49 protein-coding genes, 1 tRNA gene, 3 pseudogenes and 1 riboswitch (1 of these 54 running past the window's edge) are annotated in these 56,240 nt (G+C 71.2%); of the genes and pseudogenes, 28 read left to right on the top strand and 25 right to left on the bottom strand.

Annotation, left to right across the window (positions count from 1 at the left end; genetic code table 11):
• The 3 genes from DY157_RS07970 to DY157_RS07960 all read right to left on the bottom strand — a co-directional run.
• A protein-coding gene (locus DY157_RS07970; RefSeq protein WP_115728120.1) for a metal-transporting ATPase crosses the window boundary here: on the bottom strand, window positions 1-1,734 show its 5' portion. The gene continues 813 nt to the left of window position 1, outside the view; the window shows 1,734 of its 2,547 coding nt (coding positions 1-1,734); it begins with the start codon at window positions 1,732-1,734; the stop codon falls past the left edge of the window.
• A 189-nt stretch (window positions 1,735-1,923) separates the two neighbouring features.
• Window positions 1,924-2,169, bottom strand: a complete 246-nt coding sequence (locus DY157_RS07965) for a heavy-metal-associated domain-containing protein (RefSeq protein ID WP_115728119.1) — start codon at window positions 2,167-2,169, stop codon at window positions 1,924-1,926.
• Window positions 2,170-2,220: 51 nt separating this feature from the next.
• Window positions 2,221-2,505, bottom strand: a complete 285-nt coding sequence (locus tag DY157_RS07960) for a metal-sensitive transcriptional regulator (protein ID WP_115728118.1) — start codon at window positions 2,503-2,505, stop codon at window positions 2,221-2,223.
• A gap of 256 nt (window positions 2,506-2,761) precedes the next feature.
• Between DY157_RS07960 and DY157_RS07955 the strand changes: the two genes are divergently transcribed.
• Both DY157_RS07955 and DY157_RS11515 read left to right on the top strand, forming a co-directional pair.
• Window positions 2,762-4,282, top strand: a complete 1,521-nt coding sequence (locus DY157_RS07955) for an alpha/beta hydrolase (RefSeq protein ID WP_175578453.1) — start codon at window positions 2,762-2,764, stop codon at window positions 4,280-4,282.
• Window positions 4,279-5,043 (top strand): pyridine nucleotide-disulfide oxidoreductase, encoded by a 765-nt coding sequence (locus tag DY157_RS11515; RefSeq protein WP_175578452.1) that lies wholly within the window; start codon window positions 4,279-4,281, stop codon window positions 5,041-5,043. Before DY157_RS07955 ends, DY157_RS11515 begins: the two co-directional genes overlap by 4 nt.
• Window positions 5,044-5,233: 190 nt before the next feature.
• On the opposite strand, the gene DY157_RS07945 is transcribed toward DY157_RS11515, so the two are convergent.
• The gene (locus DY157_RS07945) at window positions 5,234-6,103 is read right to left on the bottom strand and encodes a GNAT family N-acetyltransferase (protein ID WP_115728117.1); all 870 of its coding nucleotides are present in this window, start codon (window positions 6,101-6,103) and stop codon (window positions 5,234-5,236) included.
• A 152-nt stretch (window positions 6,104-6,255) separates the two neighbouring features.
• On the opposite strand from DY157_RS07945, the gene DY157_RS07940 reads away from it, so the two are divergent.
• From DY157_RS07940 to DY157_RS07930, 3 genes are all read left to right on the top strand, one after another.
• On the top strand, window positions 6,256-7,998 hold the full coding sequence (locus tag DY157_RS07940; protein ID WP_115728451.1) for a glycoside hydrolase family 13 protein: 1,743 nt from the start codon (window positions 6,256-6,258) through the stop codon (window positions 7,996-7,998).
• A 326-nt stretch (window positions 7,999-8,324) separates the two neighbouring features.
• Window positions 8,325-9,257 carry a DMT family transporter gene (locus DY157_RS07935; protein ID WP_115728116.1) on the top strand — a complete coding sequence of 311 codons (933 nt, stop codon included), beginning with the start codon at window positions 8,325-8,327 and terminating at the stop codon, window positions 9,255-9,257.
• A gap of 106 nt (window positions 9,258-9,363) precedes the next feature.
• Entirely contained in the window at window positions 9,364-11,337 is a 1,974-nt protein-coding gene (locus tag DY157_RS07930; protein ID WP_115728115.1) for an HAD family acid phosphatase, read from the top strand.
• 245 nt (window positions 11,338-11,582) lie between these two features.
• Here the strand turns inward: DY157_RS07930 and purB are convergent, their stop codons facing one another.
• Window positions 11,583-13,055 carry an adenylosuccinate lyase gene (gene purB / locus DY157_RS07925; protein ID WP_115728114.1) on the bottom strand — a complete coding sequence of 491 codons (1,473 nt, stop codon included), beginning with the start codon at window positions 13,053-13,055 and terminating at the stop codon, window positions 11,583-11,585.
• 162 nt (window positions 13,056-13,217) lie between these two features.
• Here purB and DY157_RS11390 point away from each other — a divergent pair, with 162 nt between their 5' ends.
• Complete coding sequence (locus tag DY157_RS11390; RefSeq protein ID WP_160159487.1) at window positions 13,218-15,149, top strand: acyltransferase family protein; 1,932 nt, start codon at window positions 13,218-13,220, stop codon at window positions 15,147-15,149.
• Between the two features lie 89 nt (window positions 15,150-15,238).
• On the opposite strand, the gene DY157_RS07910 is transcribed toward DY157_RS11390, so the two are convergent.
• The gene (locus DY157_RS07910; RefSeq protein ID WP_115728112.1) at window positions 15,239-16,015 is read right to left on the bottom strand and encodes a fructosamine kinase family protein; all 777 of its coding nucleotides are present in this window, start codon (window positions 16,013-16,015) and stop codon (window positions 15,239-15,241) included.
• A gap of 224 nt (window positions 16,016-16,239) precedes the next feature.
• Between DY157_RS07910 and DY157_RS07905 the strand changes: the two genes are divergently transcribed.
• From DY157_RS07905 to DY157_RS07880, 6 genes are all read left to right on the top strand, one after another.
• Entirely contained in the window at window positions 16,240-16,584 is a 345-nt protein-coding gene (locus DY157_RS07905) for a hypothetical protein (RefSeq protein ID WP_115728111.1), read from the top strand.
• Window positions 16,574-18,331, top strand: coding sequence for a hypothetical protein (locus DY157_RS07900; RefSeq protein WP_115728110.1), 1,758 nt, complete (start codon window positions 16,574-16,576; stop codon window positions 18,329-18,331). Before DY157_RS07905 ends, DY157_RS07900 begins: the two co-directional genes overlap by 11 nt.
• Before the next feature lie 25 nt (window positions 18,332-18,356).
• Window positions 18,357-18,444, top strand: a riboswitch (TPP riboswitch).
• Window positions 18,434-19,237: a hydroxyethylthiazole kinase gene (gene thiM / locus DY157_RS07895; RefSeq protein WP_115728109.1), complete on the top strand. Its 804-nt coding sequence runs from the start codon at window positions 18,434-18,436 to the stop codon at window positions 19,235-19,237. Its footprint overlaps the riboswitch before it by 11 nt.
• Window positions 19,234-19,896, top strand: a complete 663-nt coding sequence (gene thiE, locus DY157_RS07890) for a thiamine phosphate synthase (RefSeq protein WP_115728108.1) — start codon at window positions 19,234-19,236, stop codon at window positions 19,894-19,896. The genes thiM and thiE overlap by 4 nt, the downstream gene beginning before the upstream one ends.
• Complete coding sequence (gene thiD, locus DY157_RS07885) at window positions 19,893-20,699, top strand: bifunctional hydroxymethylpyrimidine kinase/phosphomethylpyrimidine kinase (protein WP_115728107.1); 807 nt, start codon at window positions 19,893-19,895, stop codon at window positions 20,697-20,699. Before thiE ends, thiD begins: the two co-directional genes overlap by 4 nt.
• Window positions 20,696-21,343 (top strand): TenA family protein, encoded by a 648-nt coding sequence (locus tag DY157_RS07880; RefSeq protein WP_115728106.1) that lies wholly within the window; start codon window positions 20,696-20,698, stop codon window positions 21,341-21,343. Before thiD ends, DY157_RS07880 begins: the two co-directional genes overlap by 4 nt.
• Before the next feature lie 126 nt (window positions 21,344-21,469).
• On the opposite strand, the gene DY157_RS07875 is transcribed toward DY157_RS07880, so the two are convergent.
• A complete protein-coding gene (locus DY157_RS07875; RefSeq protein WP_328587402.1) occupies window positions 21,470-21,982 on the bottom strand; it encodes a phage holin family protein in 513 nt (170 codons plus the stop codon).
• On the opposite strand from DY157_RS07875, the gene DY157_RS07870 reads away from it, so the two are divergent.
• Together DY157_RS07870 and DY157_RS07865 are read left to right on the top strand one after the other, a co-directional pair.
• The gene (locus tag DY157_RS07870) at window positions 21,981-23,042 is read left to right on the top strand and encodes a histidinol-phosphate transaminase (RefSeq protein WP_115728105.1); all 1,062 of its coding nucleotides are present in this window, start codon (window positions 21,981-21,983) and stop codon (window positions 23,040-23,042) included. The genes DY157_RS07875 and DY157_RS07870 overlap by 2 nt on opposite strands.
• Window positions 23,043-23,200: 158 nt before the next feature.
• Window positions 23,201-24,193, top strand: a complete 993-nt coding sequence (locus tag DY157_RS07865) for a bile acid:sodium symporter family protein (RefSeq protein ID WP_115728449.1) — start codon at window positions 23,201-23,203, stop codon at window positions 24,191-24,193.
• A 76-nt stretch (window positions 24,194-24,269) separates the two neighbouring features.
• Here DY157_RS07865 and DY157_RS07860 read toward each other — a convergent pair whose 3' ends face one another.
• Together DY157_RS07860 and DY157_RS11760 are read right to left on the bottom strand one after the other, a co-directional pair.
• Window positions 24,270-24,908 (bottom strand): malonic semialdehyde reductase, encoded by a 639-nt coding sequence (locus DY157_RS07860; RefSeq protein WP_115728104.1) that lies wholly within the window; start codon window positions 24,906-24,908, stop codon window positions 24,270-24,272.
• Window positions 24,909-24,948: 40 nt separating this feature from the next.
• Complete coding sequence (locus tag DY157_RS11760) at window positions 24,949-25,257, bottom strand: hypothetical protein (RefSeq protein WP_175578451.1); 309 nt, start codon at window positions 25,255-25,257, stop codon at window positions 24,949-24,951.
• 59 nt (window positions 25,258-25,316) lie between these two features.
• Here DY157_RS11760 and DY157_RS07850 point away from each other — a divergent pair.
• Window positions 25,317-26,655, top strand: a pseudogene (locus DY157_RS07850) (IS256 family transposase).
• Window positions 26,592-27,128 carry an IS1634 family transposase gene (locus DY157_RS07845; protein WP_328587404.1) on the top strand — a complete coding sequence of 179 codons (537 nt, stop codon included), beginning with the start codon at window positions 26,592-26,594 and terminating at the stop codon, window positions 27,126-27,128. The pseudogene DY157_RS07850 and the gene DY157_RS07845 overlap by 64 nt, the downstream one beginning before the upstream one ends.
• Window positions 27,129-27,352: 224 nt before the next feature.
• Here the strand turns inward: DY157_RS07845 and DY157_RS11985 are convergent, their stop codons facing one another.
• The 8 genes and pseudogenes from DY157_RS11985 to DY157_RS07810 form a co-directional block, all read right to left on the bottom strand.
• Window positions 27,353-27,634 (bottom strand): IS3 family transposase, encoded by a 282-nt coding sequence (locus tag DY157_RS11985; RefSeq protein WP_407923472.1) that lies wholly within the window; start codon window positions 27,632-27,634, stop codon window positions 27,353-27,355.
• A gap of 13 nt (window positions 27,635-27,647) precedes the next feature.
• Window positions 27,648-28,544 (bottom strand): IS481 family transposase, encoded by an 897-nt coding sequence (locus DY157_RS07835; protein WP_235827131.1) that lies wholly within the window; start codon window positions 28,542-28,544, stop codon window positions 27,648-27,650.
• Window positions 28,490-28,648 (bottom strand): annotated as a pseudogene (locus tag DY157_RS11745) (helix-turn-helix domain-containing protein); the annotation flags it as partial. The gene DY157_RS07835 and the pseudogene DY157_RS11745, both read right to left, overlap by 55 nt.
• 347 nt (window positions 28,649-28,995) lie before the next feature.
• Window positions 28,996-30,717, bottom strand: a complete 1,722-nt coding sequence (locus DY157_RS07830; RefSeq protein ID WP_115728102.1) for an ATP-binding protein — start codon at window positions 30,715-30,717, stop codon at window positions 28,996-28,998.
• A gap of 180 nt (window positions 30,718-30,897) precedes the next feature.
• Window positions 30,898-32,014: pseudogene (locus DY157_RS07825) on the bottom strand (IS1249 family transposase).
• Between the two features lie 299 nt (window positions 32,015-32,313).
• A tRNA-Pro gene (locus DY157_RS07820) sits at window positions 32,314-32,387 on the bottom strand.
• A gap of 72 nt (window positions 32,388-32,459) precedes the next feature.
• Entirely contained in the window at window positions 32,460-33,464 is a 1,005-nt protein-coding gene (locus DY157_RS07815) for a metallophosphoesterase (protein ID WP_115728101.1), read from the bottom strand.
• Window positions 33,465-33,472: 8 nt separating this feature from the next.
• Complete coding sequence (locus DY157_RS07810; RefSeq protein WP_115728100.1) at window positions 33,473-35,677, bottom strand: transglycosylase domain-containing protein; 2,205 nt, start codon at window positions 35,675-35,677, stop codon at window positions 33,473-33,475.
• Window positions 35,678-35,827: 150 nt separating this feature from the next.
• Here DY157_RS07810 and DY157_RS07805 point away from each other — a divergent pair, with 150 nt between their 5' ends.
• A complete protein-coding gene (locus DY157_RS07805; protein ID WP_115728099.1) occupies window positions 35,828-36,163 on the top strand; it encodes a WhiB family transcriptional regulator in 336 nt (111 codons plus the stop codon).
• Between the two features lie 33 nt (window positions 36,164-36,196).
• Window positions 36,197-36,358 carry a DUF4177 domain-containing protein gene (locus DY157_RS07800; protein ID WP_115728098.1) on the top strand — a complete coding sequence of 54 codons (162 nt, stop codon included), beginning with the start codon at window positions 36,197-36,199 and terminating at the stop codon, window positions 36,356-36,358.
• 117 nt (window positions 36,359-36,475) lie between these two features.
• Here DY157_RS07800 and DY157_RS07795 read toward each other — a convergent pair whose 3' ends face one another.
• The 3 genes from DY157_RS07795 to DY157_RS07785 form a co-directional block, all read right to left on the bottom strand.
• A complete protein-coding gene (locus DY157_RS07795; RefSeq protein WP_115728097.1) occupies window positions 36,476-37,159 on the bottom strand; it encodes a Crp/Fnr family transcriptional regulator in 684 nt (227 codons plus the stop codon).
• Between the two features lie 193 nt (window positions 37,160-37,352).
• Window positions 37,353-38,693, bottom strand: a complete 1,341-nt coding sequence (locus tag DY157_RS07790) for a hypothetical protein (RefSeq protein ID WP_115728096.1) — start codon at window positions 38,691-38,693, stop codon at window positions 37,353-37,355.
• A 55-nt stretch (window positions 38,694-38,748) separates the two neighbouring features.
• Window positions 38,749-39,774 (bottom strand): hypothetical protein, encoded by a 1,026-nt coding sequence (locus DY157_RS07785; RefSeq protein ID WP_175578450.1) that lies wholly within the window; start codon window positions 39,772-39,774, stop codon window positions 38,749-38,751.
• 60 nt (window positions 39,775-39,834) lie between these two features.
• Between DY157_RS07785 and DY157_RS07780 the strand changes: the two genes are divergently transcribed.
• Window positions 39,835-40,713: a hypothetical protein gene (locus DY157_RS07780; RefSeq protein ID WP_115728095.1), complete on the top strand. Its 879-nt coding sequence runs from the start codon at window positions 39,835-39,837 to the stop codon at window positions 40,711-40,713.
• Between the two features lie 29 nt (window positions 40,714-40,742).
• Here DY157_RS07780 and DY157_RS07775 read toward each other — a convergent pair whose 3' ends face one another.
• On the bottom strand, window positions 40,743-41,540 hold the full coding sequence (locus DY157_RS07775; RefSeq protein WP_115728094.1) for an HAD family hydrolase: 798 nt from the start codon (window positions 41,538-41,540) through the stop codon (window positions 40,743-40,745).
• A gap of 118 nt (window positions 41,541-41,658) precedes the next feature.
• Between DY157_RS07775 and DY157_RS07770 the strand changes: the two genes are divergently transcribed.
• From DY157_RS07770 to DY157_RS07760, 3 genes are all read left to right on the top strand, one after another.
• A complete protein-coding gene (locus tag DY157_RS07770; protein WP_160159485.1) occupies window positions 41,659-42,642 on the top strand; it encodes a hypothetical protein in 984 nt (327 codons plus the stop codon).
• On the top strand, window positions 42,639-43,877 hold the full coding sequence (locus tag DY157_RS07765) for a TadA family conjugal transfer-associated ATPase (RefSeq protein WP_174232142.1): 1,239 nt from the start codon (window positions 42,639-42,641) through the stop codon (window positions 43,875-43,877). The genes DY157_RS07770 and DY157_RS07765 overlap by 4 nt, the downstream gene beginning before the upstream one ends.
• Before the next feature lie 206 nt (window positions 43,878-44,083).
• Window positions 44,084-45,142, top strand: coding sequence for a type II secretion system F family protein (locus DY157_RS07760; RefSeq protein ID WP_115728092.1), 1,059 nt, complete (start codon window positions 44,084-44,086; stop codon window positions 45,140-45,142).
• A 25-nt stretch (window positions 45,143-45,167) separates the two neighbouring features.
• On the opposite strand, the gene DY157_RS07755 is transcribed toward DY157_RS07760, so the two are convergent.
• A complete protein-coding gene (locus DY157_RS07755) occupies window positions 45,168-46,721 on the bottom strand; it encodes a DUF5129 domain-containing protein (RefSeq protein WP_115728091.1) in 1,554 nt (517 codons plus the stop codon).
• A 267-nt stretch (window positions 46,722-46,988) separates the two neighbouring features.
• Here DY157_RS07755 and DY157_RS07750 point away from each other — a divergent pair, with 267 nt between their 5' ends.
• From DY157_RS07750 to DY157_RS07740, 3 genes are all read left to right on the top strand, one after another.
• Window positions 46,989-47,228 (top strand): DUF4244 domain-containing protein, encoded by a 240-nt coding sequence (locus DY157_RS07750; RefSeq protein WP_115728090.1) that lies wholly within the window; start codon window positions 46,989-46,991, stop codon window positions 47,226-47,228.
• Between the two features lie 62 nt (window positions 47,229-47,290).
• On the top strand, window positions 47,291-47,620 hold the full coding sequence (locus DY157_RS07745) for a hypothetical protein (RefSeq protein ID WP_115728089.1): 330 nt from the start codon (window positions 47,291-47,293) through the stop codon (window positions 47,618-47,620).
• 32 nt (window positions 47,621-47,652) lie between these two features.
• On the top strand, window positions 47,653-48,009 hold the full coding sequence (locus tag DY157_RS07740; protein ID WP_235827130.1) for an Rv3654c family TadE-like protein: 357 nt from the start codon (window positions 47,653-47,655) through the stop codon (window positions 48,007-48,009).
• 263 nt (window positions 48,010-48,272) lie between these two features.
• On the opposite strand, the gene DY157_RS07735 is transcribed toward DY157_RS07740, so the two are convergent.
• The 3 genes from DY157_RS07735 to DY157_RS07725 form a co-directional block, all read right to left on the bottom strand.
• A complete protein-coding gene (locus DY157_RS07735; RefSeq protein ID WP_115728447.1) occupies window positions 48,273-50,864 on the bottom strand; it encodes a DEAD/DEAH box helicase in 2,592 nt (863 codons plus the stop codon).
• A 137-nt stretch (window positions 50,865-51,001) separates the two neighbouring features.
• The gene (locus DY157_RS07730; RefSeq protein WP_115728087.1) at window positions 51,002-51,484 is read right to left on the bottom strand and encodes a YbjN domain-containing protein; all 483 of its coding nucleotides are present in this window, start codon (window positions 51,482-51,484) and stop codon (window positions 51,002-51,004) included.
• Complete coding sequence (locus tag DY157_RS07725; RefSeq protein WP_235827129.1) at window positions 51,481-51,939, bottom strand: YbjN domain-containing protein; 459 nt, start codon at window positions 51,937-51,939, stop codon at window positions 51,481-51,483. The genes DY157_RS07730 and DY157_RS07725 overlap by 4 nt, the downstream gene beginning before the upstream one ends.
• 403 nt (window positions 51,940-52,342) lie before the next feature.
• Here DY157_RS07725 and DY157_RS07720 point away from each other — a divergent pair, with 403 nt between their 5' ends.
• The 3 genes from DY157_RS07720 (at window position 52,343) to DY157_RS07710 (ending at window position 56,120) form a co-directional block, all read left to right on the top strand.
• Window positions 52,343-53,278: a phosphatase PAP2 family protein gene (locus tag DY157_RS07720; RefSeq protein WP_235827128.1), complete on the top strand. Its 936-nt coding sequence runs from the start codon at window positions 52,343-52,345 to the stop codon at window positions 53,276-53,278.
• Window positions 53,279-53,444: 166 nt separating this feature from the next.
• Window positions 53,445-53,819 carry a hypothetical protein gene (locus tag DY157_RS07715; RefSeq protein WP_115728085.1) on the top strand — a complete coding sequence of 125 codons (375 nt, stop codon included), beginning with the start codon at window positions 53,445-53,447 and terminating at the stop codon, window positions 53,817-53,819.
• Window positions 53,820-54,239: 420 nt separating this feature from the next.
• Window positions 54,240-56,120 (top strand): ribonucleoside triphosphate reductase, encoded by a 1,881-nt coding sequence (locus DY157_RS07710; protein ID WP_174232141.1) that lies wholly within the window; start codon window positions 54,240-54,242, stop codon window positions 56,118-56,120.
• Window positions 56,121-56,240: the final 120 nt, after the last annotated feature.

Raw genomic sequence — 56,240 nt, 5'->3', positions numbered from 1 at the left:
GAGCTTGCGCTCGACGCGGCGGACGCAGGACGCGCACGTCATGCCCTGGACGTTCATCGTGATCGTCGCGAGGGGGAGCGGGTCGTCCGGGCCCGGCAGGTCGATCGCGGGGGCGGCGTCGGTCGACGGGGCGTCGGCGGCGGGGGCGGCGTCCGACCAGCCACCGACGAAGGCGGCGACGACGGCGGAGGCGCCGGTCGACTCCGCGGTCCCGAGCGCTTCGCGCGCATCGGCGGAGAGCTCGACGCCCATGGATTCCAGCCAGGAGGCGCGGCCGACGAGGGCGAGGCCGCGCTCCCCGGACGGGGGGGAGACGAGGCCGGAAACGCCGAGGCCCGCGTGGTTCGTGAAGGCCGAGACCTCGGCGGGGGCGATCCCGCGGGTCTGGGCGCCCGCGACGATCGCGCGGGCGACGGGGTGCTCGGAGCCGGATTCGACTCCGGCCGCGAGGGCGAGGGTCGCGTCCTCGTCGATGAGATCCCCTCGCCGCGGCAAGGTGATGCTTTCGGCGCCCGAAGGTGATGCTTTCGCGGAATCAGAGGGGGCGGAGGAGGCGGGGAGGACCGCCTCGAGGGTCATGCGCCCGGTCGTCACCGTGCCCGTCTTGTCGAGGACCATCGTGTCGATCGTGCGGGTCTGCTCGAGGATCTCGGCGGACTTGATGACGACGCCGAGCTGTGAGGCGCGGCCCGAGCCGACGAGGAGCGCCGTCGGGGTCGCGAGGCCGAGCGCGCAGGGGCAGGCGACGACGAGGACGGCGACCGCGGCCGTGAAAGCCGCCTGGAGCGAGGCGCCCGCGATCAGCCACCCGACGAGCGTGAGCAGCGAGATCCCGATGACGAGGGGGACGAAGATGCCGGAGATCCGGTCGGCGAGGCGCTGGACCGGGGCCTTGCCCGCCTGGGCCTCGGTGACCATCCGGCCGATCCTCGCGAGCGCGGTGTCGGCGCCGACGCGGGTCGCGCGGACGACGAGGGAGCCCCACGTGTTGACGGTCGCGCCGGTCACCGGGTCGCCGACGCTCACGTCGACGGGGACGGACTCGCCCGTGAGGAGGGAGGTGTCGAGCGCGGAGTCGCCCTCTTCGACCTCGCCGTCGGTCGCGACCTTCTCGCCCGGGCGGACGAGGAACAGATCGCCCACCTCGAGCGCGGAGACGGGGACGAGGACCTCGCGGCGCTTCCCGGCCTCGTCGGTCTCGAGCCGGGTCGCCTCCTTCGCGCCGAGCTCGAGGAGCGAGCGCAGCGCGTCGCCGGCGCGGTAGCGGGCGCGCGCCTCCATCCACCGGCCCGTGAGGAGGAAGACGACGATCGTGCACGCGCCCTCGAAGTAGATCTCGGCGTGGCCGGACATCGAGGCGCGCGGGATGAGCGTCATCGACATCCGCATCCCGAGTTCGCCGGCGCCCCCGAAGAGGAGGGCCCACCAGCTCCACAGGGCCGAGGCGATGACGCCGAGCGACACGAGCGTGTCCATCGTCGTCGAGCCGTGGCGGCCTGCGGCGAAGGCCGCCTTGTGGAAGGGCCAGGCGCCCCAGGTGGTGACGGGGATCGAGCAGGCGGCGACGACCCACTGCCAGCCGGTGAACTGCCAGGCGGGGACCATCGAGAGGACGAGGGCGACGAGGGCGAAGGGCGCGGAGACGACGAGTCGGCGTTCGAGGCGCTCGGCGTGCGCGCGGGCGCCCTCCCCGACCTGCGGGGTCGTCGGCTCGTCGATGCGAGCTGCGGACATGATGAGGCTTTCTGCTACCGCTTTCCGGGGCCCGCTCGAAACGGTCGGGCGGGCCCGGGCGCGGGGGCTCGGTCGGTCCTGCGGCGCCGCCTGCGCGGGGCGTTCGGCCGGCCAGTGGCGTCCTCGCCGTGGGGTGGGCGACGAGGGCGGGGCCGCGGGCGGGAGCGCGCGGTTCGGGGATTCAGGGGATCAGAAGTCGCGGGTGATGCCGACGAGCTCGAACCCGGCCTCGGAGACCGCGTCGCGGAGGGCGTCGTCGTCCACACCCGTGTCGGTGAGGACGGTGACCTTCGAGGTGGCGCCGGAGTTGAGGATGACGTCGACGTGCTTGACGCCGGGGACCTCCTCCAGCTCCTCGGTCACGGACATCACGCAGTGGCCGCAGGTCATGCCGTTGACGGCGAGCTCGACGGTGCGATCGATTTCGATGGTCATGGGTTCCTCCTGGGAAGCGGTGGGCTGTGGGTCGGTGCGTCGATCGGGCGGTCAGGACTTGATGAGCCTGGCGATCGCCTTCGTCGCCTCTTCGATCTTCTCGCGGCCCGCCTCGTCCGACTGCTTCGCGGCGTTTGCGACGCAGTGGTTCATGTGGTCCTCGAGGAGGCCGATGGCGACGGAGTCGAGGGCGGACTGGACGGCGGACATCTGGGTGAGGATGTCGATGCAGTACTCCCCTTCGGAGACCATGCGCTGCAGTCCGCGGACCTGCCCCTCGATGCGGCGGAGCCTGGCGAGGTAGCGGTCCGTGGAGGTCGAGTACCCGTGGGGCATTCCGTCTCTCCTTCTCGTTCCGACGTCCTTGACCATACCCCTAGGGGGTATGAGTGTCAATGGATGCCGCGTCACTCGCCTCCGCCGCTCCGGCCCGCCGCCCCGACCTCGTCGATCCGCGTCGGCCGTCCGCCGCGCCGCACGGGATGCCCGTCGCGCGCCCGCCCCGCAGCCCTCCCGTTGCCGAACGCGGCGCGAGGATTACGCTGGAAGGTCAGGGCCCGGACGGGCCGAGGCGCCGCGGAAGGGGAGTCGAATGGCGACACGACGCCGACGCCCGCGGATCTACGCCCAGCGCCGCGTCCCCCAGTCCTACCCGCCCGCCTACGTCCGAGCGAAGCTCGTGCCCCTCGTCCCGGCGCTCGCCTCGATCGGCGCGCTCGGGCTCGCCGCCGAACTCCCTTTCCTCCCCGAGTCGTGGCGCGAATCCGCCAAGGCGCGCGCCTCCCGGATGGGCGCCGACGCCTCCGAGCGCTCGCAGAGGATCTTCTTCGACCAGCCCGGCCTCGACACCCTCTTCGTCCGCGGCCTTGCCGGGGCCGCCGGAGCCGTCTCGCGGGCGGGCGCCGCCGTCCTGCGGGCGCGGATCGCCCTCGACCCCGAGGGGCGGACGAAGGCGGGGGAGCGCGCCGCGCGGATGCTTCCACTCATCCCGCCGCGGGCCTACGACGCCCTCATGACGTCGATGCTCACGGTGTCGACGGCCGTCGGCGCGATGCGCGGCGGCGCCGTCCACGCCCACCTCCTGCGCGACTCCGCCGACGAGCCGGCCGCGAAGCCCGCCCGCAAGGGCCGTCCGAAGGCGCAGCTGCGGCGCGTCAAGGCGCCGCGGACCCTCGGCGACCTGTGCGCCGACATCGACGACATGTACTGGTCGATGACCGCCGGCACCACCGTCAAGATCACCCGCGTCGGCGAGGGCGCGGCCAGGCGGTGGCTCGTCTCCCTTCCGGGCACGGCCCACATGGACTTCGAGACCGACGAGAACCCCGCCGACATGGAGTCGAACATCCGCGAGATGATCGGCCTCGAGTCGGCGATGCGCGTCGGCGTCGTCGCCGCGATCCACGACGCGATGGCCCGCGACGGCGTCGCGAAGGAGGACTTCGCGAAGGAGCCCGTCCTCATGTGCGGGCACTCGCAGGGCGGGATCGTCGCCGTCGCCCTCGCCTCGATGCCGCCTGAGAAGGCGGGGGTCGACGTCCAGGCGATCCTCGCCGAAGGGGCGCCGGCCAGGCGGATCCGCATCCGCCCCGACGTCGAGATGGTGTCGGTCGCCCACGACCAGGACGTCATCCCCTCGATGGACGGGACGCCCGCGCGCTCGCCCGACCGTCGGGTCGTCGTCGGCCGCAGCCTCGTGCGCCCGAAGAAGTCGCCCCTCTACTACGCGCACTCCTCGGCGACCTACACGGAGACCGTCCGCCACCTCGAGCGGAAGGTCCGCGTCGCGCCCTGGGGGAGGCTCGCCTCCGCGGTCGCCGCCCTCACGGACTACCTCCCGCAGGCCGACGAGGAAACGCGGGTCCTCTTCTACGAGGTGTGGCAGGAGGTCCTCGAGCCGACCCGTCGCGACACCTTCGACGCCTTCGTCGCCCTCGATCGGGCCGACGACTTCCAGCCGGTCGAGTACGCGTCCGCGTGGTCGCCGGCACCCCTCATCGATCGCCCCGCTCCGCCCGCGAAGCGATTCGCCGGCGTCGGGGTCGGACCCAAGGGGCGCGAGGACGCGCCCGCCGACGGGGCGAGCCCCGCAACCGGAAGGACGACGCCATGACCGAGCCGACCCCTCAGCCCTGGGGCGAAGTCGCCCGCTGGATGCGAGAATCCACGCCCGTCAACAAGGGGACCCTCGACGGGGTCGGGCGGCGCCTCCCGCAGCTCGCCAACCCCGTCCTCATCGGCGCGCTCGGCGTCGGCGCCCTCGGCGCGGGCATCGCGATGCGGGCGATGCGCCCCTCGCGGCGCCGGGGCCGCTCCTCGCGCTTCCGCACGCTCGTCCTCGCGACGGCCGACGATGCGATCCGCTCGCGCGTCGCCGAGCTCGACCCCTCGACCCCGATCGACGTGTCCGCCGACGTCGGCGAGGGATTCGGCAAGCCCGCGCTCGCGAGCTTCGACATCGTCCTCCCGCGCGGCCTCGAGGTCGCCCCCGACGCCCTCGTCGACCTTCTCGACGTCGCGACGCGGGCGGTCTGGGACAACAGGGAGCTCGCACCCCTCGCGATCCGCGGCAGGGTCCTCGCCGAGGACCCGTCCTCCTCCTGCGATTCCGCGATGGACCAGGGCGGGGCGCCAGAGTCCGACTCGATGGAGGAGAGGAGCGCCGGGCGCTCGATGAGCCGCGCCGGTGCGCGGGCGGTCGATGGAGACGCGCCGGACGGGGCCGCAGTCGACCCTGCACAGGACTCCGGAGAGACGAGCGCGATCGTCCTCGCGGACATGACGGCGCTCGGGTTCGTCGACGAGACCGCGCGTCCCTCGGACCTCTTCGCCCGCTACGGGGCGCCGGCGTCCGACCCGAATTGGCACCCCTGAGCCCTTCTTGGCCTTGCCGCCGCCCCCGCCTCTTCTCCGCCCCGCTTCCCCCTCGCCGAGAGCATTACCTTTCTCCGTCGAAAGCATTACCTTCGAGCGTCGAGGGGATGCGGCTCGACGTTGTACCCGCAGAAATGCACACAGTATCTCCGTCAGTCGAGGTGGAGCAGGGCTCGGATCTGCACTTTCCTCAGGGCATCCTTCGGGCGGCCCTCCGCGAGGGCCGAAACTGTGTGCGGATTTGCAGTAGGGGCACCGGAGACGTACGAGGCGCATGACGTCGTGCGGCACGGAGCATGACGTCGGGGGAGTGGAATGGGCGGGTGGCCCGAACGGTGAGCGACCCGATTAGCGGACGGCTTCGAGGACGTAGGGCGTCGAACAGGTGACGGCGACGAGGCCGGAGCGCTCGGTAGATCCCGCGGCCCCGGAACTCCGGATCGGTGACACCGCCCCACAGGCCGGCGCAGTCGGAGCCCTCGACCGGTTCGAGGCGCCCGCACGACACGATCCGTCCGGCGACCCGCGCGACGTGCACCTGCGGCCCGGGCACGCCCCGGGCCCGGGCCCGCTCGATGTCGTCGAGCACCTGGCCCGCCCGATCGAGGTCGGGCTCGCGGCCGAAGAGGCGGTCGGCGGTCGAGAGCGCCACGAGGATCGCCTCGCGCCCCGACACCCTTTCGAGCACGACCCCGTCCGGAATCGGCGCGCCGAGGAGTCCCTCGGCCGGGCCGAGCATCACCGACTCCTCGTCCTCCGCGGAGAAACCCGCCGCGAACAGCGCGTTCTCGAGGCCCGGGATGTCGTCGTGGGCCCTCGTCTTCCACTCGATCGAGGACGCGGCCTCGTCCTCGAAAATCGCGAGGGCGCAGGGGACGAGGGACGGGATCGCGGCCGCCTCCGCGTGGGAGGGATGGCCGTAGGTGACGAAGCCGTGGCCACCGGGGAAGACCGCGCAGTGGAGCGGGCCGAGGCGGCGCACGACGCGCGCGCCCGCGGTCTCGGAGTCGGTGCGGAGCTGCGCGTCGTAGACGGCGAGAAGTGCGGCGGCGTCGATCACGGGAGCACTCGACGGCGCGGTCGGCGGCTCCGGTCCGAACCGGCAGCTCCCGGCGGGAGATCCGAGGCGCCCGGCGGTATCCTCGGGGCGACCGACGGCGCTCGGCGCCGAGGAGATCGACGAGGACGAAGCGGAGGGCCCGTATGGCGGGGATGCTCGAGACCGTAGGCGGAACGATCGACGACGGCGTTCCCGGCGCCGGGCGGAACTCGTCCGCCGCGGCCGGCGCTGAAAGGACCGCCCCCGACGGAGCCGCAGGGGAGCCGAAGCGCGCGTGGTGGCGCAACTCGGTCGCCTACCAGGTCTACGTCCGCTCCTTCAAGGACTCGAACGGCGACGGGCTCGGCGACCTCGCCGGCGTGCGTGAAGCCCTTCCCGCCCTCGCCGACATGGGCGTCGGCGCCGTGTGGCTCAACCCCTGCTATCCCTCGCCCCAGCACGACCACGGGTACGACATCGCCGACTACCGGGGGATCAACCCCGACTACGGGACGTTCGCCGACTTCGACGCGCTCGTCGAAACCGCGCACTCGCTCGGCGTCCGCGTCCTCATGGACATCGTCCCCAACCACTCCTCGAACGAGCACGCGTGGTTCCGCGAGGCCCTCGCCGCCGCCCCCGGCTCTCCCGCGCGCGACCGCTTCCTCTTCGCCGAGGGCGAGGGCGCGGACGGGTCCGAGCCGCCGAACGACTGGACCTCGATCTTCGGCGGGCCCGCCTGGGACCGGGTCGATGACGGCACGGAGAACCCGCAGTGGTACCTCCACCTCTTCGACTCGACCCAGCCCGACTTCAACTGGCGCAACCCCGAGGTCCGCGCGGAGTTCCTCTCCGTCCTCGCGTTCTGGTTCGACCGCGGCGTCGACGGCTTCCGCATCGACGTCGCCCACGGGCTCGTCAAGGCGCCCGAATTCCCCCGGGGTCGAGGGGTCGACCAGTCGGCCCTGTGGACGCAGCCCGAGCTCTTCGACGTCTACCGCGAGTGGCGCGAGCTCGCCGAGTCCTACGACCCGCCGAAGTACTTCGTCGGCGAGGCCTGGGTCGACGATCCCGCGAGCCTCGCGCGGTTCACGGCGCCCGGGGAGCTCCAGCAGTCCTTCGCCTTCGACCTCCTCGTCCAGCCGTGGTTCGCGCACCGGCTGCGCGCCTCGATCCAGCGCTCGCTCGACGTCGCGGGAGCCGAGGACGGGCCAGCGTGGGCGCTCGCGAACCACGACGTGTTCCGCCTCGTCACGAGGCTCGGGCAGGTCCCGGTCGACAAGGACCCCGATCCCTTCGACATGCTCGCCGACGCGCGGCGCCGCACGCCGGTCGACCTTGCCCTCGGAGTCCGGCGTGCGCGGGCGGGGGCGGCTCTCATGCTCGCCCTGCCCGGCACCGCCTTCGTCTACCAGGGTGAGGAGCTCGGACTCGACGAGGTCCTCGACCTGCCCGACGAGGCGCGCGAGGACCCGATGTGGATCCGCACGGGCGGCGCGGAGATCGGCCGCGACGGCTGCCGCGTGCCCCTTCCGTGGACGTCCGCCGGCTCGTCGATGGGTTTCGGTCCCGAGGGCGGGGCGGCGCCCTGGCTCCCCCAGCCCGACCGATTCCGGGCGCTCGCCAGGGACGTCCAGGAGGCCGACCCGGACTCGATGCTCGCCCTCTACCGTCGTCTCGCGCGCCTGCGCCCCTCGCTGCTCGGCGACGCCCACCGGGTCGAGTGGATCGACGTCGGCGCCCCGTCGGTCCTCGCCTTCCGTGCCGGGGAGCTCGTGTGCGCGACGAACACGGGCGCGGCGGACGAGGCGTTCGACGCGCCCGAGGGCGCCGAGTTCCTCCTCAACACCGCCGGGGCCTCGGCTCCGGGGGTGCTCGCGGCCGATTCGACGAGCTGGTGGCGCCTCCCGCGCTGATCGCGGCGCCGCGCTGCGCGCTGTCATGCTCGTAGCGCATCAGCGCCCTGGTGGAGGGGTTGGCGACAATCGGAGGGGGTATGAGTCCTCCACGTGTCGGGAACCCCTCCACTTGGCGTTATGGTGCTCACCAGACCGCCCCTCCCATTGGCCGCCGGCGCCCTGGTGGAGGGGTTGGCGACAATCGGAGGGGGTATGAGTCCTCCACGTGTCGTGAACCCCTCCAATTCGCGGGGTGGAGATCGTGAACCCCTCCAATTCGCGGGGCGGGGGCGAGGCCGCGGACGCGAACGGGCCGCGAGGCCGACCCGTCCTACGCTGAGCGGGTGAAATCCCGATCGACCGCGCTTCCCGCCCTCGCCCTCGTCGCCATCACGGCGGTGTGGGGGTCGACGTTCTTCATGATCAAGGATCTCGTCGTCTCGGTCCCGCCGCTCGACTTCCTCGGGGTGCGCTTCGTGATCGCCGCCGCGGGGGTCGCGCTCTTCGCCGGGCGCCGCCTCGTCTCGTGCTCTCGACGCACCTGGACCCGCGGACTCGCGGCGGGCGCCGTCTACGCGTCGGCGCAGATCCTCCAGACCTACGGGCTCCAGACCGCGGACGCGTCGGTGTCGGGCTTCATCACGGGGATGTACGTCGTCCTCACGCCGGTCCTGCTCTTCCTCGTCTTCCGCGCGGAGACGGGCCGGCGCGTGTGGCTCGCGGTCGTCCTGTCGACCGTCGGGCTCTCGGTTCTCTCGCTCGACGGGTTCTCCGTCGGGATCGGCGAGTTCCTCACCCTCCTCGGCGCCCTCCTCTACGCGGTCCACATCGTCCTGCTCGGCCGCTGGGCGGGCGAGGAGAAGGGCGTCGATCTCGCCTCGATCCAGATGATCGCGATCGGCGCGATCTGCGGCGTCGCCTGCCTTCCGGGCGGCGTCGCGCTCCCGAGCGGACCGGGCGGATGGGCCGCGGTCCTCTACATGGCGCTCGTGTCGGGCCTCCTCGCCCTCATCGTCCAGACCTGGGCGCAGGCGCGCATCCCCGCGGCTTCGGCGGCGGTCATCATGACGACCGAGCCGGTCTTCGCCGCCCTCTTCGGCGGGGAGTCGCTGACGTGGCGCCTCGCGCTGGGCGGCGGCCTGGTCCTCGGGGCGATGCTCCTCGCCGAGCTCGCGCCCTCCTCCGCTCCCATCGACGAGGGCGCGGCCCCGTCCTCGTCGATCAACGACGACGAGGCGCGCGGACTCGAGGCCGCCCTCGATCCTCGAGAACGGTGACAAACGGTAACAGCTCTGCTGAGTGAGCGTTCACCCCGGTTCTCGCGGCCGAATGGCGCTCCTATAGTGTTCCTCCCCATCAGGCACTCGATGAAGAGGAGACACAGTGGTCCCCGTGTACTGCGTCGAGAACCTCGCCCGGACAGGCGGTCCGGTCGCGTTCGTTCTCGCTCTCGCCCTCGTCGCCGGCGTCGTCGGCGCGGCGCTCATCGCGCGACGGAGGAGGGCCGCCCTCGGGGCGTTCCTCCTCATCGCGCTCGTTCCCGCCCTCGCGCTCGCGCCGACGCGCGCCGAGGCCTCCGCCCAGGCCGGGAAGGAGTGCCCCGCCGGCTACCACTACGTCGCCGGACGCGACACGACGATCTCCGCGCCCGCCGGGAGCACGCCGTCCGACGGGACGGGCGATTCGGCCGAGAAGCCCGGTACCGACACCCCCGCGCCGACCCCGGAGCCCGATCCCGAGCCCGCCCCGCGGCCCCGCTCGGACGCCGACGAGTCGTGGATGACGCCGCGGACCTCCTTCATGCTGAACGCCGACGGATCGACCGGCCTCACGGCCTCGGGCGAGGACCTCGTCAACTGGGACATCGCGAAGAAGACGATCCGCAAGTACATGAACGCCGACAAGAACGGCATCGCCGATAAGACGAACTCGCCGTACATCTCCGACGTCACCGCGATCACCGCCGCGAAGGCGCCCGAGATCGCCGCCGCCTGCACCGCCGCCCTCGCCGCTGGGAAGAAGCCCGCCGCCGTCTTCGACGCCGACGACACGACCCTGTGGACGTACGACATGGAGGACGGGTCGATGCACTTCAACTTCACGCCCGCCAAGCAGCAGGCGTGGTTCGACGCGAACGAGATGCCCGCGACCCCCGGCATGGTCGAGCTCGTCAAGACCCTCCACACGGCGGGCTGCGAGATCATCGGCCTCACCGGCCGCGCCGCGAACCAGCAGGACTACACGATCGCGAACCTCACCCACGCCGGCTACGTCGACCAGGACGGGAACCCCCTGTTCACGGCCGACAAGTACTACACGAAGTTCCTCTCCTCGACGCCGATGCCCGACTACCTCAAGGCCCAGGGCCGCTGCGACCTCGCGAAGAACAAGTGCACGACCGTCCAGTTCAAGGCGGGCACGCGCCAGCACCTCATCGAGGACCTCGGCTACGACATCGTCGGCAACTTCGGCGACCAGTGGTCGGACCTCCAGGGCGGGTACGCCGACGCGTGGGTGAAGCTCCCCAACGCCACCTACTACCTCCCGAGCCCCGACTTCCCCGAGTCGCAGGCCGCCGACGACGCCGCCGGCATGGCCCCCGCCGCGAGCGTCTACGAGGTCGCCCCCGACGGGTCCTCCGGCGCCGCGGACGGCGTGAAGGACTACCAGGTCCCGAACATGGACATCGTCAAGGCGTCGATCCGCGCGTACTACAACGCGAGCCGCGACTCCTCGCTCGGCCAGTACGTCGCCGACAAGTCCGAGTCGCCCTACATCTCCGAGCTCCTCGCCGTGACCTCGAAGGCGAAGGACGAGGTCGTCGCCGCCTGCCAGGCGGCGGTGGCCGCCGGCGAGAAGCCCGCGATCACCCTCGACGCGGACGACACGACCCTGTGGACCTACGACATGGAGGAGTGGCTCGAGTTCAACTTCAGCGCCGCGCTCCAGACGCAGTACCTCAAGACCGACTACCACGCGCTGCCGGCCACGCCCGGCATGGTCGACCTCGTCACCGCGGCGAAGGCCGCGGGCTGCGAGCCGATCGGCCTCACGGGCCGCTCCGACGACGTCAAGGAGGTCACGCAGCGCAACCTCACCGAGGTCGGCTACCCGCAGATCCCGTCCGAGCTCTACTTCACGAAGACCTCGTCGAAGGCGTCGGAGCTCCCGAGCTGGGTGACCTGCGCGGGCGAGAAGTGCACGACGATCGAGTTCAAGTCCTCGGTTCGCCGACACATCGAGAACGACCTCGGCTACCGCATCGTCGGTAATTTCGGCGATCAGTACTCCGACCTCATCGGCGGGTACTCGGACGTCGCTTACAAGCTCCCGAACCCCACCTACTACCCCCCCTGATCGGTCGGCCCCCCGCGCCCCCCCCGGCGCGGAGGGGAGCCTCGGGAAAGCGGTGCCCCCTCCGTCCATCCGACGGAGGGGGCACCGCTGTCTTATATACAACTCCCAGCCCACCAGACTAAGACGGATCTCGTATGCCGGCTTTTGCATGCCACACACACACAGACCCATCATCAANGGGCGCAGGGGCGGGGGAGATCCCCTCGACGCGCGAACGTGATGCTCTCGGTGGAGGGGGCGGGCGGTCAGCTCTCGCGGGGGAGGACCCAGAGCGCGATCTCCGGGGCGAGCCCGATGTAGGTCGCGGGCGTGAGGGCGAGGAGGCGCTCCTCGACCTCGGCGGGGAGGCCGAGCCCGGAGATGAAGTCGCGCATCTCGTCGGCGCCGACCTCGTGCCCGCGGGTGAGCTCCTTGAGGCGCTCGTAGGGGTTCGCCATGCCGGTCGCGCCGGCGATCGCGGCGGCGCGCATCGCCTGCTGGACCGCCTCTCCGAGGACGGCCCAGTTCGCGTCGAGGTCGGCGGCCATCCGGTTCGCGTCGATGTCGACGCCGTCGAGTCCGCGGACGAGGTTGTCGTAGGCGAGGACGGCGTGGCCGAGGGCGACGCCGATGTTCCGCTGCGTCGTCGAGTCGGTGAGGTCGCGCTGCATCCGCGAGGTGACGAGCGTCGAGGCGAGCGAGTCGAGGAGGGCCCCGGAGACCTCGAGGTTCGCCTCCGCGTTCTCGAAGCGGATGGGGTTGACCTTGTGCGGCATCGTCGACGAGCCCGTCGACCCCTGCGCGGCGAGGTTCTGGTGGAAGTAGCCCATCGAGATGTACGTCCAGCAGTCGGTCGCGAGGTTGTGGGCGATGCGGCCGGCGCGCGCGACGTCGGAGTAGAGCTCGGCCTGCCAGTCGTGCGACTCGATCTGCGTGGTGATCGGATTCCACGCGAGACCGAGCCCCTCGACGAAGTCGCGGGCGATGATCGGCCAGTCGGCGCCGGGCACGGAGACGACGTGGGCGGCCCACGTGCCGGTCGCGCCGTTGATCTTCCCGAGGTACTCGGCGTTCTCGACGCGGCGGATCTGACGGGACAGGCGGTGCGCGAAGACGGCCATCTCCTTGCCCATCGTCACGGGGGTGGCGGGCTGGCCGTGGGTGTGGGCGAGCATGGGGACGTGGGCGCCGGCCTCGGCGAGACGGAGGAGCCGCTCGAGGAGGGCGCGTGCCGCGGGGAGCCACACCTGCTCGATCGCGGCCTTGATCGTGAGCGCGTAGGCGAGGTTGTTGATGTCCTCCGAGGTGCAGAAGATGTGGACGACCTCGCGCAGGCGGGGCAGGGAGGTCGAGGGCCCGAGGACGTCGGCGGCCTTCTCGAGGCGTTCGCCGATGAGGTACTCGACGGCCTTGACGTCATGGCGGGTGACGGCCTCGAACTCGGCGAGGCGCGCGATCTCGGCGTCGGCGAACTCGCGGGGGAGGGCGCGCAGGTAGTCGCGCTCGGCGTCGGTGAGGTCCGGCGCTCCGGGGAGGACGCGGTGGTCGAGGAGGTGGATGAGCCACTCGATCTCGACGTGGACGCGGGCGCGGTTGAGGCCCGCCTCCGAGAGGTGGTTCGCGAGCGGCGCGACCGCCGCTCGGTAGCGCCCGTCGAGCGGGGAGAGGGGTTCGCCGGAGCCGGCGAGGTCGGCGTAGCCGTGGGCGGTCGAGAACAGGGTGGACCAGTCAGCGCTCATGCGCCCATCATCCCATCCCCCGCCCTCGTCCCGGGCGCGCGTCCGACCCCGCCGCGCGGACATCCGTTCGCGATCGACGAGGCCGGGGCGGTCTCCGGGACGAATGGGGGATCGTTCGGGGCCCCGCGCCGAGTCGCCCGTGGGGGCCCCTACCATGGTCGGGTGCCCGATCCCGTCAGCCGCAAGCCGAACGCCCCGAGGACGACCTCGCTCGCCCCGGTGCGCAACCGCCTGCCCGGACTCGACGGCCTCCGCGCGATCGCAGCGGCCCTCGTCCTCGTCTACCACCTCCTTCCCGGGGTCGCGGACGCGGGCTTCGCGGGGGTCGACGTCTTCTTCGTCCTCTCGGGCTTCCTCATCACCTCGCTCCTCCTCGACGAGCTCGCGCGCACCGGTCGCATCGACGTTCGCGCGTTCTGGTTGAGGCGCTTCCGCCGTCTCGTCCCGGCGGTGGCGGCGACCTGCGTCGGCGCCTGCGCGCTCGCCCTCGTCGTCGGAGGAGACGCCCTCGTCGCCCTTCCCCGGCAGGTGATCGGGGCGCTGACGGGCGCGTACAACTGGGTGGAGATCGCGGCGGGCTCCTCCTACTTCGAGCAGTCCTCGCCGCTCCTCTTCACGAACATGTGGTCGCTCGCGGTCGAGCAGCAGTTCTATCTCGTGTGGCCGGTGCTCCTCGTCCTCCTCGTCAAGGCGTCGAAGCGCGCGCGGATCGAGGTCGCCCTCGGCCTCGCCGCGGTCTCGATCGCCCTCCACGCGGTGCTCGCCCCCGCGCACCTCTCGCGCGCCTACATGGGGACCGACGCGCACCTGTGGGGCCTCATGCTCGGCGCGACGCTCGCCTTCGCGGTCCCGCACGCGCTCCGCGTCGGGGAGTCCCGTCATCCGCGATGCCGCGACTGGGGCTGGGCGGGAGTCGCCGCGCTCGCGGCGACGATCGTCCTCGCCGTCGTCCTCCCGGAGGAGGCGATGTACCCGTGGGGGATGGTCCTCGTCTCGGGGGCTGCGGCGGTCGTGATCCGCTCCCTCATTCCCGACGTCTCGGCGTCGGGGCCGGCGGCGGTCCTCGTTCGAGTCCTCGACTCGCGGCCGCTCGTCTGGCTCGGCGAGCGCTCGTACGGGATCTACCTGTGGCACTGGCCCCTGTGGGTCCTCGCCTTCTACGCCGCGCCCCTCGCTTCGCCGGCGCTCGTCGCGGCGCTCGTCGTTCCCGCGTCGGTCCTCATCGCCGCCGCCTCCTACCGGTGGATCGAGACGCCGATACGTCGCGAAGGTTTCGTCGAGTGGGCGAAGGGCCTGGTCGGTCAGGTCCGGGAGGCCTCGCCCCGCAGGCGCGCCGCCGTCCTCGCCGCTCCGCTCCTCGTCGTCGCGCTCGCCTCGAGCGCCCTCGTCGTCTCCCCGAACCGTCCGAGCGCGGCCCTCGCGGTCGAGGCCGGGGCCCAGGCCCTCGACCGGGCGACGAGGTCGGGTGCGCGCGCCGAGCAGTCGGGAGCCCAATCGGGCGTCGCCGATGCCGCGCAGTCCGCCGCGTCGGCGACGTCGGCCCCGGCGGAGGATTCGGACGCCGCGGAGGCGGCGCAGTCGGCAGACGCCGCGCAGTCCGCGCCCTCGGTGCCCGGCGAGGAGATCACCCTCATCGGGGACTCCGTCGCCCTCGGCGCGAGCGGCGCCCTCACGCGGGCGTATCCGGGGATCGCGATCGACGCGGCCGTCTCGCGCCCGATGGCGGACGCACCCGGGATCATCGACGCGCTCGCGCAGCAGGGGGCGTTGCGCCATTACGTCGTCGTGTCCCTCGCGACCAATGCGATCGTCACGGACGATCAGATCGCGACCCTCGTCGGCGAGGTCGGGCCGACGCGCGAGCTCGTCCTCGTCACCGGGTTCGGGCCCGCGCGCTGCACGTGGATTCCCCCGGCGAACGAGGCGATCGGCCGCGCGGCGGCGAAGTACCGCAACGTCGTCGTCGCCGACTGGAGCGCGCGGATCTCGGCGCGCACGGACCTCCTCGCGGGCGACTCGGTTCATCCGGTGAGCGACGAGGGCGAGGAGCTCTACGTCGACGCGCTGCGCTCGGCGTTCGCCGCGGCGCGCTAGGCCCCCGAGGGCCTTCGGGAGTCGGAGCGGCCGACGACGAAGCGGCTCTCGCGCCCGCGGACTCCGTAGGGCCCGGCGATCGGCGCAGGTCAGACGAAGCGTCGGGCGATCGCGACGACGTCGCCCCGGTAGGCGGCCCCGAAGAGCGCGACGTGGACGACGAGGATGTGGAGGCGGTGGAGCCCGAGGCGCTCGCGCCAGCCGTCGTCCAGGGGTGAGGCCTCGTCGTAGGCGTCGAGGATTCTCTCGAGGCGCGGGCAGCCGAACACGCCGAGTGCGGCGAGGTCCTCCTCGGCGTGCCCGCCCTGGGCGGCCGGATCGATGAGCGTCGCCCCCGCCGGAGTCCACAAGACGTTCCCGCTCCACAGGTCGCCGTGCGTGCGGGCGGCGCCCGCTCCCGAGGCGGCGACGAGCGCGGGCTGGCCGTGGTCGAGCTCCCCGGAGGCGAGCCTCGCGCAGAGCCGCTCGAGAAGGGCCCGGTCGGCGGGGGAGAAGCCCGGGGCGCCGAGGTAGGGCGCGATCCTGTACTCCGCGTAGAAGACGCCCCACGAGGCCGGGGCGGCGTCCTCGAGAAGGGGGAGAGGGGCCTCGCCCATCCACCCGTCGCCCTCGTACCCGGGCGGGGGAGCGCCGAGGCGCGGGGCGCCCGCGGCGTGCGTGCGGGCGAGGGCCCGCCCGAACTCCTCGGCGGCCGCGTCGCTCGGAGCGACCCGCTGGAGGCGCGGCTCCTCGAGCCAGGTCCGCCCCGAGGCGAGGACCGGGACGACCGGGGCCGATCCCGGGCCGGCGTCGGCGAGCCAGGCGAGCCCGGCGACCTCGTGGGAGATCCGCGAGGGCCTGGGGTCCGTCTTCCTCCACGTGTCCACGCCGCCTCCTCGTCCTCGTCGATCCGCGTATCGTCCGGTGCGCTCCGGCGGGTTCGCGCCGCTCGGGCAGAGGCGTCGCCGCTCGCCGGCGGTCGGGCCTCTTCCACAGGCGGACCGCCCGCGTCGCGCCGTCCACATCCTCCCACGGCTCCGCGGGTGCGGCGGGAGCGCCCGCGCCTACCGTGTGCGCGACGAGAAGACGATGGGGCGGGAGGGACGACGACATGTTCGAAGCGGAGATCCGCGCGGCCGAAGGGGCCCGCGACGCGCTCGACGGAGTGCTCGTGGAGCTCGAGGGCGCGAGGGCGGACGTCGCGATCGAGGGCTTCGAGGGCTGGGAGGGGCCGGCCTCTGAGGGGGCGCGCGCCCGGCTCCTCGAGGCGAGGGTCGCCCTCGACGCGGCGTTCGCGGAGTGCGAGGACGCGTATCGAGCGGTCGTCCTCGAGGTCGGCTCGCTCGAGGCGCTGTCCGCCCCCGGCGCCCTCACCGCCGCGGCGAGCGCCAACGCTCCCCTCGCCCTGCCCGGCTACGGGCCCGACCCCTTCGGAGGAGCGGGCCATGGGGAGTGAGACGCATCGAATCCTCGTCGTCGGCGGGGGGACGCGGGTCGACGCCGACGTCCTCGCCGCGGCCTCCGGTCGTCTTGCGGACGTCGGCCGCCTGCTCGGAAGGCTCGAGTGGTACGCGACCTGGGCCGCCGATCACGCCTCCTGCGGCACGTGCGTCGATCCGCTGAGCGCGGGCGTGGCCGCGGACGCCGCGGCGCGCGCGAGCCGCTCGATCGAGCTCGCACGGGGGCTGGTCGTGGAACTCGCCGATTCCGTCGCCTACGCCGCGGCTCTCTACGCGGCCGCCGAGGGGCGGGCCTCGAGCCTCGGGTGGCGGAGCCCCCTCGACATCGATTTCGCGGCGGACGGCCCGCACCCGGACGGGGGGCGATTCGTCGAGGGGCGGGTGCGGGCGATGCGCGAGCTGCTGCCGCTCGTCGATCCGCGGGGCCTCGACCTCGTCGCCGCCGCCGTCTCCTTCTACTTCGGCGTCGGGGACGGGCTCGCGGGGGTGCGCGCGCAGCGCGATCTCGCGGCACTCTCCGACGCCCTCTTCGATTCCGCGCTCCTCGCCCCCTCGGGGCGTCGGGCGCTCGCGGGTCTCGACGACCGAGACTCCGCGAGTGCCGGGCGGGGGGTCGGTGCGCACGGGAGCGCGGGAGCGGCCGGGATGGCGGCGAGTTGGGCGGCGGCGCTCGGGGAGGCGCTCTTCGGCCGGGTCCGCGGCGTCGAGGTCTCCGGCCCTGTCCTTCCCGCCGATCGGCGGGGCATCGGGGCGGGGCGGGGACCGGAGCTCTGCGGGATGGCGATGGTCGAGTCGCCCGAGCCCCGTCCTCCGGTCCTCCTCGCGCCCTCGCCGCGCGTGCCGGCGGCCCTCTCGGCGGCGACCTTCGCGCTCCGATTCAGCGGATTCCGCGCCCGCCCGGAGGGGGCGATCCTCGCCTCCGGACCGCTCACCCCACCTGCCGCGCCGACGCCGCCGGTCGCGCCGTCGCGTCCGATGCCCGCGCCCACTCCCGTCTCCGCCTCGCCGACTCCGCTCGCGCCCTCGTCGCTCCTCGGAGAACTCTCCGGCCTGCGCGAGGGCGGGGAGGAGGGGCAGCTGAAGATCCTGCGCCACGAGACCCCGGCGCCGGACGGGACGACCTCGGTCTCCTGGAGCGTCGTCATCCGCGGCACCCAGGACTGGGGCGCGGGCGGTCCCAACCCGCAGGACATGCTGAGCAACCTCCAGGAGGTCGCGGGCGCCGAGTCCGACCAGTCGCGCGCCGTGCTCGCCGCGATGGAGATGGCGGGGATCGGAGCGGGCGAGCCCGTCGAGTTCGTCGGCCACTCCCAGGGCGGCATCGTCGCCGCGCGCCTCGCGACCGACGCGACCGTGCGCGCCGACTACACGGTCGTCTCCGCGCTCACGGCCGGCTCGCCGATCGCCGGGTCGGTCCCAGGCGGCCTGCCGGTCCTCGCCCTCGAGAACACGCGCGACCTCGTCCCCGCGCTCGACGGGGCGTCCAATGCGCCCGGCGTCGTCACCGTCCACTTCGACGGCGCGGATCTCGTCGCGAAGGACGCCGGCCACCTCGCCGCGCACGACATGGGGACCTACCGCGCGCTCATGGAGGGGATCGAAGGGCCCGCAGCGGCCGCGGACCCCGCCCTCGCCGAGGTGCGCGAATGGGAGGAGGCGCGAATCCGGGGCCTCGGGATCGACGGACGGACGAGGACGGAGACGCTCGTCTACGACACGAGGAGGATCGCGGGCCGGGGGTGAGCGGGGCGCGGGGTGCTAACGTGATCGGCGTGACACGGGGTGCCACAGGCTGAGAACACACCCGTTGAACCTGTCCAGTTAGCACTGACGAAGGGATGTCGCATGATCGACTACGCGACCGCACGCACCGCACTCGACGCCGTTCGGGAGACCACGCCCCTGGTCTCCTGCATCACGAACTCGGTCGTCACGAACTTCACCGCCAACGCGCTCCTCGCGATCGGCGCCGCCCCCGCGATGGTCGACATCGTCGGCGAGGCCGGCCCCTTCGCGTCGATCGCGACGGGGCTCCTCATCAACCTCGGCACCCCGACGCCCGAGCAGCGCGAGGCGTCGCGCGAGGCCGCGCGAGCGGCGAGCGACGCGGGCGTCCCCTGGGTCCTCGACCCGGTCGCCGTCGGCGCCCTCGTCCACCGGACCGCCCTCGCCCACGAGCTCGCCGAGCTTCGTCCGACGGTCGTGCGCGGCACCGCCTCGGAGATCATCGCGCTCGCCGGGACCGGCGCGGGCGGGCGCGGCGTCGACGCCGCCGACGAGGTCGACGCGGCGCTCGACGCGGCCCGCTCCCTCGCGGAGCGCTTCGGCTCCGTCGTCGCCATCTCGGGCGCGACCGACGCCATCGTCACCGCCGACTCGATCGTCCGCGTCGGCGGCGGGGCCGAGCTCCTCACCCGCGTGACGGGCGGCGGCTGCGCCCTCGGCGCCGTCATCGCCGCCTTCGTCGGCGCGGGACGGACGAAGGGCCTCGCCGACGCGGACTCCGTCGCCGCCTGCCACATCGCCTACTCCGCGGCCGCCGAGATCGCGCGCGACGAGGCGAAGGGCCCGGGAACCTTCGCCCCCCTCTTCCTCGACGCCCTCGCGAACGTGACCGGAGCCGACCTCGAGAGGATCCCGCTCTCATGAGGCCCGCCCCCGACCTGCGCGTCTACCTCGTCACCGACGACGACCTGTGCGCCGGCGCCGGCCGGACCGTCCTCGAGACCGTCGTCGAAGCGGTCGAGGGCGGCGCGACCTGCGTCCAGCTGCGCGCGAAGACCTCCGACGGCGGCCCCTTCCTCGCCGAGGTCCTCGAGATCGCGCGCGCCGTCGGCGACCGCGTCCCCGTCATCGTCAACGACCGCGTCGACGTGTTCCTCGCGGCACGGGCGCTCGGCGCCCCGGTCGCCGGCGTCCACGTCGGCCAGTCCGACCTGCCCGCCGGCGTCGTCCGCTCGCTCATCGGCGAGGACGCCTACCTCGGCCTGTCGATCGGGACCGACGAGGAGGCGCGGATCGCCGCCGCCGAGGGCGCCGCCGACCACGTCGGCCTCTCGGTCCTGCGCTCGACGGCGACGAAGACCGACACGCCCGACGTCCTCGGATTCGACGGCTGCGCGCGCCTCAGAGGGATCGTCGGCATGCCCTCGGTCGCGATCGGCGGCGTCGGGCGCGCCGACATGCCCGAGCTCGCCCGCATCGGCGTCGACGGCGGGGCCGTCGTCTCCGCGATCTGCTGCGCCGAGGATCCGAGGGCGGCCGCCGCCGACCTCCTCGCCGCCTGGAACGAAGGAGTCTCGGCATGACCCGCGCCGTCACCGCCCTCTCGATCGCCGGCTCCGACCCCTCGGGCGGCGCCGGCATCCAGGCCGACCTCAAGTCGATGAGCGCCAACGGCGCCTACGCGATGACCGTCATCACCGCGCTCACCGCCCAGTCGACCCTCGGCGTCGCAGGCGTCCACGCCGTCCCCGTCGACTTCGTCCGCCTCCAGCTCGACACCCTCCTCGCCGACATCCGCCCCGACGCGACGAAGGTCGGCATGCTCGCGACCGCCGAACTCGCCGACGCGGTCGGCGAGTACCTCCCCGACCTCCCCTTCACGGTCCTCGACCCGGTGATGGTCGCGACCTCGGGCGACCCGCTCCTCGACCCCGACGCGACGGCCGCGGTCCGGCGCCTCTGCACGGTCGCCGACCTCATCACCCCGAATCTCTCGGAGGCCGCGGTCCTCCTCGACGCCGAGCGCGCGACTTCCGTCGAGGAGATGGTCGAGCAGGCGCGCGCCCTCCTCGACCTCGGGGTCCGGCGGGCGCTCGTCAAGGGCGGTCACCTCGACGACGAGGCGACCGACGTCTTCATCGACGAGGACGGGCCGGTGCTTCTCCGGGGCCGGAGGATCGACACGGCGAACACCCACGGGACGGGCTGCACGCTCTCCTCGGCGATCGCGGCCCTGCGGCCGCGCGCTCAGAACTGGGTCGACGCGGTCCGCGGGGCGAAGGACTACCTGACGAACGCGATCGCGGCCGCCGACTCCCTCGGCGTCGGCCACGGGCACGGCCCCGTCCATCACTTCCACGCGCTCTGGCCGAAGGAGGACCGATGAGCTTCACCGACGACCTGTGGACCGGGATCGCCCCGATCCGCGCCGCGATCGACGACCTGCCCTTCGTCGAGGGCCTCGCCGACGGGACGCTGGAGAAGGGGCGCTTCGACTACTACATGGCGCAGGACGCCGCCTACCTCGGCGCCTACGGGCGGGCGCTCGCGGGCCTCGCGCAGATGGGCGACGACCCGGACGACCTCGTCTTCTGGGCGCAGTGCGCGGCGAACGCGATCCTCGTCGAGCGCTCCCTCCACGCCTCCCACGTCGACGTCGTCGCGGGGACGGAGCCCTCGCCGACCTGCGCCGCCTACTCGGACTTCCTCCTCGCCTCCCTCGCCTCGGGCGACTACGCGGTGGCGGCGACGGCGGTCCTCCCGTGCTTCTGGATCTACCAGGACGTCGGCGACGCGCTCCTCGCACGCGCGGGCGACCTTGAGGGCCACCCCTACGGCGACTGGATCGGCATGTACGCCGACCCGGCCTTCGCGGCCGAGACCGCGCGGGCCCGCGCCATCGTCGACAGGCTCGCGGCCAGCGGATCCTCGGCCCAGCGCGAGCGGATGCGCGCCGCCTTCGAGCGCGCGAGCCGCTACGAGTGGATGTTCTGGGACGCCGCCTGGCGCCAGGAGGCCTGGCCGATCTGATCGGGGAGCGCGGGGGCGCCCGGCGAGCATTCGCCGGGCGCCCCCGCGCGCGAGAACCGACCGAGGGGCCCGTCCGCCTCCCTCATGGGAGGCACGGCCCCGGCCTCGTCGATGAGGAGGAGGCGCCTACTCCTTCTTGCCCGTCCCCACGAGGCCGGAGACGACCGAGGCGACGATCGCCGTGATGATCGCGCCCGCGACGCACGACCAGAAGCCGCCGGTCTGGAACGCGAAGCCGAGCTTCGTCGAGAGCCAGCCGGTGAGCATGAACATCGCCGCGTTCGTCACGAGGGCGAAGAGCCCGAAGGTGACGATGTAGAGCGGCAGCGCGAGCGTCGCGACGATCGGCTTGACGAACGAATTGACGACCGTGAAGACGAGCGCGATGACGGCGAGGGCGAGGACGGTCTGCTCCGTCGAGGTGCCCTCGGCGAAGCGGATATCGGGGACGAGGCGCGTCGCGGCCCAGATGCCGGCCATCGTCGCGGCGAGTCGTAGCAGGAACTCCATGCCCCCAGTGTCGCGCATCCGCGGGGCCGCGGCGAGGGCGGGGCGTTCGGCGCACTTCGGGAGCGGCGCCCGTTCGAAGCGCGGGAAGCGGGAGGCGAGCGGGCCACGCGTGGGGTAGGACTGGACCATGAGCGAACTCCAGGTTCCGATCCGATCCGCCGTCCGCGCCCTTCCGCGCTACGTGCCCGGCAAGGCGCTGCCCGGCGCGAGCAAGCTCTCGTCGAACGAGATGCCCGACGCCCCCTCGGAGGGGATCCTCGACGCGATGCGCCGCGCCCTCGAGACCGTCAACCGCTACCCGGACCTCACGGCAGCGCCGGTGCGCGAGGCGCTCGCCGCACGATTCGACGTTTCGTCCGACCAGATCTGCGTGTCGACGGGCTCCTCCGCGCTGCTCCTCGCGGCGCTGTCGGCCGTGTGCGAGGACGGCGCGCGCGTCGTCTACCCCTGGCGCTCCTTCGAGTCGTACCCGATCGCGATCCCCGCCTCCCACGGGGTGGGCGTTCCCGTCCCGCTCGACGAGGACGGGGCCCACGACGTCGAGGCGCTCGTCCGAGAGGCGCAGGACGCGGCGGTCCTCATCCTCTGCTCGCCGAACAACCCGACCGGGCCGGCGCTCGCCTTCGAGACGATCGCCGACGTCGTCGAGCGCGTACCGGACTCGACCCTCGTCCTCGTCGACGAGGCCTACATCGACTTCGCGACCGATCCGGCTGTCCGCACTGCGGTCCCCCTCATCGCGGACCACCCCAACGTCCTCGTCCTGCGCACCTTTTCGAAGGTCCACGCGCTCGCGGGGGTGCGCGTCGGCTACGCGATCGGGAACGCGGAGCTCATCGGCGCGATCCAGGCGGTCGCCGTCCCCTTCGGCGTCTCGACGGTCGCGCAGGCGGGCGCCCTCGCGTCGATCGCGGACGAGGACGGGGTGCGCGAGGCCGCCTCGCGGGTGATCGCCGAGCGCGAGCGCGTCGTCGCGTCTCTGCGGGGCCTCGGGTACGCGGTGCCGACGACTCAGGCGAACTTCTTCTTCCTCCCGGGTCTCGGCGCCGACTTCGTCGAGGCGTGCGCGGCGGCGGGCCTCGTCGTCCGGCCCTTCCCCGAGGGCGTCCGCGTAACGGTCGGCGCGCCCGAGGAGAACGACCGCTTCCTCGCCGTCGCCGACACCCTCAGCTCGCGGACCCGCCCCTGATCACCCACCCGTCCCTCACCCCCGCCTTCCCCGCCGAAAGCATCACCTTTCTCCATCGAGGGGATGCGGGTGAACGCCCTCGTCCTCGGCGTCCCTTGGGAGGTTCGTCTATTGAGACGCTTTGTCCGACGGTTGGATGCCGGGTGTACGACGGAACCATGAGCATCCCCACGGAGAACACCGACACGCAGAATCCCGCGCCCTCGGGCGCCGACGCCTCCAAGGAGGATCGCTCCGCTCGCATCGCGGTGACGATCTTCCCGCTGATGATCATCGCCGCCTTCCTCGCCGCGATGATCGCGCCCGACTTCTTCAAGCCGCTCGCCTCGGGCACGAACTACGCGCTCGGCATCATCATGTTCGGCATGGGCCTCACGCTCACGCTCCCGGACTTCGAGCTCGTCGTCAAGCGCCCGCTCCCCGTCCTCATCGGCGTCATCGCCCAGTTCGTCATCATGCCGCTCCTCGCGGTCCTCCTCACCTGGGTCTTCCAGCTCCCCGCGGCGATCGCCGTCGGCGTCATCCTCGTTGGCTGCGCTCCCGGCGGCACCTCCTCGAACGTCATCTCGTACCTCTCGAAGGGCGACGTCGCGCTCTCGGTGACGATGACCTCCGTGTCGACGCTCCTCGCGCCGCTCATGACCCCGCTCCTCACGGGCTGGCTCGCCGGCGCCTACATGCCGGTCGATGCGAAGGCGATGGCGATCTCCATCGTCAAGATGGTCCTCATCCCCGTCATCGGCGGTCTGCTCATCCGTCGCTTCGCCGCGAAGGCCGTCGAGCCGCTCCTCACGGCCATGCCGTGGATCTCCGTCCTCGGCATCTGCTACGTCGTCATCGCGGTCGTCTCCGTGTCCGCGGCGAAGATCCTCTCCGCGGGCCTCCTCATCCTCGCGGTGGTCGCCTGCCACAACGTCCTCGGCTACCTCCTCGGCTTCTTCGCCTCGAAGTTCACCGGCGGATCCGAGAAGGTCAACCGCACGATCTCCATCGAGGTCGGCATGCAGAACTCCGGCCTCGCGGCGACCCTCGCGGCGACCCACTTCGCCTCGACTCCGGAGACTGCGCTCCCCGGCGCCGTCTTCTCCGTCTGGCACAATCTCTCCGGCGCCGTCCTCGCCATGATCTACCGCCGTCGCACGGTCGACTGAGCCGTCACTCCGACGAGCGGAGAGGGGCCGACGGGCGCACGCCCGGCGGCCCCTCCGTCATGAGAAGCCGACGAGATCAGAGAATCGTCCACGCGTCCGCGAAGCCGAGCCGCGGATTGCGCTCCTGGAAGGCGGACGCCGAGGGGCGTCCGAGGTTGACGAGGAGGATCGGCTCGACCTGCGATCCGGGGAAGTACTCGTCTCGCAGGGCGTCCTCGTTCATCGGGCTCATCGGACCGGCGGCGAATCCGCGCGCCCGGATTGCCTCGATGAGGAAGCCCGCCTGGATGTAGGCGCTCGAGATCGCCATGGAGCGGCGCAGTCCGGCGTCCTCGCGCATGAGGTCGCGGTACCTCGCGCCGCGCGGATGCAGGTCGGTCAGCGTCTCGTGGAAGGCGAGGTCCGCGCCGAGCACGAGGGTCACCGGCGCGGACGCCGACTGTTCGCGATTGCCGAGGGGCAGGAGCGGGAGGAGGCGCGCCTTCGCCTCGGGGGAGCGGACGGCGACGATCCGCAGGGGCTGGCCGTTGACCGCCGTCGGCGCCCATTTCGCGAGATCGTGGATCGCCTCGAGGTCCGCGTCCGAGACCGGCTCGTCCGTGAAGTCGTAGGCGGTCCTCGCCCGGGTGAAGAGGAGAGCGGCGCCCGCCTCGCCGAGCACGGCGGGCTCCGCGGCGGCCTCCAGGGCGTCGGGGTCATCCGGAGTTTCGCGCATCGTCCTTCTCGGGTTATAGGACAAAATGTGTTGGTCGGGTCTAGTCCCAGTCGGTGCGGTAGGGGCTGTGGTGGTGGAGTTCGTGCCAGGCGATGGCGTCTCCCCATTGGGGGATGATGCCGGCGGCGGGGTGCTCGCGTGAGGCCTGTTGCCAGGCCTGTTCGATCTGGGTGTCGGTGGGCATGACTTTCAGGATCTGAGCGGCCGGCAAGGGGCGTTCCGTGTGCATGTAGCACCACCAGAAGATCGCCTTAATCCTGCGCGTGAGCCGCATCCCCCGGTGGTCGCGCAGCATTTGGCGCAGGGGCGCGTTCGTGGCTCCTTCGATCTGGTTGTTCATCGCCGGCATCGCCTGAGCCTGTTCAATGGTTTGTGTAAGCCCTCTTGGAAGGACTGACACTGATGACCATGACTGATGAGAAGACTGCTTCTGCTGGTGCGGGTCGTGAGGCGATCGAGGCGTTGGTGGCCTCTGGTGGTCTGGATGGCTTGTTCGAGCAGATCGGTTCGGGGCAGGTCGCCCTGACGGGCTCGGACGGGCTTCTGTCGGCGTTGTTGAAGGAGGCCCTGGAGCGGGGCTTGCAGGCCGAGCTGACCGACCATCTGGGCTACGAGAAGGGCGAGCGGGCGCCGGTAGCGCGCGGCAACGCCCGAAACGGCACCTCGACCAAGGTGATCGACTCGCAGGTCGGCAGCTTCGAGATCGAGGTCCCCCGCGACCGTGCCGGCACGTTCACGCCTCGCCTGGTGCGTAAGGGCCAGCGGCGCATGGACGGCCTGGACGCCATGATTATCAGCTTGTACGCCGGTGGGATGACGGTGCGCGAGATCCGCCACCACCTAGAGTCCACGCTGGGGGTGGAGCTGTCGGCCGGGACGATCAGCACCATCACCGACGCCGTGTGCGATGCCGTCATGGAGTGGCAGCAGCGCCCCCTGGACGAGTTCTACCCGATCATCTACCTGGATGCGATCCGCGTGAAGATCCGCGACCAGGGGAGGGTGTCGAACCGGGCGGCCCACTTGGCGGTCGGGGTCGACATGGACGGCGTCAAGCACGTGCTGGGGATCTGGATCCAGTCCGAAGAGGGAGCTTCCTTCTGGGCGCACGTGTGCGCCGAGCTCGCCAACCGGGGAGTCAGGGACGTCCTGTTCGTGTGCTGCGACGGGCTGGCAGGCCTTCCTGAGGCGGTGGAGGCGACCTGGCCCGACTCGATGGTCCAGACCTGCGTCGTCCACCTGATCCGCTCCTCGATGAGGTTCGTCGCCTACCAGGATCGCAAGGAAGGTCGCCGCCGCCCTCAAACCCGTCTACACCGCGGTCAACGAGGACGCCGCCTTGGACGCCCTCGCCGAGTTCGCCGCCGGATGGGCGGACAAGTACCCTGACGCCCTGAGCACCTGGCAGCGCGCCTGGGAACGGTTCACGCCCTTCCTCGCCTTCCCGCCCATGCTCCGGCGCGTCTTGTACACGACCAACGCCATCGAATCCTTGAACTACCAGCTGCGCAAAGTCACCAAGAACCGGGGCCACTTCCCCTCCGACGCGGCGGCCGTGAAGCTGCTGTGGCTGGCGATCTGCAACATCGAAGACCGCAGAGCCGCCGAACGCGCCACAACCCCCACCAGCAAACCCTCCCGGCGCGCGACCAACCGGCTCGTCGAAGGCCGCCTCACCACCAACTGGAAACAAGCCCTCGCCCAACTCGCCGCCGCCTACCCCGAACGCATCACCCCCTATCTCTAACCACCGCTTACACAAAACAATTGACAAGCTCCTTCGTCGCCCAAGCCCGCGGATCAGCCAGCATCGACGAAAAGGGTATTGAGCGGGCGCGAATGCTCGTGGGATTGAAGGGCTACGTCACCAACATCCCCAAACACCTCATGCCCGCCTCGGAGGTGATCACCTCGTACCACGATCTGTGGCATGTGGAGCAGTCCTTCCGCATGAGCAAAACCGACCTCAAAGCCAGGCCGGTCTTCCACCACACACGCGACGCCATCGAAGCACACCTGACCGTCGTCATCACCGCCCTCGCCGTCGCACGCCACCTTCAGACCAGAACCGGAATGAGCATCAAGAACCTCGTGCGGACCCTGCGTCCCCTCCAAGAAATCACCATACGAATCGGCAACCACACCGCCACCGCCGCAGACCCCCTCAACGACACCGCCCGAAGAATCCTCACCAGCCTCCACATCGACCCCACACCATAAATCTGGGTCACTTAAACTGCACGAGTCAGGTCNGGCGCCCAGCGCCAGGTCGGTGTAAAGGCTGGTGGAGGTCTGCCAGCCCACGATCCGACGCGAGTTTACGTCGGTGACGAATGCGACACACCCACCCCGAGAACGTTCGGACGTAGGTGATGTCGGCGACCCACAGCTCATTGGGGCGCAAGGCCGAGAAGTGGCGGTCCACGAGGTCCGCGGGGCACTGCTCACGCGGCGCAGAGCGCGTCGTGTGGGGCGTCCTTGGCCCGCCGGATACCCCGCAGCCCCAGGCAGCGCATGAGGCGCTCGATCGTGCAGCGGGCCACGTGCCCCTGCCCGTGGCGCTCAGCGACCACGGGCCGGTTCAGCATGACGTGCATCTTGCGGGCCCCGAACGCCGAGTAGTTCTCAGCATGCACGGCACGGATCTCGTCCTTGAGGACCTCGTCGCGCCTGGCGCGTGGTGAGGGCGGGCGGGTCCTGGCCGCGTAGACGGTGGATGGGGCGATCGTGATGCCGGCGCTAGGTGTACTTCCCCGTGAGGTTGTGAACGCGTTGTGCGGGGGTTTGGCCTTTGATGCCGGTGTGGGGTCGGTGGTGATTGTAGGTGTGGAGCCAGTGCGTGTAGGCGGCTTCGCGTTCGGTTTCGCTGGTGTAGGGGCGCGCGTAGGCCCATTCGGCGGCGAGAGTGCGGTTGAAGCGTTCGACCTTGCCGTTCGTTTGGGGGCGGTAGGGCCTGGTGTACCGGTGTTTCACCGCGTCTGTGAGCGCCCTGTTGAACACGTGCGACCGGTAGCAGGACCCGTTGTCGGTGAGCACTTCGCGCACACTGATCCCCGCTTCGGAGAAGAAAGCAGCCGCCCGCTTCCAAAAGCCCGCGGCCGTCGCCTTGGTCTCATCGTCGAGGATCTCGGAGTACGCGACCCGGGAGTAATCGTCGACCGCGTGGTGCAGGTACCGGTAGCCGCGCGCCCCTGAGGCTCCTTTCCTCGCGGCCCTGTCGCGGGCCGCGCCCGCGGCGCGGTCCTGGGCCGATCCGCGACCGTGAACACGCCAGCCGCCGCCGTCGGGGATGCGGCCGAGCTTCTTGATGTCCACATGGACCAGATCACCCGGACGGGGCCTCTCGTAGCGCACCGGCCGGGGTTTGCGCACCGCGAGCCCTGTGGCCCGGTCGACGTGCGCGAGGAGCGGCATGTGGTAGCGGTTCAGGACCCGCCCGACCGTGGAGCGGGCCAAATGCAGGTGGTAGGCGATGCGATGCGGGCCCAGTGGCGAGTGAAACGCAAGGCGATGATGCGCCGCTCGACGCGCTTGGGCAGGCGGGTGGGGCAGTGATGGGGGCGGGAGGACCGGCCGGAAAGGGGCGCGCCCGCCCGATACCGGTCCACCCACCGCTTGACCGTTGCCGGCGAGCATCCGAACCGTTCGGCCGCGCGCCGCAGGGACCAGCCCTGATCGACGACAAGAACAGCAAGGCGGCACCTTCCCTCCGGCGTCAACGGTGCATGAGCGTGTGTCACGAAGGCCTCCTTGTACAGGTTGCGAGTGTGGTAACCCACATCCTGCCAAGGAGGCCTTCACCTATCCACGCCGTTCACAACCTCCCGAGGAAGTACACCTAGAAATGACAGAAGAGGGCCATATGCTTATTCGGCCTCCATCGCCCGAAGAATCGTCCCCGCCTCCCGACCTCCAATCGAATCACCCAGTTCTTCCTGCTCACCCATTCACTAGACGTCGAGCACTTCGAGCTGCACGTTGCGGCTGGAGCACGGACCACTCGATCCTGTAGTCGCTCATCCAGGCGGCATCAATCATTGACCACCTCGGGAACATGCGAGAGGTCAACCTCAACCACCCACCATTCTCAGCGATCTCTTTCGGCACGCAGATAACGGCGATTGCGGCTCGTTGCGGGCGCCGTGGCAGCGACGAGTCCCATTGCGACAAGATCCCGCATCTGTACCCTCAACGCGCCAACACTTCGCCCAGTCTTCTCAGCAATGTCTCTGATCGAAAGTTCCACACTCGGGTCGAGAACCGCCAGAACATCTCGCTGGGCCGCGGTTAGCCCCCCAACTGCTCTTTCACTAACATACAAGGGCCCGTCGAGATTGCCCTCGAGAAGTTTCTCATCTAGCAGCTTGCACAGAACTGCGCGCGCATCATCGGAATCAAGCCCAAGTTCTCGTTTCAGGTCGCCGACCTTCACCTGACCTCGACTCTTCGCGATCGCGAGGGCAGAGTCCTCGACATGCGATCGAGGCCCCCCAGGTAGGCCTCGGAGCCAAGCCGCCATTCCCGGATCGATTAGGCCGAACCTGTAGAGGCTCAGGACGACGGAAGACAGACTCGATTTGCTGTAGTCCGGAGCTCGGAGCCCCTTCTGTTTCATGAGGGCGATCATCTTCAAGACGCCTGTTCCCGCATTCTCTGCAACTGTCCCTTCACCACTGGAGCGAGGAACCTTTGTCAGTAGTGCCGAGAGCACACGATTCCGCGAGTCAGAGACGCCCTCAGCGATATTCTCCGCCGTCCGAGTGCCCCAAAAGCCACCCGGACTCGTTATCTCAACCCGATCCGGATATACATCGACTGAGACCTGACGACTCTGCGCGCGCTCGGAATAGTCACGGTGTGCAACCGCATTCGCGATTGCTTCACGGAGAACTTCAGCTGGAATCTCCAATTCGTCAGAACCGGCGACCCCATCCACTATGCGCATGGTCCTGAGGTGTCGCGCGACCGTTGCTACCGCGGACTCGACAACATCAGGCAGCGCCCCGTCACACTGCTTGCGATCAACGAATCGAACTCCGTCCGCAGCAGCCTTTTCGGTCAATGGATGAACACTGACATCAACAGTGAGCTGCGGGAAAAACTGCTGAGGATAGATCCCCATTGCAAGGAGACCTGCCAAGGTTGGCTGGTCATGCTCTCCCCTCACCACACTCAATCGCCTGAGGGCAAGAAGGCGATCGCCCGAGCCAATCCCATCGAACATCTTCGAGCCAGAATCGCGTTGCCGGGCAAGCATTCGATCAACGAGGCTCTCAGACAAGTCCGAGATCGCTGCACCATCCACTGGCTGACGGTCTACGTCTTGGGGCCCGTTGTGGCGAGTCTGCAAGGCATAGATCTCATAGGCAGAGAGCCGTTCATCCCGATCATCGACTCGACGATAGGAACCCGCCTGAATGCCCTGCTGGACCACATAGCACGGGAGGTTGCGACTCGGATCCTCCACCATTGCTTCAATCTCGAGCGCCACGACGTATGCACCATCAATCCTTATGATCTCTGGCATCGCCCCAGGGATTGGATTCACCTTTTGGCCTTGTCCTTCGCGTAGGCCATCTAGAAGGGCTGTGAAGATCCGCTGAGCCGCAAAGCCAGGCACAGGAGAAAAGTTCGTCTCCTCACTTAGACCGAGGATGACGATCCCTCCACTTGTGTTTGCGAATGCAGAGACACTCTCCCACACCGATTTGGAAAGCTTCGTTTCACAAGCCTTCACCTCAATTTGGGCAGTCTCGCGACCCAGCTCACGAACTAGTGCGATGGCGGCAAGCACCGCTTCTTCACTCATGGCTTCACTGTAGTCAAGTGAGACGTCACTGTACACACTGAGGCATGTCACTGAATACAGTGAGGATCTGACTGCATATCACTGACAGCCCCATGCACAGCGGCTGGCCCGACAAGCGACGCTCCAGCATCGAAACGAGCCGCAAAAAACGGGTTATAGGACAAAATGTGTTGGTCGGGTCTAGTCCCAGTCGGTGCGGTAGGGGCTGTGGTGGTGGAGTTCGTGCCAGGCGATGGCGTCTCCCCATTGGGGGATGATGCCGGCGGCGGGGTGGTCGCGTGAGGCCTGTTGCCAGGCCTGTTCGATCTGGGTGTCGGTGGGCATGACTTTCAGGATCTGAGCGGCCGGCAAGGGGCGTTCCGTGTGCATGTAGCACCACCAGAAGATCGCCTTGATCCTGCGCGTGAGCCGCATCCCCCGGTGGTCGCGCAGCATTTGGCGCAGGGGCGCGTTCGTGGCTCCTTCGATCTGGTTGTTCATCGCCGGCATCGCCTGCCCCCAGGTGGGGTCGCAGAACGTGAACAACACGCCCCTCGCCAGTAGCCGGTTCAGGCTGTTACGGGCGCGCACGAGCCGCTCATGCGTGTACTCCCACCCGCCATCGTCTCTGGGCGTCTTCTCGGCGAGGAACACCTCCCACCGCTCACACCACCCCCTGTAGTCCTCCACCCACGCCTCGGCCTGCGAAATGTCGGTGACGCGAATGAGCTGCTTGCCCAGGGCGTACAGCTCTTTGGACGCAGGCAGCTTCGGACGGGTCGTTGTCGCTTCCTTCACCTTCGAAAACGCGTGAAACGTGCACCGCTGCACCCGCGAATCCGGCCAGATCTTCTTACGCGCCTTCTCGAACCCGCTCCCCCCATCGGTGACCACCAGCTCCGGAGGGGCGATCCTGCTCATGAGGGCCTCCCAGGCGCGCGAGTTCTCCGTCCTGGCCACATGACCTGCCCACCACATGCTCACGCGTCTGGGCGATCACCACGACCGCCTTGCGGCCCAGATGAATCCCGTCGACGAACACGACCTCGTGCACCTCATCGACCACGGGAGCGAAAGGCCAGACCTCCCACAGGTGCTGGCACCGCCGCCGAAACGACCTCCCGCCCCCAGGCATATCCGCCTGACGGGCCCCGCTGAGCAACCAGGAAAGGAACTCGCCCAGGTGCTTGGCCGACGCGTCAATCTCATTCAGACCGGTGACATTGCAGGCCGTACACCTCCACCGCTGCCGTCCAGCTGACGTCTTCCCATGACGCGTCATCCGACCACCACACACAGGGCACGAAGCAGTATTCACCCCGAGAGGCAAACACACCCAACTAAAACCCGGACTTTCCCGCACCACAGAGCCGAAAAACCCCGATCAGACCAACAGATTCTGTCCACCCTCATAGTTGGCCGCCACCAACTAAAACCCAGACTTTCCCGCACCAGCACAACGAAAAGTCCCAGTCAGACCAACACGAGGTGTCCTTTAACCCTCCTTCTCCTTTCGACGGCGCCCGGCCCCGCCCTCGTGAACATCGACGAGGACGCGGCGGGGAGCCGGAGAGACGAAGCCCCCGGCATCCGTGATGCCGGGGGCTCGCACATGAGTCGGGGTGGCGGGATTTGAACCCACGACCTCTTCGTCCCGAACGAAGCGCGCTACCAAACTGCGCCACACCCCGTGCGACTGTTGAAGTATAGCGGGCGCGGGGTCGGCCTCCCAAATCGGATCGGCCGCTCGGATGCCGGATCCGTCACACGGAGCGAATCGTGAGGAGGGTCGCCTCGGGGCGGGTCGCGATCCGGATCGGCGCGAAGGGGGACGTGCCGAGACCGGCGGAGACGTGGAGGAGGGAGGTCCGCGTTCCGGAGGTCCACCGGTGGAGGCCCTTCGCGTAGCGGCGGTCGATGTCGCAGTTCGTGATGATCGCGCCGAAGCCGGGGATGCCGATCTGGCCGCCGTGCGTGTGGCCGGCGAGGACGAGGTCGGCGCCCGCGGTCGTCATCGCGTTGAGGACTCGGGTGTAGGGGGCGTGCGTGACGCCGAGGCGCAGGGTCGAGTCGGACGCCCATTGGGCCTCAGGGTCGACGATGCGATCGCGGTTGATATGGGCGTCGTCGGTGCCGAGGAAGGAGACGACCTGCTCGCCGCCGGACTCGCCGCGGAGGGGGACGGAGAGGGCGCCCGCCCGATTCGAGAGATCGAGCCAGCCGGCGTCGCGGAAGCGCTTCGTCATCGCCGTCCAGGGGATGTCGGGGATGGTCCGCGTCGGCGGCTTCGAGGCGCCGAGGAGGTAGCTCCCCCAGGCCTTCCGACGGGCCGAGTAGTAGTCGTTCGATCCGAGGACGAAGACGCCCGGGAGGTCGAGGAGCGGCTCGTAGGCGGCCTCGACGAGTTCGAGCCCCTCGGCGAGCCCGAAGTTGTCGCCGGTCGAGACGACGAGATCGATCCGTTCGGCCGCCGCGACCTCGTGGAGGAAGTCGACGAGGAACTCCTGACCCGGATAGAGGTGGAGGTCGGAGACGTGGAGGATCGACAGCGGGGCGATGCCGCGGTGCGCGGGGACGTCGATCGTGAGACGGCGCAGGACCGGCAGCCGCCGCTCGAGGGAGCCCCAGGCGAGGGAGGCGGCGCCGACGCCGGTGAGGACGGCGCCCGCGATCCCGAGGGCGCGTCCGGTCGCGACGAGGCCGCGCGGCGCGAGCGAGGGCTGGTCCGCGAGGACCTCGAGTCCGAGTGGAAGCGGTGCCGACGTCATCGAGGCTCCTAACCCTGTCCGTTCCCGTCGCCGCCAGCGTTCCCGTTGCCCTGGTCGCTGGGGGTGGTCGTCTGAGTGTCGGAGTTCGCCGAGTCGTTCTGGCCGGCGGTGTCCGAATTCGTGTCCCTGCTCGTCGTCTGCCTCTTCACGGGGGCCGGCGTGCCGATGTAGGCGCTCGGCATCGCATCGACGGGAGTTCCGGCGAGGGCGGCGGACATGTAGGGCGCCCAGATGTTCTGGCCGACGAAGGTCTCGCCGTAGATCGCCTGGTAGTAGACGCCGTTGATGACGACGTCGCGGACCGGCGTCGTCGAGGAGTCGGCGTGACCGACCCACGTGGAGGTGACGAGAGAGGGCGTGAAGCCGGTGAGCCACGTGTTCGCCGAGTAGTCCGTCGTGCCGGACTTCGCGGCGAACGGCCTGCCGTCGGCGAGGCGGGTCGAGGTGTAGTACTGGCCCGCGGAGGCGGTGAGGAGGGTCGCGACCTGATCGGCGACGGTCTGGTCGAGGACCTCCTTGCAGTTCGCCTGGTACTCCTTCAGCGTGTTCTCGTCGCGGTCGGTGACGCTCGACATCGACATCGGCTCGCAGAGCTTGCCGCCGTTGTCGAACACGGCGAAGGCGCGCGCGACGTCGAGGGGCGAGGCCGAGGAGGAGCCGATGATGTTCGCGGGGACGGAGTCGATGACGGAGCCGTCGCTCTTCGTGATCCCCATGTCCGCCGCGGTCTGGAAGATCTGGCAGAAGTCGAGGCGTGAGGCCATGTTGACGAACGCCTGGTTGACGGAGAGCCCGGTCGCGCGGATGACGTTCATCGCGCCGTCCTTGCCGGCGAGGTCCTCGACCTTCCAGGGCTCGGTGTAGATCGCCTTGCCGCCGCAGGTGAAGGAGTAGGCGGGGTAGTTGCGGTTCGTGGAGCCGACCGACTCGTAGGCGGTGTGCCCTTCCTTGAACCACTCGGCGAGGGTGAAGACCTTGAAGGTCGATCCGATCTGGAATTGGCCGTCGGCGGCGTAGTTGCTCATCGTCTGGCCGGCGTCGACGCCGTACGCGGTGTTCTGCGACATCGCGAGGATCGACCCGGTCGACGGATCGAGGGAGACGAGGGCGTCGTCGACGCCGGACGGGTCGGAGTCGGGGATCGCGCTCGTCAGCGACTGGAAGGCGGCGTCCTGCTTCGTCGGGTCGATCGTCGTGCGGATCGTGAGGCCGCCGGTCTTGAGGAGGTGCTCGCGGGCCGCCGCCGTCTCGCCGTAGGTCGAGTCGGCGAGGAACTGGGCGATGACGAAGTCGCAGAAGTAGCCGTAGTTCTCGCGGGCGCCAGTGCAGCCCTCGGCGGTGGCGCCGGGGTGGAGCATGTCGGCGATGGGAGTCGCGACGCCGGCGTCGTACTCCTCCTGGGTGATGACGCCCTGTTCGAGCATGACGCCGAGGACCGTGTCGCGTCGGGTCTGGGCGGCGTCGGGGTAGGAGAGCGGGTCGTATTCGACGGGGGACTGGACGAGGCCGGCCAGGAGGGCGGCCTCGAGGTAGTTGAGCTCGGACGCGGACTTCGAGAAGTAGCGCTGCGAGGCCGCCTCGACGCCGTAGGTGATCGGGCCGAAGGGGGCGATGTTGAGGTAGCCGGCGAGGATGTCGTCCTTGCTCATCTTCCGCTCGAGGGCGAGCGCGTACTTGATCTCGCGGAGCTTGCGGGCGGTCGTCTGCTCGGTCGCCGCGGTCACCTGATCGGCGTCGCCCTCGAGGTAGCCCTTCTCCTGGAGGGCGTTGCGGACGTACTGCTGGGTGATCGTGGAGGCGCCCTGGGTGCCCGAGTCGGAGAGGTTGTTGACGAAAGCGCGGGCGATGCCGGTCGCGTCGACGCCGTTGTGCTCGTAGAAGCGCTTGTCCTCGATGGCGACGATGGCCTTCTTCATGATGTCCGCGATGTTCGCCGAGGGGACGACGATGCGCTGCTTGTCGTAGAAGCGCGCGATGACGCCGCCGTTGGCGTCGAGCATCTGGGACTCCTCGGCGGGTTCGACGACCTGGATGTCGGAGGGGAGGTCGTTGAAGATCGAGGGGACGGACTTCGCCGCGATGGCCGCCGATCCCGTCAGCGGCACGAGCATTCCTGCTCCGAGGACGCCGATGAGGGCGGACACGGAGACGAACGCGATGAGCAGCGCCACGAGCTGGGCGGGGCTGACGAGACGCGGGTGGGAGTGCGACATGGGTCCAGAATACGCAATGGGGTTCCGCGGGGAGCTGGACGGCGCCTGTGAGGGGCGTCGTAGCCGATCGTTCCGGTTTGTACTTCCTCTCTAATTGTGTGTATCGTCACATATGAAAGCTCATTGGCGAGCGATTTGGAGAAGCATCCCATGACGAGTGTCGACGATGACCAGAGCTGGGTGGCGAAGGCGCTGTGCGCGTCCTACGAACCCGATGCGCTCTTCGTCCAGGGGGCCACGCAGAGGCAGGTCCGCCTCCGCTGCCTGCAGTGCGAGGTGAGGCTCGAGTGCCTCGCCGACGCCCTCGATTCCGAGGCGAATTTCGGAGTGTGGGGAGGTCTGACGGAGCGCGAGCGCCGCGCGATGCTCCGCCACTACTCGGAGGTGACGAACTGGCGCGAGTGGCTCGAGGAGTCGAGCGATCCGCTGGCCGTCGAGATCCGCGCGCCGAAGGTGCCGCGCGTCCTCGCGCACGTCAGGGGATGACGGGCGCGGCCGCACGCCATTAGGATCGGCGCCATGACGACTTGGGAATACGCGACCATTCCGCTGCTCACGCACGCGACGAAGGTGATCCTCGACCAGTGGGGAGCGGACGGGTGGGAGCTCGTCCAGGTGATCCCCGGACCGAACGGTGGGGACAACCTCGTCGCCTACCTCAAGCGCCCGAAGGAGTCCTGACTTCCGGATCGACGAGGGCGGGGCCGCTGCGCGGAGGCGGGGCGGCCGGAGAAGACGAAAGGGGGAGGGCCCGGGAACCGAGGTTCCCGGGCCCTCCCCGTCTCGTTGAGCGCCCGTTCAGCGCGCGCGGCGCGCGAGCCGGTCGACGTCGAGGAGGGTGACGGCGCGCCCCTCGAGGCGGATCCAGCCGCGGGACACGAAGTCGGCGAGCGACTTGTTGACGGTCTCGCGGGAGGCGCCGACGAGCTGGGCGAGCTCCTCCTGGGTGAGGTCGTGGGGGACGTGGACGCCCTTGTCGGTCGCCGTGCCGAAGCGGTCTGCGAGGTCGAGGAGGGCCTTGGCGACGCGGCCGGGGACGTCGGAGAACACGAGGTCGGAGAGCGACTCGTTGGTCCGGCGCAGGCGCTGGGCGAGCGCCTTCAGCATGTGCTTCGCGAGCGTCGGGTTGGTGTCGAGGATCTCCATGAGGTCCTCGTGCTCGAGGAAGAGGAGCGACGCCGGGGAGACGGCGGTCGCGGTGGTCGACCGCGGACCCGGATCGAAGAGCGTGAGCTCGCCGATGATCTCGCCGGGGCCGAGGACCGCGAGGAGGGATTCGCGGCCGTCGTTCGAGGTGTGGCCGAGCTTCACCTTCCCCTCGGTGACGATGTAGAGGCGGTCGCCGAGGTCGCCCTCGTCGAAGAGGGTCTCGCCGCGGCGGAGCGTCGTGTGTCCCATCTTCTGCTGGAGCGAGACCTGCTGGGCCTCGTCGAGGCCCCCGAAGAGCGGGACCTGGCTGATGAAGTTTCCGTCGCCGATCATGTGGGCGCGAGCTCCGTTCTGCTCATGGCCCCGGTGTCACCCGGTGGGCCTGGGTCGGTCTTCACCGCGGGGCGCGGCGCGCCCGGGGACGGTGAATCACTGCACATTATGCCCCCTTCGGCGCCGCCGTCGGGGGTTCGCGCGACGACGCGTCGGAATCCGGGGGATTCCGACGCGTCGTGGGGAGGGGGTTTCAGCGCAGGCCGGCGGCCTTCTCGGCCTTGCGGCGGGCGCGGGCCGTGAAGTGGGCGCCGACCGGGTTGACCTTCTCGACCTCGGCGCGCAGCGCCTCCTCCTTGCGCCCGATGCGGCGGACGGAGTGAGAGAGGATGCCGGCGCCGATGAGGGCGAGTCCGAGGAGGAGGAGTCGTCCGGAGTAGCCGGACGCCTGGAGGTGGTGGGAGAGGTTCGCGCCGAAGGCGTTCCATCCGTCGAGCCACCGCAGGTAGGGGAGGACGGCGTTCGCGGTGAGTCCGGGGACGACGAGCCAGGGGAGTCCGGCGATCGCGGTGAGGACGCCGGAGAACCACGGTCCGAGCGAGGACTTGCGGGCGAGGAGGAGCAGGACGAGGAGGACGAGGATCCCGATGAGGAGCTCGCCGACTCCGAGGGGGGAGAAGACGCCGGTCGTCATCGCCGAGCCGTCGGCGAGGGTGAGGCGGGCGCCCGCGTCGGCGAGAAGGAACCATGCGAGGGGCACGAGGAGCAGGTGGCCGATGAGGGAGCCCCAGTGGGCGCCGGTGCGCGAGGGGACCTCGGCCATGAGGGTCGCGCCCTCGAAGAGGGCGTCGTCGAGCGAACGGGGGGTCGCGGGGACGAAGGCCCGGTCGACGGGCTCCTCGCGGGGCTTCCATGAGGCCTCGAGCTCGGGCTCCGCCTCGGGGGCGGGGGCGGCGAGGAAGGAGCGGCGCTGGACGGTCGTCTCCTCGAGGTCGTTCGGCAGGAGGGTCGTCTCCTCGACGGCCGGCTCGGCCGGGGCCGCCGAGGGCTCGGCGTCGGAGCGGTGGGCGAGGACGTCGCGCGGGGTGGGCGTCGGGTCGGCGTAGGCGTCGGCGACGACGGGGACCTCGCCGGTCATCACGGGGATCGTCGTCGTGTGGGGGCCGAGGGTGACGGGCTCGATCTGGCCGGTGTCGACGGGGGAGGGCTCGCCGATGATGTCGTCGGCGGCGGTCGTTTCTCCGGGCAGCTCGACCTCTTCTCCGGTGAGGACGCGGCCGCGGTCGCGGACGGCCGCCCACATCGTCTCCGAGGGGTCGTCGGCCGAGGGCGCCGCGGGCGAGTCGGCGTCGACCGGAGCGGGCTCCTCTTCGGCGGGGGCGTCCGCGTTCTCGGTCGGGGCGCCGGAGCTCACCGAGGGTTCGAGGCCCCGGCCCGCGGGCGCGGTCTCCGCGACCGCCTCGGGCTCGGGCGGGAGCGCGTCGGAGCCGCCGTCGGCGACGGGCTCGAAGCTGAAGCTCGGATCAAGGGTGAGCGCGTCGCCCTCGGGCGCGGCCCCGTCCTCGCGGCGGTCGGTGAATTCCTGATCGGACATGGTGCTCCTCCTGCTCGTGGGCACACGATATCGGCCGCGCGGCGCCGATTCGCGCTCATTCCCCGGCTAGGCGCGATTCTCCGGCGATCGCGCCGGCCGGCTCGGCCGATTCGTCGAGTCCGCCCTCCTCGGCCGTCGGGCCCGGGGCCCCGTCCTCGTCGACGATTCCCCCGCCGACGGCGCCCTCGGTGGCGGTTCTCGCGAGGGCGCGGAGCCTCGCCCAGTAGACCCCGATCGTCGTCGTTCCGAGGACGAGGCCGAGGGCGGCGACCACGGGGGCGGCGAGGGCGACGGACGTCCCCCTCGAGGGGCCCGGGGTGACGACGGCGCCGGTGATCGACGACCACAGGGGGAGGAGCATGTAGCCGGGCAGGACCATGAGGACCCAGGAGGCGGCCTGCGGGCCGGTGAGGGAGAAGGGGCTCATGAGGGCGACGAGCCCGAGGAGGCCGGCGGCGGCGAGGGCGAGCAGCCAGTCCCCGGCCTCGGGCGAGTGGAGTGCGGAGAGGCCGGCGGTCGCGACGCCGGTCGTGTCGTTCGGCGCCGCCCGGATGAGGAGGAGGACCGCGACGAAGGCTGCGGGCAGCGCGAGGGAGGCGACCCACGCGTGGCGGTGCTCGAGGATCGCGCGCAGCGGCGCCCCGGCCGGCGAATCGGCGGTGGATCGGGAGGCGAGGACGAGGGCGAGGGCGGCTCCGCCGATGACGACGGCGACCGCGAGGGGGTAGAGGCTCCACGTGACGGCGGCGCTCATGTCCGCGCCGTCGATGGAGGAGGCCTGGAGGATCGGGATCGCGAGGAGGCCGGCGTTCTGGGCGGCGCCGACGGCGATCGAGACGGCGAAGGCGACGATCATGCCCGCCGGCGACTCGTCGCAGTTCATCGAGACGAGGGCGAGGAGGACGGCCGCGAGGACCATCCCGATGAGGCCCTCGACGGAGGCGAGGGGCTGGCCGATCGCCGTTTGCGCCTGGACGTCCGCCATCGAGGACCCGAGGAGCACGAGGGCGGCGGGCGCGAAGACGAGGGCGAAGATCCCGCTGCGCGCGTGCGGCGAGTCGAGGGGCGACGGTGTCGGCATGCCCCCAGTATGGCAAGGCGCGTCCGCGACGCGCCCGGCCGCGGACCGTAGGCTGGTCCGGTGACCATCGACGCTCTCATCGATCCGCCCGTCGAGCTCCTCGTCGGAGCCTCGCGCCGCCCGGACGTGAGCGCCGCCTTCGACGACGCCCTCGCCTCCCTCGCCCGCCTCCGCTTCCACGAGGGCCTGCGGCGCGGTTGGGAGGAGGCGCGCGCGGAGGCCGCGGTCCGCGAGGCCGCCGCCGTCGCCCTGATCCTCGGCGCGCGCACGACCGTCGACGAATTGCGGCTCGCGACCCTCGCCGATGCGCCCGTCGAGCGCCCGGCGCCCGGTTCCGCGGCGCTGGTCGATCCGCGCCCGAGGACGGGTCGCGATCCCGCGATGGACCTCGCGATCGGCGCGTTCCGCTCCCAGGCGGGCATCCTCCGCGATTTCGCGCCCCTCAACGCGCGGACGCCTTCGGCCCCGAGGTCCGTTCCGATCCCCGCGCCCCTCGCCGGGATCCATCGGGATCTGTGCTCCGGCCTCGTCGAATCCGGACGGCTCGCGACCGAGCGGGTGGCGATCCCCGCCTCCGCCGAGGTCCTCGCCCCGGCGCTGAGGATCCTCTCGGCCCCCGCCCCGGCGCTCGCGCGCGCCGCGGGGATCGTCGCGCACTTCCGCTTCCGCGAGGTCTTCGCGCCCGCGTCGGCGGGCGTCGGGGCGGCGCTCGCCCGGCGCCTCCTCGTCGTCGAGGGCGTCGACCCGACGGGCGCGTGCGCGATCAGCGCGCTCGACGCGCAGGATCCGGCCGGCGCCTCCCGCGCGCTCGCGGGCTGGGTCCGGGCGGACGAGGACGGGCTCGCCCGCTGGATGCTCCGCTTCGCCGAATCCGTCGAGTTCGGCGCCCGGGTGGGCGTCGACGTCGCCCTCCACGTGCAGGCGGGCAGGCTCGGGTAGACGCTCGGAGCGTCCGGGCTCCTCGCGTTTCAGGGGCGCCGCGAGACGGCGAGGCCGACGGCGAGCGCGCCCGCGCCGATCGCGAAGGCCGCGATTCCGAGCGTTCGCCGCGAGGGCGCGGGAATGCGGCGCGGCGCCCGCGCGGTCTCGTCGAAGCGGGCGATCTCCCAGCCGCGCTCCTCGGCGACGGCGCGCAGCCCCCGGTCGGGGTTGACGGCGACCGGATGGCCGACCGAGGAGAGGAGCGGCACGTCGGAGACCGAGTCGGAGTACGCCCAGGACTCCGCGAGGTCCCAGCCGCGCTCGGCGGCGAGTCGCGCGCACGCCTCCGCCTTCTTCTCCGATTGGTTGTAGTGGAGGATCTCGCCCGTGTAGCCGCCCCTCTCGTCGGTCGCGACGCGGGAGGCGAGGACGGCGTCGGCGCCGAGGCGCGCGGCGATCGGGCGGACGACCTCGATGACGGACGCGGAGGCGACGACGACGGGGCGGCCGGCGGCTCGGTGGCGGGCGATCTCCTCGAGGGCGCGCACGTAGCAGACCGGGTCGATCGCGGTTTCGAGGGACTCCTCGACGATCGATTCGAGGAGTCGCGCGTCGATCCCCTTCGCGAGGTCGCCGAGCGCCCGCGCCATCTGATCCATCCGGTCGGCGTCCGCCCCGCGCAGGAGGTAGGGGAGGTGGACGAGGACCGACATGATCGCGGCGGAGCGCGAGATGAGTCCCGCGTCGAGGAAGGACCCCTGGAGGGCGAGGGAGGACGAGGTCGCGAGGATCGTCTTGTCGAGGTCGAAGAAGGCGGCGCTCCCCGCGCCGTGCCGTTCGCTCATCACCGCCTCCTCGGGGTCTCGGTTCGGCCGTCCACAGGCCGAAGGGTTCCGTCCAGTCTTCCACAGGTCGCGCGCTCCCGTGGGGCGCCGACGAGGTCGACCGGGGTCTCCTAGTGCCATGGGACGAGCGGAAACGGTGACGAGGGCGGGGCGGACGCCCGGCGGCGTCCTCCTCGACGGGATCGACGGGGACGACGCGCGGAGGGTCGGAGAGCTCATGGCGCTCGTCGGGGCGCGGGAGTGGGACGGGACGGGCGAGCCCGCGCTCGTCCTCGCCGGCCCGCGGGCGAGAGGGGCCCGCGGGGCGATGCGCCTCGAGCTCGGGGAGTCCGGGCAGCTGCGCCTCCCGGCGGACGAGGCGCTCCTCGCCGAGGCCCTCTCCCGGGTCGCGGGTCGGGGAAAGGGCGGCGCTCGGCCCGCGGCCCTTCCTACGACCGCGGTCGCCCCGCGCTCCGGCGCATCCGTCGACGCCGACGTCCTGCGCATCGGGGTCGGGACGTGGAGCGGCGGATCGGGGCGCCTCGCCGCCCTCCTCGCCGCCGGCGCCGGAGCCGTCCTCGTCGACGCCTCGGGCGCGGCGCCCGCACTCCCGATGCTCGCCTCTCCCGGGGCGGCGGGAGTGCGCTGGGCGGATCTCGACCCCTCCGAAACGGCCTTCGGCCCCGACCTCGTCGATCGTCTGCCGCGCGTCGGCGGACTGCGGGTTCTCGGCGGGGACGGGAGCGGAGTCGCAGAGGCGCGCGACCCGAGGCTCGCGCCCGTCCTTCGGTCGCTCGGGGCGGCGGGGCGCGGAGCGGTCGTCGACCTCGGGGCGTGGGACGCGCGGGCGCACTCGGCGCACGCCCTCCTCCTCGACGGGCTCGTCCTCGCCGGGGACTCCGACCTCGAGGGGGCCTCCCGGCTCGCCTGCGCCCTCTCCCTCCATCCGCCCGCGATCCCCTGCGTCCTCGTCCACTTCGGACGGGGGAGGGAACGGATCGCCGAGGCCGCGCCGGGGATGCCGGATCTTGCCCTGCGACGCGCGATGCGCCGCGGGTGCCGGGCGCTCCTCGACGAATTGCGCCGGGCCGGCGGGCGCGCCTGGGCGGGGGAGTTCGCATGAGCGGCGGACGCGAATCGGAGGCCCTGCGGGCACTCGCGCACGGCGAGGGGCTCGCGCGGGCGGTCGCGGGCGCCGCCCGGCCGGGGGCGGGGATCCGGGAGATGACGGGCCTGCTCGACCGGGTCCGGACGATCGCCGAGGGGACCGGGCCCGAGCTCGCCCGCGTCCTCGCCGACGCGCTCGTCACCGACGTCCTCCTCAATTCGGGTGCGGCGTGGGTCGATCGGGGGAGCGGACTCGAGCGGCTCGTCCTCGACCTCGGCGGGGAGGAGGGCGTGCGCGCCCTCGCCGTGCGGATGGCGGCGGCCTGCGGGCGGCGGCTCGACGACGCGAGCCCCATCGTCGACGGCACCCTGCCCGGGGGCGTCCGCCTCCACGCCGTGCTCGCGCCCCCGTCCGCCTCGGGCACGCTCGTGTCGCTGCGCTGCGCGCGGGCCCGGGGGATGGGCCTTCCGGAGATGGAGGCCGCCGGGAGCGTCGCCCCGCGCGTGGGGATCGTCCTGCGCCGACTCGTCGAGGCGCGCGCCAACGTCCTCGTGAGCGGGGCGACCGGGAGCGGGAAGACGACGCTCCTCGCGGCCCTCCTCGGGCTCGTGCCCGCCGACGAGCGGATCGTCTGCATTGAGGAGGTCCCCGAGCTCGCGCCCGAGCACCCGCACGCGATCTCCCTCGTCGAACGACGGGCGAACGTCCAGGGGCGCGGCGCGATCCCGCTCGCGGAGCTCGTCCGCGCGGCGATGCGGATGCGGCCCGATCGGCTCGTCCTCGGCGAGTGCCGCGGGCCCGAGGTCCGCGACGTCCTCCTCGCCCTCAACACCGGGCACGACGGCGGCTGGGCGACGATCCACGCGAACGGGACGGGGGACGTGCCCGCTCGACTCCAGGCGCTCGGAGCCCTCGCGGGGATGAGCGACGCGGCGCTCGCGGCACAGGCGGTCGCGGCCCTCGACGCCGTCGTCCACATGCGGCGCGCGCCGACGTCCCGGTCGTCGTCCGCCGCCCCGTCCTCGTCTTCGCGGGAGCTCGGAGGGCCCGGCCGCTGGGTCGCCGAGATCGGGGTCCTTGTGCGGTCGGGCCCGGATCTGCGCTGCGACCTCGCGCTCGCGGCCGAAAGGGACGGGACCTGCGTCGAAGGGCCCGGGTGGGAAGGGCTCGCGCGCGTCCTCGACCACGATGGGGCGCTCGGTCGCGCGCCCGACGACCGCGTCGGGCCCGCGCCGATGGGCGCCGGATGAGCGCCGTCCTCGCCCTCGTCGCGCTCGTCTGCGCTCTCGCGGCCGCGCTCGGGGAGCGGGCCCGCCGACGTCGGGTCGTCCGGGAGTGGGGGCGAACGGCGCCGGTCGCCTCCGCGGGGCCGGGAGGGCCGGCGGCCGGACGGGCTTGCACGGGCGCGGAGCCGGGGAGTGGCGTCCGTCGGAGAGCACCCTTCTGCGCGGGGCCGATGGTCCGGGCGGACCGTGCGCGCGGCGCCCGCGGGTCCTCCGGGGTCGAGGCCCCCGACCTCGCGCTCCTCGTCGCCGACGTCGCCGGTCGCCTCCGCGCGGGGGCGCCGACCGAGGCCGCGTGGCGCGCCGCCTGGGAGCGCCTCGTTCCCGCCCTCCCCTTCACGGGGATCGACGAGGGCGGGAGCCCGCGCGTGCTGGAGGGGATCTCGACGGCGCCGCGCCTGAGGGACGTCCGCGGCCCCGCCGGTCTCGCACGACTGCGCCGGGCGCGCTCAGCGAAGGGACGGGCCGCCGCGCGCGCGGCCCTCGCCCTCGGGGCCGCGTGCCGGTTGAGCGCGGCGAACGGCGCGCCGCTCGCCGAGGTCCTCGACGCCGTCGCCGATGGGCTCGACGAGGCCGAGAGCGCCGAGGAGGCGCGCAGGGTCGCCGCCGCGGGCGCGAGGACCTCGACGCGGATCCTCACCGCCCTCCCGCTCCTCGGCGTCGCGGCCGCGCAGATCCTCGGGGCCGCCCCGCTCGAGCGCTTCCTCGACGGCGGACTCGGGACGGTCCTCGGACTCGTCGGAGTCGGGCTCCTCCTCGCGGCGCGTCTCGTCTCCGATCGGCTCGTCGCCCGGGCTTCCGCCTCTCCGAACGGCCTCGACGAGGCCATCGCCTGCGACCTCGCGCGGGCGGCCCTCGATGCGGGCGCCTCGATCCCGGGAGTCCTCGAGGCCCTGGGGGAGGCCTCATCGGATCCTGAGCTCGCGGCGGCCGGGAGGGGGCTGCGCCTCGGCGTCTCCTGGGACGCGGCGTGGGAGGGGACCGCGTCTCCGGCTCTCGCCCGCGCCCTCGAACCCGCGTGGATCGACGGGACGGCGCCCGACGACCTCCTCGCCCGGACGGCGGCGCAGATCCGATCGCGGCGCCTCGCCGACGCGCGCGCGGCCGCCGAATCGCTCGGCGTCGAACTCGCCGTGCCCGTGGGGGCGCTGCTCCTCCCAGCCTTCCTCGCCCTCGGCCTCGGGCCGGTGGTCCTCCACCTCGTCGACGGAGGATTCGGAGGGCTCCTCTAGGCGCGGTAGACCGTCGGCGCGCGCCTCAGAAGTGCGAACTCGATCCCGCGCCCGAGAAGCCGCCCCCGGAGAACGACGAGGAGCTGGAGGACGAGTCGGAGCTCGACGGCGGAGACCATGTGGCCGCAGATGAGTAGCCGGTCACCAGCCCCGAGATCGGCCGATAGGAGGAGGATGACCCGGACGCGTGCGACCAGGAGGCACCCGCCGAAGAGGAGGTCGTCCGGATGGTTGACGAGGGCTCATAGTGCCCCGAGTGCCCGTCGTACTTCCACGATCCCAAGTAGGCAGGCGCGTTGCGCTTCCACTCCTCGACGTTCGACTCGTACTCGGACCGCCGCCTGTCCGAATACTCCGACCCGTCCGCCTGGATCGCCGCGCCGCTGAGCCTCAGCGAGCGGGAGTGCAAGGCGCTGGCGATCTCGTCGAGACGGTCGAGGGCCGCGGAGGGGGAGACGGTCCGGGCTCCGAGATCGGCGGTGAGACGGTCGAGCTCCGGGCCGATCGAGCGCAGCCACTCGCGATCGGAGTCGGTGGAGACGCCGCGCACGTTGTCGACCTCGTCGCAGAGCGTCCGGAAGGAGGCGAGGTCCTCGTAGATGGGGCCGAGCTCATTGCGCCAGGCGTCCTCCCACCCCGAGTCCATGCACAGGAGCGCAGCGGTGTGCGCGATCGAGTCGTCGACCGCGTCGAGATCTTCGGCGCGGACGAGGAGCTTCGCGGTCTTCGCGTCGAGCGTCGTGTCGAACCACCCGGCGCCGCGGACGGAGTCCATCTCTAAGAGCGACTTCGTCATCGCGTGGTAGCGGTTGCGGAAGGAGGCGTAGCGTGCGAGGACCTCGGCGCCGTGCGGCTCGTCCGCGGGGATCGTGCCCGCGAGGAGTTCGGTCGTCTCCCAGTCGCGGGTGACGTTCGCGTAGTGGGTGAGTGCCTTCTTGAAGCGCGAGCGGCAGGAGAGGCCCGCCCGCCAGACGTTCGCGAGCCACAGGGCGGCGCCAGCCGTGATGAGCCCCGAGGCCCACGCGATGAAGCCGCCGGTGCGCACGGGCTTGCCGATCTCCTTGGCGGCGGCGCGCCCGAGGTCGACGACCCCCTTCGCCCAATCGCCCTCGCGGAACGCGTTCTTTCCGGCGTCCTGGATCGCCTCCTGGACGGAGGTCCCGACCTTGACGTCCTCGCCGAAGTACGTGCCGACCCAGCGGCCGGAAGAGGACACGGCGAGGAGGACGAGGCCGTCGGCCCAGTAGTTCGGGTCCTTCGCGCTGATCCACTGCGGCTCGTGGGCGCGGGCGTACGCGAGGACCTCGTCGTTGAAGTTCGCGTTGTAGTCGGCGGCGAGCGTGAGGACCTCGAGGTCGACGTCCGAGCGGAAACGGAGCTCCTCGAGCCGGTCGATGACGGGCTGGACCTGGAGGATGCCCTCCTCGTCGTGGACGGCGACGTTCGGCGCGTGGTCGCGCCCGAAGGGCCAGAGGATGAGGAGGGGCGTGAGGACGATGAGGAGGAGGACGCCGAGTGTGCGCCCGGCGAGCCTCCCGACGGCACTCGCGCCGCCGAGACGTTGGAGGAGATCGGTCATCGCGGTCCTTTCGGGATCGGTCGCTTACCCATGAAACGTCATCCGACCCGTCGGCGCAACGACTTGGCGCCTCGGGCGGTTTCCGGAGGCCGTCCCGAAGCGCCCCGGCACGCGCAGATCTGCGCCGATTCTCCGGTTCACCCCATCCACAGACCGCCGCGGCGGTTCCCCTCCTCCACAGCTTCCGAGGGCGCCCATCGCGGCGCCGGGTCGATCCCGGGAGGCTGAAGTCCCGGATGGACCGGGACACGTCGAAGGAGGTTCACCATGTTCGATTCCCTTGCACTCGCCTCGATCCGCGCCCGTCAGGAGGCCGGGCGCGCTCGCGACGCGGTTCTCGAGCGGCTCGCCCCGGAGGGGGACCCGGAGGAGGGCTCGACGACCGTCGAGTACGCGATCGGCGCGGTCGCGGCGGCGGGGTTCGCCGGACTGCTCCTCGTCATCCTCAAGTCGGGGGCGGTGAAGGGCCTGCTCCAGGGCATCATCGAGTCCGCGCTCTCGCTATGAGCGCTCGGCGACGTCGGGGGAGGGGCCCGCGCCCCTCCCCCGAGGGCCTCGAATCCGGGTCGGTGACCGTCGAGCTCGCCCTTGGCTTCATCGCCGTCGCGGCGATGATCGCGCTCGTCCTCGCCGTCTCTTCGATCGGGCTCGCCCGACAGGGCCTCTGCCGAGCGGCGGGGGAGGCGGCGCGGGCGGCCGTCGCCGGAGTCTCCGATCCGGATGCCGTCGGCGCGCGGGCGCTGGGCGACCTGGGCGCGCGCGGGGCCACGGTCACGACGAGCCGCGAGGGCCGGTGGGCGAGGTCGCGAGCGCGGTTGCCCGGCCGCGGCCTCGGCGGATTCGAGATCGGGAGCGCCTCCTGCGAGGCGAGCGCCCTGCTCGGGAGCACGATCCCATGAGTGGGGAGTCCGTTGGGCCGCGGTCCGAGGGTATGACCGAGGGCGACGAGGGCTCGGGGACGGTTCTCGTCGCCGGGATCTGCGCGCTCGCCGTGGGATGCGCGCTCGTCGTCTCCGCCTCGAGCGCGTTGACGGCCGGCCGCGCCCGCCTCGACGCCGTCGCCGACCTCGCGGCGCTCGCGGGCGCGGACGTCTCGGCGACCGCGGTCTGGGAGGACGTCGGCGGTCGGCCGTGCGCGGCGGCCCGCGAGGTCGCCGCGCGCAACGACGTCGACCTCGAGTCCTGCGAGGTCGTCGGAGCGGACACGCGCGTCGTCCTCGCCGACCGGGTCGCGGTGCTGGGGATTCCCGCGCCGGTGAGGGCGCGAGCGAGGGCGGGGCCGCCGTGAGACGGCCGTCGAGGTCCGCTCTCAGAATCCCAGGAAACTTTCAGGTGGAGTACATGGGAACCCAAGGAGCGATCCGTACCGTGAAGCCATCACGCCAAGAGGTACTCGGAACCGTGGACATTCCGAGAGCCGAGGAAGGAAGATATCGAAGACTCGCACTGTGTTGATGGGATGCCATGAGGGGTCGGCCGCAAGGCCGACCCCTTCTGGTGTCCGGTGAGCACGATATCGCCGCCCAACTCGTATGCCTGTACGCGAGAGCATCACCTTCGCGCGTCGAAAGCATCACGTTTCTCCGTCGAGGGGATGCGCGCGCCCGGGCACCGATCCGCGAGGAAGCCGAGGAGCACGATCGCCCCGGCCTTCGACAGCGGCTCGTTCCCGTTCCCGCACTTCGGCGACTGGACGCACCTCGGGCACCCGTCCTCGCAGTCGCACCCGGCGACCGTCTCGAGGGTCGCGCGGATCCAGTCCGCCGCCCGATCGAACCCGCATTCCGCGTGGCCCGCCCCGCCGCGGAACGCGTCGTGGACGAACACGGTCGGCAGGTCGGTGTCGTCGTGCTGGGCGGTCGACAGGCCACCCAGATCCCAACGGTCGCAGGTCGCGAACAGCGGGAGCATCCCGATCGACGCGTGCTCCGCGGCGTGCAGCGTCCCCGGGAGCTCCTCGGCGTCGAGGCCGAGAACCGCGAGGGCTCCGGGCGCGAGCTCGTACCACACGGCCTTCGTCGGGAGCGTGCGCGTCGGGAGGCGCAGTTCGACGTTGCGGATGAACTCGAGCCCCGGCAGGCGGAGGAGGTCGTAGTCGGTGACGCGGCTCGTCACGTCGACCGCCCCGAACCGCCAGGTGACGAGCCCGTCGGCCGAGGTCCACGAACGTTCGACCTCGCGCACCGACACCGACACGTGCTGCTTCGCGCGCGTGCGCAGGGGCGTGCGGACCTCCTCGACGACGGCGACCCGCTGCCGGTCAGTCCCGCGCGACCGCGGGGCAATGAGCGACGGCCCGCCGCTCACGATCGACGAGGGCGCGGCGCCGTCCGCGCGAGGGGAAGCGGAGGACCCGGGCGCCGGATCCGCCTCCGACCCGTCGAGATCGATCGCCCCGCCCTCGTCGATCGGGGACATGAGCGAGGAGAGGGAGAGGACGTGGAAGGTGCGCCCCTGGTGGACGTAGACGGCGTCGGGGAAGACGTGGGCGTCGGCGGAGGGCTCGTCGATCGTGCCGATGACCGCGCCGGAGCGGACGTCGACGATCTGGACGTCGCCGCCCGATCCGCGCAGGTCCGTGAGGTCGGAGGCGCGCTCGCGGCGGGTCGCGTCCCAGTACCAGCCGGCAGGGCGGCGCTTGAGGTAGCCCTCGGCGACGAGGGCGTCGGCGAGCGCCGGGAATTCGGGGCCGAAGAGCGCGAGGTCCTCCCCGTCGGCGCGCGTCGTCGAGAGCGGGAGCTCGGAGGCGGCCGCCGCGAGGTGCGGGGCGAGGACCCAGGGGTTGGAGGGGTCGATGACGGCGGATTCGACGGGGGCGAAGATCTCGTCGGGGTGGTGGACGAGGTAGGCGTCGAGCGGGTTGTCCGAGGCGATGAGGACGGAGACCCCGGGGTTCCCGGCGCGCCCGGCGCGGCCGACCTGCTGCCAGAGGGAGGCGCGCGTGCCCGGCCAGCCGGCGCTGATCGTCGCGTCGAGCCCCGAGACGTCGAGTCCGAGCTCGAGGGCCGACGTCGTCGCGACCGCCCGCAGGCCGCCGGTGCGCAGGCCCTTCTCGAGGGCGCGGCGCTCCTCGGGGAGGTAGCCGCCGCGATAGGCGGCGACCATGCCGGCGAGCGGCGACCCGTGGGCGGACAGGCGGTCGCGCGCCTGCTGGGCGACGGTTTCGGCGCCGCCGCGCGAGCGGACGAAGGTGAGGAGCCGGGCACCGTGCTCCATGAACGCGGCGGTGAGGTTCGCGGCCTCGGTCTGAGCGGAGACGCGGCGCATCGGCGCCTCGAGGACGACCTCCTCGCCGGCGACGGCCCTGAGGAAGTCGGAGATGTCGACCTCGGCCTCGTCGGGGACGAGGCGCCCCTGCCACAGGGCGAGGTGGTGGGCGCCGGCGGGGGACCCGTCCTCGTCGATCGCGAGGGCCGGTCGGCCGGTCATCGCCTCGCCGACGCGCGCGGGGTCGCGGACGGTCGCCGAGAGCATGACGACGACGGGGTCGGCGCCGAGCGAGTGGGTGACGCGCAGGAGGCGCCGGATGACGAGGGCGATGTGGCTCCCGATGATCCCGCGCCAGTGGTGGAGCTCGTCGACGACGACGTACTTGAGGGAGGCGAGGAAACGGGTCCAGCGCTCGTGGGCGGGCAGGAGGACGAAGTGGAGGTAGTCGGGGTTCGTGAGGAGGATGTCGGCGTTCGCGCGCGCCCACTCCTTCGCCTCGCGGGGGGAGTCCCCGTCCGCGGTCGTCGCGCGGACGGTCCTCAGAGGAGACCCCTCGGGGGCGAGGGCGAGGAGGCGCGCGAGACCGGCGAGCTGATCGGCGGCGAGCGCCTTCGTCGGCGACATGTAAAGGCAGGTCGGGCGCCGCCGGATCGCGGAGATCCGCCCGGAGTCCTCGGCATCGACGAGGTCGGAGAGGATCGGCGTCCACGCGGGCGCCGACTTGCCCGAGCCCGTGCCGGTCGCGATGACGACGTCGCGGCCCGCGCGGATCGCGTCGAGGGCGGCCGCCTGGTGGCTCCACGGCGCCCGCGCGCCCTTCGCGGCCCACGCATCGACGACGTCGGGAGCGACCCAGTCGGGCCAGGCGGCGGTCTGCTCGGTCCTCCCCGGCACGACGCGCAGGTCGACGAGGCGGTCGTCGTTCGCGCTCATGCGGCGCAGGAGATCGACGAGGTCGAGGGCGGCGGGCGATTCGAGGGGGATCGTCGAGGATGCGGCCGGGTCGGGGGCGCCTTCGGCGGCCGCGGCGCCCTGGGGACTCTGCGGGGCGCCTTCGGCGCCCTCCGCGTTCATTCCGCCCGCGGGTCGGTCCACCCGAGCGTCTGGGCGGCGGCCTGCTTCATGTACTCGATCGCGCCGATCCCGGTCGAGATCCCGGCGGCGATGTTCTGGGTGAGCTGGGCGTTCGAGACGCCCGCGACGGTGTCGAGGACGAAGTCCGCGAGGACCTGGAGCGTGCCGCCGTCCGAGGGCATCGAGTAGACGGTCGGGAAGTACTTCTCCCGGTTCCACGAGTCGGCGGCCGCGAAGATCGCGTGCCGCGAGGAGGCGTAGGGCAGGCCCGTCTCCCACATCGCGCGGATCGAGAGGAAGCGGCCCGAGGCGTCGAGGGACACGAGGAAGGGGACGGAGTCGAAGACGGCGCCGGCGGCCCGGCCCGCGGCGATGACGTCGAGTTCGTAGCCCATCTCGTGGACGCGGGCGAGGAGGCGCTCGAAGTCGAGCGGGTAGGGGGTCGCGTCGTCGTCGGGGACGACGTAGGGGGCGCTCATGCGCGGTCCTCCTCGGACTCGTCGGGCCAGTCGACGAAGTCGGGCAGGGCGTCCTCGAGGTCGGTGAGGAAGCTCATGATCATCGACATCGAGGTCTCGCAGAACGCGTCGAGCTGCGCGGGGGCGAGCCCCTCCATCGCGACGACGTCGCATTCGGCGACGAGGCCGTACCTCCTCCCGTCCTCGAAGGGCGCGAGGTAGGCCTTCGGCCCTGTTCGCGTCGAGTTGCACTTCGCGACCTCCTCGACGAGGGCGCTGAACTGCGCGTCGTTCTCGGCCACGCCCCGCCACTGCGCCCTCAGCTGGAGGATCTGCGGGTTCGAGGTGTTCCAGAAGTAGACGGCGTTGCGGGTGGGGACGACGAGTTCGGACTCGTCGTACTCGCCGAAGGAGACGTCGCGGTCCGACAGCATCGTCCGGATGCGATCGGTGTTCACTGGCGTCGTGGCGGACACGGGCTCTCCTGGGGAACGGGGGCGGTTCGCGACCACTGTAACGGAGGGGCGCGCGGGCGGCGTGGAGCCACCAGGCGGCCGCCCTCGACGCGATCCGCGCGGGCCGCGACGTCGTCATCGCGACCGGCACGGGCTCGGGCAAGTNCGAGGTGGTGACAGACTGTATCATGGTCCTCGACGATCTATAGACGTCGTCGTTGAGGTAGCTCCGTCTGCACTCATTCAGTTTTGTTCGTTGCTGTCTTGTTCACTTGTTTCTCTTCTTTTTTTTTTTAAAGGCCCGGCCCCCCCCAAAACCCCCCCCTCTCTATTCGGCGGCAGCGTCAGATGTGTATAGGAGCCAGGCCGATACAGTGGGGGAGTCAGCGGATACGAGGCCGGGGGGGGTGCGATGTCGAATCGGATGCCGCCGCCGCCCCCGTCCTCGTCGCAGGCCCCGACTCCGAGGCCGCGCTCGTCGGCCGGACGGGGCGACGACCGCTGGTACCGGCGTCGACTGCGCCGCCGCGTCCTCGGGTTCCTCGCGTGCGTCCTCGGGGCGATCGTCCTCGGGCGCCTGGCGATCGCGACCGCGTGGGGGCAGAGCGCCGACACCCTCTTCATGGAGGCCCTCATCCGCTGGGCCGACCGGGTCGGCGGACTTCCCGGCGTCATCACCTCGATCGTCTCGGCCCCGGCGATGGTCCTCGTCGGCGCTCTCGTCTTCGTCGTCGCGGTCGCGCGGCGCCGCCCGACCCTTGCCGGGCGCGCGATCGTCGTCGTCGTCGGCGCGAATGCGACGACCCAGATCGTCAAGGCGCTCGTTCACCGCCCCGATCTCGGGGTGACGACTGCCCTCGCGAACTCCCTGCCCTCGGGCCACACGACCGTCGCGATGTCCGTGTCGCTCGCCCTCGTCATGGTCGCGCCCCGCTGGCTGCGCGGGCCCGCCGCGTGGGCGGGCTGGGCGTGGACCTCGCTCATGGGGATCTCCGTCATGATGTCGGCCTGGCACCGCCTCGCCGACGTCGTCGTCGCCGTCCTCGTCTGCGGGGCCTGGGCGCTCGCCCTCTCCCCGATCGAGGGGCGCGAGCGTCATGCGCCCGGCGTGCGCCGCGCGATGGCGATCGCCGTGTGGACCCTCTGCGGGATCGCGCTCGCTCTCTCCCTCATCGCACTCGTCGGGGTCGACGTCGCGAAGGTTGCGACCCCCGGCTCCTCGGGCTACGGGTTCTCCGTGTTCCTCGAGTCCGCGCCCTGGCGCGCCCGGCTGCTCGCGGTGGCGGCGGGCTGCTGGGTGATCGGCGTCGTCGGCGCGGTCCTCCACGAGGTCGACGCCCTCTGCGTCGACCGCCGCTGACTCCCCCCGCCGAGAGCATTACGTTTCCCCGTCGAGGGGATCCGTTCTCCCCGTCAGCCCCAGGACTTCGACGCCGCCGAGCCGGATGCCCCCTCCGCGGACCGCCGGGGTCTATCGTGCGGAGAACACCCCTGGCCCTTCGGGCCGATCGAGAAGAGGGACCGCCGTGTCCGACACCCCGCTCCTCGCCGATGAGGAGATCGTCGCCTCCGCGACCGCCCGGAAGGCACTCGCCGCCCTGCGCATCGTCCTCGGATTCGTCTTCCTCTGGGCGTTCCTCGATCGCACCCTCGGACTCGGGATCGCGACCCGGCTCGCGGCCGCCTGCGGAGTCGCGCTGATGGCCCTCCTCTGGCTCGCCACGTTTCCGCCGGTCACGGTCGACGCGGCGAGCGCGGCCCCGAATCCCCTCGTCGACGCGCACGTCGTCTACGCCCTTGCGCTCGTCGTCGTCGCAGCGACGAGGGCGGGCGACGCGTGGGGGCTGGGACGGAGATGGAGGAGGCTCGGGATCGTTCGGGCCAATCCCTGGCTCCTCTGAATCCGCGCGTCACAGTCGGCTCCCATGAGTCGGCGCGCCGCGCCGGCCTAGTGCGCCGCCGTCCCCTGAAGGGGTGTGGAGATCCCCTCGACGCGCGAACGTGATGCTCTCGACGCGCGAACGTGATGCTCTCGGCGGGGAAGGGGCGGCGGGGCGGAGCGAGGGCCGAGCGGGACTGAAGTCCCAGGGGTGACGACCCGGGACGGAGGTCCGGAGTCGCGCACGGCGTGTCGCGAGGGGCGGTCCTGGATTTCGTGGCTGGCCCTACATACAGTGGCGTCCGTTCGCGTCGAGCACAAGATGTAGTGATCGACCGGAACGCCCCGAAACTCCCCGCTTCCCCGCGCGAAAGAGCCCCGAAGGCCCCGCGCGCCCGGAAGCGGACGACGCCCACGCGCCCCAACCCGAGAGGTGAATGAGATGGATCAGTCCGCCCTGGATCGCGCCCCGCGCTACGACGTCGACGCGCTCGGAACAGTCGAGGAGTACCTCGACCGCTCCGACTGGCGCGTCAACGCCAACGCCAACCAGGGGTACTCCCTCGGCGGCCTCATCCTCAACTCCGCGGGCAAGATCGTCGCGAATTACTGGCTCGAGCAGATCTACACCCCCGAGATCGGCGAGGCCCACCGCAACGGCGACTACCACATCCACGACCTCGACATGTTCGCCGGCTACTGCGCCGGATGGTCGCTCAAGCGCCTCATCCAGGAGGGCTTCAACGGCGTCACCGGCGCGATCGCCTCCGCACCGCCCGCCCACTTCTCCTCCGCGTGCGGCCAGATCGTCAACTTCCTCGGCACGCTCCAGAACGAGTGGGCCGGCGCGCAGGCGTTCTCCTCCTTCGACACCTACATGGCGCCCTTCGTCCGCAAGGACGCGATGGCCTACGAGGACATCGTCCAGTGCATGCAGGAGCTCATCTACAACCTCAATGTGCCGAGCCGCTGGGGCAGCCAGTGTCCGTTCACGAACCTCACCTTCGACTGGACATGCCCGGACGACCTGCGCGAGGAGTACCCGCTCATCGGCGACGAGGTCATGGACTTCACCTACGGCGAGCTCCAGGCGGAGATGGACCTCATCAATCGCGCCTTCATCGAGGTGATGACCGGGGGCGACGCCGACGGGCGCGTCTTCACCTTCCCGATCCCGACCTACAACATCACTCCGGACTTCGACTGGAACACCGAGAACGCCGACCGCCTCTTCGAGATGACGGCGAAGTACGGCCTCCCGTACTTCCAGAACTTCATCAACTCCGACCTCGATCCGCACATGATCCGCTCCATGTGCTGCCGCCTCCAGCTCGATCTGCGCGAGCTCCTCAAGCGCGGCAACGGCCTTTTCGGCTCGGCCGAGCTCACCGGCTCGATCGGCGTCGTCACCGTCAACACGGCGCGCCTCGGCTACCGCTTCGCCGGGGACGAGGACGCCCTCGTCGCCGAGCTCGACCGCCTCATCGACCTCGCCTCCGAGTCGCTCGAGCGCAAGCGCGAGACGATCCAGTTCCACATGGACCACGGGCTCTTCCCGTACTCGAAGCGCTACCTCGGGCACCTCGACAACCACTTCTCGACCATCGGCGTCAACGGCATGAACGAGATGGTCCGGAACTTCACGCACGACGAGTACGACCTCACCGACCCGCGCGGTTTCGACCTGTGCGTGCGGATCCTCGATCACGTCCGCGACCGCATGGTCGAGCTCCAGGAGAAGACCGGCCACCTCTACAACCTCGAGGCGACCCCGGCCGAGGGCACGACCTACCGCTTCGCGAAGGAGGACCGCAAGCGCTTCCCCGGCATCATCCAGGCCGGCACGGACGAGCAGCCGTACTACACGAACTCCTCGCAGCTCCCCGTCTCCTACACGGAGGACCCGTTCCAGGCGCTCGAGGACCAGGAGGTCCTCCAGGGCAAGTACACGGGCGGCACGGTGCTCCACCTCTACATGGGCGAGCGCATGAGCGCGGGTGACGCGTGCAAGGAGATGGTCCGCCGCTCTCTCACGGCGTTCAAGGTTCCCTACATCACGATCACGCCGACGTTCTCGATCTGCCCGGTCCACGGCTACCTCGCGGGCGAGCACTTCACCTGCGAGAAGTGCGCGGAGGCGCACCCGGATCGCGAGCCGGTCGCGTGCGAGGTGTGGACGCGCGTGATGGGCTACTTCCGTCCGGTCCAGTCCTTCAACATCGGGAAGAAGGGCGAGTACGCGGAGCGGACGATGTTCTCCGAGGACGCGGCCTCGCGCCACGGGGAGCTCGTGTCCGCGTTCCCGCCGGTGGCCGAGCGCTGAGGTGATCATCCCCGAGCCCACGAGACTAAGGCGAATCTCGTATGCCGTCTTCTGCTTGAAAAAAAAAAAAGTTGACAGTAATATCATAAATTTTTAGTCTGCTTTTCGTTTTACTTGTAA

Source organism: Actinomyces culturomici, from assembly GCF_900499005.1.
In the GTDB taxonomy this organism is placed as follows: Bacteria; Actinomycetota; Actinomycetes; order Actinomycetales; family Actinomycetaceae; genus Pauljensenia; species Pauljensenia culturomici.
The sequence above is the reverse complement of the archived record's forward strand: the minus strand, read 5'-3'. Positions and strand labels throughout refer to the sequence as shown.

Coding starts and splice junctions, on each gene's coding strand:
- DY157_RS07965 (WP_115728119.1), bottom strand. CDS start 2,169: ATGACCATCGAAATCGATCGCACCGTCGAGCTCGCCGTCAACGGCATG.
- DY157_RS07960 (WP_115728118.1), bottom strand. CDS start 2,505: ATGCCCCACGGGTACTCGACCTCCACGGACCGCTACCTCGCCAGGCTC.
- DY157_RS07955 (WP_175578453.1), top strand. CDS start 2,762: ATGGCGACACGACGCCGACGCCCGCGGATCTACGCCCAGCGCCGCGTC.
- DY157_RS11515 (WP_175578452.1), top strand. CDS start 4,279: ATGACCGAGCCGACCCCTCAGCCCTGGGGCGAAGTCGCCCGCTGGATG.
- DY157_RS07940 (WP_115728451.1), top strand. CDS start 6,256: ATGCTCGAGACCGTAGGCGGAACGATCGACGACGGCGTTCCCGGCGCC.
- purB (WP_115728114.1), bottom strand. CDS start 13,055: ATGAGCGCTGACTGGTCCACCCTGTTCTCGACCGCCCACGGCTACGCC.
- DY157_RS07905 (WP_115728111.1), top strand. CDS start 16,240: ATGTTCGAAGCGGAGATCCGCGCGGCCGAAGGGGCCCGCGACGCGCTC.
- DY157_RS07900 (WP_115728110.1), top strand. CDS start 16,574: ATGGGGAGTGAGACGCATCGAATCCTCGTCGTCGGCGGGGGGACGCGG.
- thiM (WP_115728109.1), top strand. CDS start 18,434: ATGATCGACTACGCGACCGCACGCACCGCACTCGACGCCGTTCGGGAG.
- thiE (WP_115728108.1), top strand. CDS start 19,234: ATGAGGCCCGCCCCCGACCTGCGCGTCTACCTCGTCACCGACGACGAC.
- thiD (WP_115728107.1), top strand. CDS start 19,893: ATGACCCGCGCCGTCACCGCCCTCTCGATCGCCGGCTCCGACCCCTCG.
- DY157_RS07880 (WP_115728106.1), top strand. CDS start 20,696: ATGAGCTTCACCGACGACCTGTGGACCGGGATCGCCCCGATCCGCGCC.
- DY157_RS07870 (WP_115728105.1), top strand. CDS start 21,981: ATGAGCGAACTCCAGGTTCCGATCCGATCCGCCGTCCGCGCCCTTCCG.
- DY157_RS07875 (WP_328587402.1), bottom strand. CDS start 21,982: ATGGTCCAGTCCTACCCCACGCGTGGCCCGCTCGCCTCCCGCTTCCCG.
- DY157_RS07865 (WP_115728449.1), top strand. CDS start 23,201: ATGAGCATCCCCACGGAGAACACCGACACGCAGAATCCCGCGCCCTCG.
- DY157_RS07860 (WP_115728104.1), bottom strand. CDS start 24,908: ATGCGCGAAACTCCGGATGACCCCGACGCCCTGGAGGCCGCCGCGGAG.
- DY157_RS11760 (WP_175578451.1), bottom strand. CDS start 25,257: ATGCCGGCGATGAACAACCAGATCGAAGGAGCCACGAACGCGCCCCTG.
- DY157_RS07835 (WP_235827131.1), bottom strand. CDS start 28,544: ATGCTCGCCGGCAACGGTCAAGCGGTGGGTGGACCGGTATCGGGCGGG.
- DY157_RS07830 (WP_115728102.1), bottom strand. CDS start 30,717: ATGAGTGAAGAAGCGGTGCTTGCCGCCATCGCACTAGTTCGTGAGCTG.
- DY157_RS07815 (WP_115728101.1), bottom strand. CDS start 33,464: ATGACGTCGGCACCGCTTCCACTCGGACTCGAGGTCCTCGCGGACCAG.
- DY157_RS07810 (WP_115728100.1), bottom strand. CDS start 35,677: ATGTCGCACTCCCACCCGCGTCTCGTCAGCCCCGCCCAGCTCGTGGCG.
- DY157_RS07805 (WP_115728099.1), top strand. CDS start 35,828: ATGACGAGTGTCGACGATGACCAGAGCTGGGTGGCGAAGGCGCTGTGC.
- DY157_RS07800 (WP_115728098.1), top strand. CDS start 36,197: ATGACGACTTGGGAATACGCGACCATTCCGCTGCTCACGCACGCGACG.
- DY157_RS07795 (WP_115728097.1), bottom strand. CDS start 37,159: ATGATCGGCGACGGAAACTTCATCAGCCAGGTCCCGCTCTTCGGGGGC.
- DY157_RS07790 (WP_115728096.1), bottom strand. CDS start 38,693: ATGTCCGATCAGGAATTCACCGACCGCCGCGAGGACGGGGCCGCGCCC.
- DY157_RS07785 (WP_175578450.1), bottom strand. CDS start 39,774: ATGCCGACACCGTCGCCCCTCGACTCGCCGCACGCGCGCAGCGGGATC.
- DY157_RS07775 (WP_115728094.1), bottom strand. CDS start 41,540: ATGAGCGAACGGCACGGCGCGGGGAGCGCCGCCTTCTTCGACCTCGAC.
- DY157_RS07770 (WP_160159485.1), top strand. CDS start 41,659: ATGGGACGAGCGGAAACGGTGACGAGGGCGGGGCGGACGCCCGGCGGC.
- DY157_RS07765 (WP_174232142.1), top strand. CDS start 42,639: ATGAGCGGCGGACGCGAATCGGAGGCCCTGCGGGCACTCGCGCACGGC.
- DY157_RS07760 (WP_115728092.1), top strand. CDS start 44,084: ATGGTCCGGGCGGACCGTGCGCGCGGCGCCCGCGGGTCCTCCGGGGTC.
- DY157_RS07755 (WP_115728091.1), bottom strand. CDS start 46,721: ATGACCGATCTCCTCCAACGTCTCGGCGGCGCGAGTGCCGTCGGGAGG.
- DY157_RS07750 (WP_115728090.1), top strand. CDS start 46,989: ATGTTCGATTCCCTTGCACTCGCCTCGATCCGCGCCCGTCAGGAGGCC.
- DY157_RS07740 (WP_235827130.1), top strand. CDS start 47,653: ATGACCGAGGGCGACGAGGGCTCGGGGACGGTTCTCGTCGCCGGGATC.
- DY157_RS07735 (WP_115728447.1), bottom strand. CDS start 50,864: ATGAGCGCGAACGACGACCGCCTCGTCGACCTGCGCGTCGTGCCGGGG.
- DY157_RS07730 (WP_115728087.1), bottom strand. CDS start 51,484: ATGAGCGCCCCCTACGTCGTCCCCGACGACGACGCGACCCCCTACCCG.
- DY157_RS07720 (WP_235827128.1), top strand. CDS start 52,343: ATGCCGCCGCCGCCCCCGTCCTCGTCGCAGGCCCCGACTCCGAGGCCG.
- DY157_RS07710 (WP_174232141.1), top strand. CDS start 54,240: ATGGATCAGTCCGCCCTGGATCGCGCCCCGCGCTACGACGTCGACGCG.